49 protein-coding genes, 1 tRNA gene and 2 rRNA genes (2 of these 52 cut by a window edge) are annotated in these 55656 nt (G+C 55.7%); 31 read left to right on the top strand and 21 right to left on the bottom strand.

The window, feature by feature from the left end:
• The 10 genes from K1718_RS01320 to hypF all read left to right on the top strand — a co-directional run.
• Positions 1 to 1454: ribosomal RNA gene (locus K1718_RS01320) — 23S ribosomal RNA — on the top strand; it begins 1270 nt to the left of the window's first position.
• Between the two features lie 144 nt (positions 1455 to 1598).
• A 5S ribosomal RNA gene (rrf, locus tag K1718_RS01315) occupies positions 1599 to 1713 on the top strand.
• Positions 1714 to 1963: 250 nt separating this feature from the next.
• A tRNA-Met gene (locus K1718_RS01310) sits at positions 1964 to 2040 on the top strand.
• Between the two features lie 429 nt (positions 2041 to 2469).
• Positions 2470 to 2877 (top strand): hydrogenase maturation nickel metallochaperone HypA, encoded by a 408-nt coding sequence (gene hypA, locus K1718_RS01305; protein ID WP_335343013.1) that lies wholly within the window; start codon positions 2470 to 2472, stop codon positions 2875 to 2877.
• Positions 2877 to 3743, top strand: coding sequence for a hydrogenase nickel incorporation protein HypB (gene hypB / locus K1718_RS01300; RefSeq protein ID WP_152499036.1), 867 nt, complete (start codon positions 2877 to 2879; stop codon positions 3741 to 3743). Before hypA ends, hypB begins: the two co-directional genes overlap by 1 nt.
• Before the next feature lie 9 nt (positions 3744 to 3752).
• Positions 3753 to 4007: a HypC/HybG/HupF family hydrogenase formation chaperone gene (locus K1718_RS01295; RefSeq protein WP_152499035.1), complete on the top strand. Its 255-nt coding sequence runs from the start codon at positions 3753 to 3755 to the stop codon at positions 4005 to 4007.
• On the top strand, positions 4004 to 5158 hold the full coding sequence (gene hypD / locus K1718_RS01290) for a hydrogenase formation protein HypD (protein WP_265679988.1): 1155 nt from the start codon (positions 4004 to 4006) through the stop codon (positions 5156 to 5158). Before K1718_RS01295 ends, hypD begins: the two co-directional genes overlap by 4 nt.
• Positions 5155 to 6192, top strand: coding sequence for a hydrogenase expression/formation protein HypE (gene hypE, locus K1718_RS01285; protein WP_265679989.1), 1038 nt, complete (start codon positions 5155 to 5157; stop codon positions 6190 to 6192). Before hypD ends, hypE begins: the two co-directional genes overlap by 4 nt.
• A 2-nt stretch (positions 6193 to 6194) precedes the next feature.
• A complete protein-coding gene (locus tag K1718_RS01280) occupies positions 6195 to 7940 on the top strand; it encodes a hydrogenase maturation protein (protein WP_265679990.1) in 1746 nt (581 codons plus the stop codon).
• A 90-nt stretch (positions 7941 to 8030) separates the two neighbouring features.
• A complete protein-coding gene (gene hypF, locus K1718_RS01275; RefSeq protein ID WP_265679991.1) occupies positions 8031 to 10346 on the top strand; it encodes a carbamoyltransferase HypF in 2316 nt (771 codons plus the stop codon).
• Positions 10347 to 10400: 54 nt separating this feature from the next.
• Here the strand turns inward: hypF and K1718_RS01270 are convergent, their stop codons facing one another.
• From K1718_RS01270 to pobA, 7 genes are all read right to left on the bottom strand, one after another.
• The gene (locus K1718_RS01270; RefSeq protein WP_265679992.1) at positions 10401 to 11723 is read right to left on the bottom strand and encodes a lyase family protein; all 1323 of its coding nucleotides are present in this window, start codon (positions 11721 to 11723) and stop codon (positions 10401 to 10403) included.
• Positions 11724 to 11776: 53 nt separating this feature from the next.
• Positions 11777 to 12613 carry a 3-oxoadipate:acetyl-CoA acetyltransferase gene (locus tag K1718_RS01265; RefSeq protein WP_265679993.1) on the bottom strand — a complete coding sequence of 279 codons (837 nt, stop codon included), beginning with the start codon at positions 12611 to 12613 and terminating at the stop codon, positions 11777 to 11779.
• Between the two features lie 108 nt (positions 12614 to 12721).
• Positions 12722 to 13342, bottom strand: a complete 621-nt coding sequence (pcaG, locus tag K1718_RS01260; protein WP_265679994.1) for a protocatechuate 3,4-dioxygenase subunit alpha — start codon at positions 13340 to 13342, stop codon at positions 12722 to 12724.
• 3 nt (positions 13343 to 13345) lie between these two features.
• Complete coding sequence (pcaH, locus tag K1718_RS01255) at positions 13346 to 14074, bottom strand: protocatechuate 3,4-dioxygenase subunit beta (RefSeq protein WP_265679995.1); 729 nt, start codon at positions 14072 to 14074, stop codon at positions 13346 to 13348.
• A gap of 28 nt (positions 14075 to 14102) precedes the next feature.
• The gene (pcaC, locus tag K1718_RS01250; protein WP_152499026.1) at positions 14103 to 14486 is read right to left on the bottom strand and encodes a 4-carboxymuconolactone decarboxylase; all 384 of its coding nucleotides are present in this window, start codon (positions 14484 to 14486) and stop codon (positions 14103 to 14105) included.
• Positions 14470 to 15270: a 3-oxoadipate enol-lactonase gene (gene pcaD, locus K1718_RS01245; RefSeq protein ID WP_265679996.1), complete on the bottom strand. Its 801-nt coding sequence runs from the start codon at positions 15268 to 15270 to the stop codon at positions 14470 to 14472. The genes pcaC and pcaD overlap by 17 nt, the downstream gene beginning before the upstream one ends.
• A complete protein-coding gene (gene pobA / locus K1718_RS01240; protein WP_265679997.1) occupies positions 15270 to 16439 on the bottom strand; it encodes a 4-hydroxybenzoate 3-monooxygenase in 1170 nt (389 codons plus the stop codon). Before pobA ends, pcaD begins: the two co-directional genes overlap by 1 nt.
• Positions 16440 to 16531: 92 nt before the next feature.
• Between pobA and pcaQ the strand changes: the two genes are divergently transcribed.
• Positions 16532 to 17452, top strand: coding sequence for a pca operon transcription factor PcaQ (gene pcaQ / locus K1718_RS01235; RefSeq protein WP_152499023.1), 921 nt, complete (start codon positions 16532 to 16534; stop codon positions 17450 to 17452).
• Between the two features lie 63 nt (positions 17453 to 17515).
• On the opposite strand, the gene K1718_RS01230 is transcribed toward pcaQ, so the two are convergent.
• Entirely contained in the window at positions 17516 to 18469 is a 954-nt protein-coding gene (locus tag K1718_RS01230; protein WP_265679998.1) for a GlxA family transcriptional regulator, read from the bottom strand.
• A 78-nt stretch (positions 18470 to 18547) separates the two neighbouring features.
• Here K1718_RS01230 and K1718_RS01225 point away from each other — a divergent pair, with 78 nt between their 5' ends.
• From K1718_RS01225 to K1718_RS01200, 6 genes are all read left to right on the top strand, one after another.
• Positions 18548 to 19708, top strand: coding sequence for an acyl-CoA dehydrogenase family protein (locus K1718_RS01225; protein WP_265679999.1), 1161 nt, complete (start codon positions 18548 to 18550; stop codon positions 19706 to 19708).
• Entirely contained in the window at positions 19705 to 21747 is a 2043-nt protein-coding gene (locus tag K1718_RS01220; protein ID WP_265680000.1) for an acetate--CoA ligase family protein, read from the top strand. Before K1718_RS01225 ends, K1718_RS01220 begins: the two co-directional genes overlap by 4 nt.
• A complete protein-coding gene (locus K1718_RS01215) occupies positions 21737 to 22522 on the top strand; it encodes a carnitinyl-CoA dehydratase (protein WP_265680001.1) in 786 nt (261 codons plus the stop codon). Before K1718_RS01220 ends, K1718_RS01215 begins: the two co-directional genes overlap by 11 nt.
• 9 nt (positions 22523 to 22531) lie before the next feature.
• Positions 22532 to 23443 carry a 3-dehydrocarnitine:acetyl-CoA trimethylamine transferase BcoG gene (bcoG, locus tag K1718_RS01210; RefSeq protein ID WP_265680002.1) on the top strand — a complete coding sequence of 304 codons (912 nt, stop codon included), beginning with the start codon at positions 22532 to 22534 and terminating at the stop codon, positions 23441 to 23443.
• Entirely contained in the window at positions 23440 to 24867 is a 1428-nt protein-coding gene (locus tag K1718_RS01205; protein ID WP_265680003.1) for a carnitine 3-dehydrogenase, read from the top strand. Before bcoG ends, K1718_RS01205 begins: the two co-directional genes overlap by 4 nt.
• Positions 24868 to 24955: 88 nt before the next feature.
• A complete protein-coding gene (locus K1718_RS01200; RefSeq protein ID WP_265680004.1) occupies positions 24956 to 25699 on the top strand; it encodes an SDR family NAD(P)-dependent oxidoreductase in 744 nt (247 codons plus the stop codon).
• Between the two features lie 67 nt (positions 25700 to 25766).
• On the opposite strand, the gene K1718_RS01195 is transcribed toward K1718_RS01200, so the two are convergent.
• The 3 genes from K1718_RS01195 to K1718_RS01185 all read right to left on the bottom strand — a co-directional run bounded on the left by K1718_RS01195 (position 25767) and on the right by K1718_RS01185 (position 27812).
• Positions 25767 to 26288, bottom strand: a complete 522-nt coding sequence (locus K1718_RS01195) for a CBS domain-containing protein (protein WP_152499016.1) — start codon at positions 26286 to 26288, stop codon at positions 25767 to 25769.
• Positions 26289 to 26565: 277 nt separating this feature from the next.
• Positions 26566 to 26796, bottom strand: a complete 231-nt coding sequence (gene nqrM, locus K1718_RS01190; RefSeq protein ID WP_152499014.1) for a (Na+)-NQR maturation NqrM — start codon at positions 26794 to 26796, stop codon at positions 26566 to 26568.
• A 20-nt stretch (positions 26797 to 26816) separates the two neighbouring features.
• Positions 26817 to 27812 carry an FAD:protein FMN transferase gene (locus K1718_RS01185; protein WP_265680005.1) on the bottom strand — a complete coding sequence of 332 codons (996 nt, stop codon included), beginning with the start codon at positions 27810 to 27812 and terminating at the stop codon, positions 26817 to 26819.
• Positions 27813 to 28026: 214 nt separating this feature from the next.
• Between K1718_RS01185 and K1718_RS01180 the strand changes: the two genes are divergently transcribed.
• The 6 genes from K1718_RS01180 to nqrF are packed head-to-tail and all read left to right on the top strand — an operon-like array spanning position 28027 to position 33883.
• Positions 28027 to 29370: a Na(+)-translocating NADH-quinone reductase subunit A gene (locus tag K1718_RS01180; protein WP_265680006.1), complete on the top strand. Its 1344-nt coding sequence runs from the start codon at positions 28027 to 28029 to the stop codon at positions 29368 to 29370.
• Positions 29371 to 29372: 2 nt separating this feature from the next.
• Positions 29373 to 30572 (top strand): NADH:ubiquinone reductase (Na(+)-transporting) subunit B, encoded by a 1200-nt coding sequence (locus K1718_RS01175; RefSeq protein WP_265680007.1) that lies wholly within the window; start codon positions 29373 to 29375, stop codon positions 30570 to 30572.
• Positions 30565 to 31389, top strand: a complete 825-nt coding sequence (locus K1718_RS01170) for a Na(+)-translocating NADH-quinone reductase subunit C (protein WP_265680008.1) — start codon at positions 30565 to 30567, stop codon at positions 31387 to 31389. Before K1718_RS01175 ends, K1718_RS01170 begins: the two co-directional genes overlap by 8 nt.
• On the top strand, positions 31389 to 32042 hold the full coding sequence (locus K1718_RS01165) for an NADH:ubiquinone reductase (Na(+)-transporting) subunit D (protein WP_152499009.1): 654 nt from the start codon (positions 31389 to 31391) through the stop codon (positions 32040 to 32042). The genes K1718_RS01170 and K1718_RS01165 overlap by 1 nt, the downstream gene beginning before the upstream one ends.
• Positions 32042 to 32650 (top strand): NADH:ubiquinone reductase (Na(+)-transporting) subunit E, encoded by a 609-nt coding sequence (nqrE, locus tag K1718_RS01160; protein ID WP_152499008.1) that lies wholly within the window; start codon positions 32042 to 32044, stop codon positions 32648 to 32650. The genes K1718_RS01165 and nqrE overlap by 1 nt, the downstream gene beginning before the upstream one ends.
• 12 nt (positions 32651 to 32662) lie before the next feature.
• The gene (gene nqrF, locus K1718_RS01155) at positions 32663 to 33883 is read left to right on the top strand and encodes an NADH:ubiquinone reductase (Na(+)-transporting) subunit F (protein WP_152499007.1); all 1221 of its coding nucleotides are present in this window, start codon (positions 32663 to 32665) and stop codon (positions 33881 to 33883) included.
• Positions 33884 to 33978: 95 nt separating this feature from the next.
• Here nqrF and K1718_RS01150 read toward each other — a convergent pair whose 3' ends face one another.
• The 8 genes from K1718_RS01150 to K1718_RS01115 form a co-directional block, all read right to left on the bottom strand.
• Entirely contained in the window at positions 33979 to 35040 is a 1062-nt protein-coding gene (locus tag K1718_RS01150; protein ID WP_265680009.1) for a sugar phosphate isomerase/epimerase family protein, read from the bottom strand.
• A 42-nt stretch (positions 35041 to 35082) separates the two neighbouring features.
• Positions 35083 to 36126, bottom strand: coding sequence for an L-glyceraldehyde 3-phosphate reductase (gene mgrA, locus K1718_RS01145; protein ID WP_265680010.1), 1044 nt, complete (start codon positions 36124 to 36126; stop codon positions 35083 to 35085).
• Between the two features lie 11 nt (positions 36127 to 36137).
• Positions 36138 to 37259, bottom strand: a complete 1122-nt coding sequence (locus K1718_RS01140) for a Gfo/Idh/MocA family protein (protein WP_265680011.1) — start codon at positions 37257 to 37259, stop codon at positions 36138 to 36140.
• Positions 37260 to 37268: 9 nt separating this feature from the next.
• Positions 37269 to 38015 (bottom strand): sugar phosphate isomerase/epimerase family protein, encoded by a 747-nt coding sequence (locus K1718_RS01135; RefSeq protein WP_265680012.1) that lies wholly within the window; start codon positions 38013 to 38015, stop codon positions 37269 to 37271.
• A 34-nt stretch (positions 38016 to 38049) separates the two neighbouring features.
• Positions 38050 to 39141, bottom strand: a complete 1092-nt coding sequence (locus tag K1718_RS01130; RefSeq protein WP_265680013.1) for an ABC transporter ATP-binding protein — start codon at positions 39139 to 39141, stop codon at positions 38050 to 38052.
• A 10-nt stretch (positions 39142 to 39151) separates the two neighbouring features.
• Positions 39152 to 39979, bottom strand: a complete 828-nt coding sequence (locus tag K1718_RS01125; protein WP_209006944.1) for a carbohydrate ABC transporter permease — start codon at positions 39977 to 39979, stop codon at positions 39152 to 39154.
• Positions 39980 to 40043: 64 nt separating this feature from the next.
• Complete coding sequence (locus tag K1718_RS01120) at positions 40044 to 40937, bottom strand: carbohydrate ABC transporter permease (protein ID WP_152499000.1); 894 nt, start codon at positions 40935 to 40937, stop codon at positions 40044 to 40046.
• A gap of 135 nt (positions 40938 to 41072) precedes the next feature.
• Positions 41073 to 42305 (bottom strand): ABC transporter substrate-binding protein, encoded by a 1233-nt coding sequence (locus K1718_RS01115; RefSeq protein WP_152498999.1) that lies wholly within the window; start codon positions 42303 to 42305, stop codon positions 41073 to 41075.
• A 179-nt stretch (positions 42306 to 42484) separates the two neighbouring features.
• Here K1718_RS01115 and K1718_RS01110 point away from each other — a divergent pair, with 179 nt between their 5' ends.
• The 3 genes from K1718_RS01110 (at position 42485) to K1718_RS01100 (ending at position 47723) form a co-directional block, all read left to right on the top strand.
• Positions 42485 to 43513 carry a LacI family DNA-binding transcriptional regulator gene (locus K1718_RS01110; RefSeq protein WP_265680014.1) on the top strand — a complete coding sequence of 343 codons (1029 nt, stop codon included), beginning with the start codon at positions 42485 to 42487 and terminating at the stop codon, positions 43511 to 43513.
• A gap of 499 nt (positions 43514 to 44012) precedes the next feature.
• Positions 44013 to 44816 carry a PstS family phosphate ABC transporter substrate-binding protein gene (locus tag K1718_RS01105; protein WP_152498997.1) on the top strand — a complete coding sequence of 268 codons (804 nt, stop codon included), beginning with the start codon at positions 44013 to 44015 and terminating at the stop codon, positions 44814 to 44816.
• Positions 44817 to 44831: 15 nt separating this feature from the next.
• Complete coding sequence (locus tag K1718_RS01100; RefSeq protein ID WP_265680015.1) at positions 44832 to 47723, top strand: putative bifunctional diguanylate cyclase/phosphodiesterase; 2892 nt, start codon at positions 44832 to 44834, stop codon at positions 47721 to 47723.
• A gap of 15 nt (positions 47724 to 47738) precedes the next feature.
• Here the strand turns inward: K1718_RS01100 and K1718_RS01095 are convergent, their stop codons facing one another.
• A complete protein-coding gene (locus K1718_RS01095; protein WP_265680016.1) occupies positions 47739 to 48755 on the bottom strand; it encodes a 2Fe-2S iron-sulfur cluster-binding protein in 1017 nt (338 codons plus the stop codon).
• Positions 48756 to 48778: 23 nt separating this feature from the next.
• Positions 48779 to 50554 (bottom strand): ethylbenzene dehydrogenase-related protein, encoded by a 1776-nt coding sequence (locus tag K1718_RS01090; protein WP_265680017.1) that lies wholly within the window; start codon positions 50552 to 50554, stop codon positions 48779 to 48781.
• A gap of 737 nt (positions 50555 to 51291) precedes the next feature.
• Here K1718_RS01090 and K1718_RS01085 point away from each other — a divergent pair.
• The 5 genes in view from K1718_RS01085 to K1718_RS01065 are tightly spaced (at most 9 nt apart) and all read left to right on the top strand, a layout consistent with a single transcriptional unit that may run on beyond the window.
• A complete protein-coding gene (locus K1718_RS01085; protein WP_152498995.1) occupies positions 51292 to 52659 on the top strand; it encodes a V-type ATP synthase subunit B in 1368 nt (455 codons plus the stop codon).
• Positions 52659 to 53282, top strand: a complete 624-nt coding sequence (locus tag K1718_RS01080; RefSeq protein ID WP_265680018.1) for a V-type ATP synthase subunit D — start codon at positions 52659 to 52661, stop codon at positions 53280 to 53282. The genes K1718_RS01085 and K1718_RS01080 overlap by 1 nt, the downstream gene beginning before the upstream one ends.
• Complete coding sequence (locus K1718_RS01075; protein WP_265680019.1) at positions 53279 to 55072, top strand: V-type ATP synthase subunit I; 1794 nt, start codon at positions 53279 to 53281, stop codon at positions 55070 to 55072. The genes K1718_RS01080 and K1718_RS01075 overlap by 4 nt, the downstream gene beginning before the upstream one ends.
• Positions 55069 to 55518 carry an ATP synthase subunit C gene (locus tag K1718_RS01070; RefSeq protein ID WP_152498992.1) on the top strand — a complete coding sequence of 150 codons (450 nt, stop codon included), beginning with the start codon at positions 55069 to 55071 and terminating at the stop codon, positions 55516 to 55518. The genes K1718_RS01075 and K1718_RS01070 overlap by 4 nt, the downstream gene beginning before the upstream one ends.
• Before the next feature lie 9 nt (positions 55519 to 55527).
• Positions 55528 to 55656, top strand: partial view of a hypothetical protein gene (locus tag K1718_RS01065; RefSeq protein ID WP_152498991.1) — the start only. Its footprint extends 573 nt past the window's final position; only the first 129 of its 702 coding nucleotides appear in the window; the start codon lies at positions 55528 to 55530; its stop codon lies off the right edge, out of view.

The following is a 55656-nucleotide window of genomic DNA, read 5'->3' as shown; positions in this document are numbered from 1 at the left end:
AGTCCAAGGGTTCCTGCGCAACGCTAATCGGCGCAGGGTTAGCCGGCCCCTAAGGCGAGGCCGAAAGGCGTAGTCGATGGGAATGCAGTTAATATTCTGCAGCTTGGTGGTAGTGACGGATGCCGTGTGTTGTATCTCCTTATTGGATTGGGGGTGCAGCGAAGGTGTTCCAGGAAATAGCTCCACCGTATAAACCGTACCCGAAACCGACACAGGTGGACTGGTAGAGAATACCAAGGCGCTTGAGAGAACTATGCTGAAGGAACTCGGCAAAATGCTCCCGTAAGTTCGCGAGAAGGGAGACCTCAGTTCGGGCAACCGGATTGGGGTGGCACAGACCAGGGGGTGGCGACTGTTTATCAAAAACACAGGGCTCTGCGAAGCCGCAAGGCGACGTATAGGGTCTGACGCCTGCCCGGTGCTGGAAGGTTAAGAGGAGGTGTGCAAGCACCGAATTGAAGCCCCAGTAAACGGCGGCCGTAACTATAACGGTCCTAAGGTAGCGAAATTCCTTGTCGGGTAAGTTCCGACCTGCACGAATGGCGTAACGACTTCCCCGCTGTCTCCAGCATAGACTCAGTGAAATTGAATTCCCCGTGAAGATGCGGGGTTCCTGCGGTCAGACGGAAAGACCCCGTGCACCTTTACTACAGCTTCACACTGGTATTCGTCACGACATGTGTAGGATAGGTGGTAGACGTTGAAACAAGGGCGCCAGCTCTTGTGGAGTCACCCTTGAAATACCACCCTTGTCGTCATGGATATCTAACCGCGGTACAACAATATCCGGGACCGTGTGTGGCGGGTAGTTTGACTGGGGCGGTCGCCTCCCAAATGGTAACGGAGGCGCGCGAAGGTGGGCTCAGAGCGGTCGGAAATCGCTCGTTGAGTGCAATGGCATAAGCCTGCCTGACTGCGAGACTGACAAGTCGAGCAGAGACGAAAGTCGGCCATAGTGATCCGGTGGTCCCTCGTGGAAGGGCCATCGCTCAACGGATAAAAGGTACGCCGGGGATAACAGGCTGATGATGCCCAAGAGTCCATATCGACGGCATTGTTTGGCACCTCGATGTCGACTCATCACATCCTGGGGCTGGAGCAGGTCCCAAGGGTTTGGCTGTTCGCCAATTAAAGTGGTACGTGAGTTGGGTTCAGAACGTCGCGAGACAGTTCGGTCCCTATCTGCCGTGGGTGTAGGAGAATTGAGAGGATCTGTCCCTAGTACGAGAGGACCGGGATGGACGTACCTCTGGTGGACCTGTTGTGGCGCCAGCCGCATTGCAGGGTAGCTATGTACGGAAGGGATAACCGCTGAAAGCATCTAAGCGGGAAACCCACCTCAAAACCAGCTCTCCCTGAAGAGCCGTGGAAGACCACCACGTCGATAGGAAGCGTGTGGAAGTGCGGCAACGCATGAAGCTTAGCTTTACTAATAGCTCGTTCGGCTTGATCCTCTCATTAGTCAATGTTCATCTTTTAAATGCGCCAAAAGGCGCATTAAAAAGATCATCTTAAGTGCGCTACCGCCCTTCGGGCTACTTGAGCGCGTTCAAGATGATCAAACCAAGACCAGTTCACAACAAACTGCGCTTCGCCGGCCTGGTGGCCCCAGCGGGGAGCCCCCACCCGATCCCATCCCGAACTCGGCCGTGAAACTCCCCAGCGCCAATGGTACTGCATCTTAAGGTGTGGGAGAGTAGGTCGCCGCCAGGCCTGCTAAACGCAGTTTGAAACTCTTCAATTTGCTGTCGCTCACGCGCGTACCGCCCTTCGGGCTGCGCTCCGCGAGGGCGGCCTGACCGGCCGGCGGCCTCTTGGCCTTGCCTCCGCTGCGCTCCGGATACCTTGTCCCCCTATCAGCGCAGTCCTCCGGTCAACCCGAAATCACGGGCATGCCCCACATGGAGCAGCCCACGCGACAACCGAAGATCCAAAAGATCGAGGACGCGCAAAACAAAAATAACGCGGGATGGAGCAGCCCGGTAGCTCGTCAGGCTCATAACCTGAAGGTCGCAGGTTCAAATCCTGCTCCCGCAACCAAATAAAACAGCCTCATCCCGTAAGGGGTGGGGCTGTTGTCGTATTCGGTCAGTGGAATACACGATGCGGACCTCCCCGGGCCCCATCAAGGAGGACAACGTCCGACGCAGAAGGGCAAAAAACTCCCAAATCCTGCTCCCGCAACCAAAAAACAGCCGCCCATCTCGGGCGGCTTTTTTGTTGAACGAAACGCACAAAATCTAAACCGGAAAACCTGACAAAGAGACCTTTGGCCGTCCAGAAACAAAACTCCATGCAACGCGGACAAAGCACCGACGCATGGTCCGCCAGATAGGCGTGCGGAAACTCTTGGATGCGGTGTGCGTAAACAGCTCTAAAAACATCAAACCTGATTGGATGCAACAATCAGAGATAGCGGAAATCGCGAAGCTCGCGCCAAAAGACCTCCTGAATGATTAATCTCAAAGCGTGCAGCCCAACAACCGTCCTATCCTATTTGAAACGGTTAAATGGCAGAACCCCTGGGATCGCTTCATGCATGAAATGTCTTTGTGTGAGAATATCCTTGAGATCATTACCGCCCAAGCGGATCAACAAGCGTTTTCGAAGGTAAAACTTGTGCGCCTGGAAGTTGGTCCACTGTCGGGCGTTGAGATCGAGGCGTTGCGTTTCGGTTTCGATGTCGTCATGCGCGGCAGTGTTGCTGAAGACGCCAGATTAGACATCCTCTGTCCTGATGCAACGGCCTGGTGTGAGGCTTGCGAAACAACTGTTCCCATTCTCGAACGTTATGATTCCTGTCCGAACTGCGGGGCTGTCAGTTTAAAGATCACCAGCGGTGGCGAGTTGCGGATCAAAGAAATGGAGGTGTCCTGATGTGTACCGTGTGCGGGTGCGGTCCTGGTGAGACCAGGGTGGAAGGTGCTGACAAGGCGAAGCCCAAGCGCGACGGTGACCATCGGCACACAGGCGATCAATCTCTGAGAAATGGCAGCGATCACCACCACCACTACGGGACAGGTGAAGCCGGTGCGTCCGTGCCCGGAATGAGCCAGTCCCGGATGATCCAGCTTGAACAGGACATCCTGTCAAAAAACAATTCCTATGCCAACGCCAATCGCCGTCACTTCGCCGAGCGGGCGATCTTTGCGCTCAATCTTGTTTCCAGTCCCGGCTCAGGAAAGACAACGCTGCTGGTGGAAACGCTCAAAAGACTGAGTAAATCCCGGCACTGCTACGTCGTTGAGGGAGATCAGCAGACCAGTAACGATGCAGACCGTATTCGAGAGACCGGCGTCACCGCAGTTCAGATAAACACCGGCAAGGGCTGCCATCTTGATGGCCACATGGTCGGTCATGCTATTGAGCATATGTCGCCGTGCGATGGCAGTTTGATCTTCATCGAAAATGTTGGAAATCTTGTTTGTCCGGCTGCCTTTGACCTGGGCGAAGCCCACAAAGTCGTGATCTTGTCTGTCACCGAGGGCGAGGACAAACCGATCAAATACCCGGACATGTTCGCCGCTGCTGACCTGATGCTTCTGAATAAATCTGACTTGCTGCCGCATCTCGATTTTGACGTGGAAGCAGCCAAGGAGAATGCCCTCAGGGTCAATCCGAACATCACTATCCTGACGGTTTCGGCTCGTACGGGCGAGGGTTTCGACCATTGGCTTACCTGGATCAAGGCGGCTCGCACCATGAAGCTGGCCGGACATCCGGTTCTCGGCGCAGCGGAATAGGAGCAGGTCATGTGTCTTGCTATCCCAGCGAAAGTCACAGAACTACTCGACGACGCAATGGCGATCGTCGCCCTGGAAGGGATCAAGAAGAAGATATCTACGGCACTGGTCGAGGACTTGTCCGTCGGCGACTACGTGCTGGTTCATGTGGGCTATGCGCTCCACAAGGTCAGTCCGGAGGAAGCAAGCCGGACGCTCTCGCTCATGGCGGAGGCCGGTGTGCTTCAGGAGGAGCTTGAAGAAATCGCGGAGACATCCAAATGAAGTATGCCGATGAGTTTCGCGACCGGGATCTTGCGAAGTCCATAGCCCTGGGCATTCGTCAGGAAGCTCACCCGGGACGGACCTACAATCTCATGGAGTTCTGCGGTGGACACACACACGCGATCTTCCGGTACGGCGTCAAAGACTTGATGCCGGAGAATGTTCGTTTTGTTCATGGACCCGGCTGCCCGGTCTGCGTTCTACCTGTTCGGCGCTTGGATGACGCCGTGGAAATCGCGGAGCGCCATGGCGTCATTCTGTGCACCTATGGTGACATGATGCGCGTTCCCGGAACAAAGCAACGCAGCCTCATCAGGGCGAAAGCGGATGGCGCCGACATTCGCATGGTCTATTCGACGATGGACGCGCTCAAAATTGCCCGCGACAATCCTGGTCGGCAGGTTGTCTTTTTCGCGATTGGTTTTGAAACCACAACGCCTCCGACGGCAGTCGCCATAAAACAGGCGCGGAAAGAGGGACTGTCCAATTTTTCAGTCTTTTGCAATCACGTTCTGACCCCGTCCGCGATTGGGCATATTCTGGCATCGCCGGAAGTGCGGGATCTTGGAACCGTCCGGATTGACGGTTTTCTAGGCCCCTCTCACGTCAGCTCAGTAATCGGATCTGAACCTTATGAGTTTTTCGCCGAGGAGTTCGGCAAACCGGTGGTGATCGCCGGTTTCGAACCTTTGGACGTGATGCAGTCCACTTTGATGCTCATTCGCCAGATCAACGAAGGTCGTCATCACGTCGAGAATGAGTATACGCGTGTCGTTACCCGTGAAGGAAATCTGAAAGCTCAAGATCTCGTTTCAAAGGTATTCGAGTTGCGCCAGAGTTTCGAGTGGCGTGGCCTCGGCAAAGTGCCCTATAGCGCATTGAAAATACGAAAAGACTTCGCGGAATTCGATGCAGAAAAGCGTTTCGAAGTTTCGGAAAAAGTCTCGCGTGAAGTAAAATCCTGTGAATGTCCAGCTATCTTGCGCGGTGTCAAAAAGCCGACGGACTGTAAGCTTTTCGGAACCGTATGCACACCGGACAATCCGATGGGGTCCTGTATGGTTTCCTCAGAAGGGGCCTGCGCTGCTTATTGGACATATGGTCGGTATCGCGACAAGGCACGTTCGCCCCGGCGGGAGGTGGCAGCATGAATGTCGCGCCATCCGATCTCGGGCGGCGAACGGGCACTGTCGATATGGTGCATGGCGGTGGTGGCCGGGCCATGACTGAGCTCATAAGGGACCTGTTTCAAAGGCATCTAAGCAACCCGATCCTGGATCAGGGCCATGATGCTGCCTTGTTGGAAGCTTCAAGCGGAAGGCTGGTGGTTTCAACGGATGGCCATGTCATCTCACCACTCTTTTTCCCAGGAGGAGACATCGGATCCCTGTCGGTCCACGGAACCTTGAATGACGTGGCGATGGCCGGTGCCAGGCCTCTTTGTCTTACAGCTGGCTTCATCCTTGAAGAAGGGTTTCCCCTTGCCGATCTGGAGCGCATTGTCATGTCCATGGCTGCGGCCGCCAGCGAGGCCGGTGTCCCGGTTGCTACGGGTGACACCAAGGTCGTTGAAAAAGGCAAGGGCGACGGAGTTTTCATCACAACAACGGGATTGGGTGTCGTTCCGGACGGGGTCGAGATATCGGTGACGCGCGCGAAACCTGGCCAGGCGATCCTTCTGTCAGGCTCGATCGGTGACCACGGTGTTGCCATCCTGTCGAAGCGGGAAAACCTGGAATTTGAAACCGAGATTGTGTCTGACAGCAATGCATTGCACACCCTTGTTGCCGATATGATCGAAGCGGTACCGGATATCGCGGTGCTGCGAGACCCGACCCGTGGTGGTCTTGCCGCCACTTTGAACGAACTGGCCAGGGCGGCGGGTGTCGGCATGCATCTCGACGAAAGCGCGATACCGGTCAAGGGCGACGTCGCTGCGGCGTGCGAGTTGCTCGGACTGGACCCGCTTCACGTGGCAAACGAAGGCAAGCTTGTCTGTCTGTGTGAGCAAGCAGATGCCGACAGACTGTTGTCTGTCATGCGGGCGCATCCGCTTGGACGTGACGCCGCGATCATCGGAAGGGTTACGGACGATGAAGCACGGCTTGTCGAAATGGAAACGGAAATTGGAGGTTTGCGGGTCGTAGACTGGCTTTCGGGTGAACAGCTTCCGAGGATTTGCTGATCATGAGGATCCTCCTTCTCTGCCACGGCTTCAATTCGCTGACGCAGAGACTGTTCTGCGATCTCAGTGCGGCCGGGCATGAGGTTTCGGTCGAATTCGATATCAATGATGCGGTGACGGAAGAAGCCGTGGGCTTGTACAAGCCGGAGGTTTTGATTGCACCGTTTTTGAAACGGGCAATTCCTGCAACGGTCTACGAAAACCTGCAGTGTTTCGTTGTTCATCCAGGGCCGCCGGGAGACCGCGGACCGAATGCGCTTGATTGGGCTGTTCTTGACAATGCCGAGACATGGGGCGTGACTGTGCTTCAGGCCGTGGCTGAACTGGATGCCGGCCCTGTCTGGGCCAGTCGCTCTTTCGCGCTGAGGCCGGCCTCAAAATCGAGTCTCTACCGCAACGAGGTCGCGGAGGCCGCGGTGTCAGCGGTCTTTGAAGCCCTTGGAAAGATCGGATGCGGGCAATTTCCCGAACAGATCGTTGAAGATGCCTTCTACTGGCGGCCTTCGGTGCGCCAGGCGGACAGGAAGATCGATTGGCAGAACGACGAAACTGAAACAGTTCTGCGGAAGATCCGCTCGGCTGATGGGATGCCAGGATTACGGGACAAAGTTTTTGGTGAAAATGTCTTTCTCTATGATGCGAGGCTGTGCCGTGAGGTCCTGGAGGATGCGATTGAACCAGGGACTGTGATATTGCGATCAGGTCCGGCGATTGCGATCAAGACTGTCGATGGAGCCGTCTGGATCGGCCATGTCCGCAAAGCTTCCGGAGACGCGGTCAAATTGCCGATGACCAGGAGCTTTGCAAAGCAATCAAGTGCGTTGCCCGATGTGCCTGGCGGCTATCGCGACATCGCTTATGAGATCATCGGTGATGTCGGCTACCTGTGCTTTGATTTTTATAATGGTGCGATGGGGACTGATGATTGCCGGCGGCTTCTGAGGGCCTTTCAGGCAGCTGTTGCCAGCGACGTGAAAGTGCTGGTTCTGATGGGCGGACCGGATCACTGGTCGAATGGTCTCAATCTCAATCTGATTGAAGCGGCGGAAAGTCCTGCTGAAGAAAGCTGGGCCAATATCCAGGCGATGGACGACCTCGCCGAAGCAATCATCAGGACAACAGACAAGTGGATCATTTCAGCGATGGGTGGCAATGCGGGGGCGGGAGGCGTGTTTCTGGCCCGGGCGGCGGATGAAGTCTGGATCAGCACAGGCGTAGTGCTCAACCCGCATTACAAGGATATGGGCAACCTCTATGGCTCGGAATACTGGACCTACCTGCTCCCGAAATATGCCGGTGCGGAGAATGCCAGAAAGATAGCACAAGCGCGCCTGCCAATGGGAGCACGTGAAGCGGTCTCATTGGGTCTGGCTGACAGGCTGTTTGACGATGCTCCCGGCACTTTCAAGGATGCGGTAACCGCTGCGGCAAATGAGCTGGCCGGCGAGAACCTGACTGAACGCTTAAGTGAAAAAAGAAAAGGGCGCGAGCAAGATGAACTGTCGAAGCCACTTGCATCCTATCGCGCGAGCGAATTGGAGCACATGCACAAAAACTTCTTTGGTTTCGATCCCAGCTATCATGTGGCCAGATACAATTTTGTCCGGAAGGTACCGAAATCGCGGACCCCACTGACACTTGCCATTCATCGCAAGGGTAAATCCAAGCGTCGACTGCAAACGTCCGTGGTCGGACCGGCTCCCGAAGTGTTGAGACCGGAAGTGAAATCACACCGCTGGCAGGACTGATGTCAGATCGGAGCAAACAAAAAACGAAAGCCGATTGCGCACCTCTCCAATGGTGTATTGCCAATGGATGATCAGGCATCGAATCCACAAATGCACGCTACGCGAGTTCGCGTTACAGGACTTGTGCAGGGTGTCGGTTTCCGTCCATTTGTTTGGCATCTGGCTGAAGAAGAAGGTCTCAGCGGTAAGGTCTGGAATGATGCGGCGGGAGTCTTGGCAACAGTATGCGGGCCGGAAGACGCCATTATTAGGTTTCTCTGCAGGCTGCGCGCAGAAGCTCCACCCTTGGCCCGGATTGACGACATTAGATCGGAACCCGACACATCCGTTCTCGACGACGCTTTCGCCGGATTTCAAATTGTCACAAGCATCGCAGGAGAGGTGAAAACCGGCATCGTACCGGATGCGGCCACCTGCCCGGACTGTCTGAGCGAAACGTTCGACCCTAAGAGCAGACGTTTCCGTTACCCGTTCACGAACTGCACCCATTGTGGACCACGGCTATCGATTGTCAGCGCCATTCCCTATGACCGTGAAAATACGTCAATGGCGTCCTTTGTCATGTGCAGCCAATGTCAGGCAGAATATGAGGCACCTGCCGACCGGAGGTTCCATGCTCAGCCGAATGCGTGTCCACAGTGCGGGCCCAGGGTTTGGATTGAACAGTCAGGCAGCGAAGTTGGCACGTCTGATCCGATAAAGACGATCGCACGGCGAATTGAAAAGGGCGAGATTGCTGCCGTAAAAGGCATTGGTGGGTTTCATCTGGCTGTTGACGCGAGCAACAGCCAGGCTGTCGAGACGCTGCGAACACGAAAGAATAGACCCCGAAAACCGCTGGCAATCATGGCAAGGGACCTTGATCAGGTTCGGACCTATTGTGATGTTGGTGAAGAAGAAGCGGATTTGCTGACCGCAGCCGCAGCACCTATCGTCCTCCTTAAATCAAAGCAAAATACGGCCCTTGCTTCAGGACTTGCACCGGGAACTGATCGTCTTGGTGTGATGCTGCCTTCTTCGCCTTTGCACCATCTCTTGATGTCGGAACTGCGCAGGCCAATTGTTCTGACCTCAGGCAATTTGTCCGAGGAGCCTCAGGCAACCAAAAATGCAGAGGCCCGCGAGACGCTCGGCCATATTGCCGACGCGTATCTCATGCACGACCGGCCGATCGTGAACCGGCTTGATGACAGTCTCGTCCGGGTGTCCCGGTCCGGCAAAGCCGTCTTGCGCCGCGCCAGGGGATTTGCACCCGCTCCGATCCGCCTGGGAGAGGAGCTCAGGCAATCGTCAGTACCAGTTCTGGCAATGGGTGGAGAGCTTAAGTCGACATTCTGTTTTCTCCGCAATGGGCAGGCAATTGTCTCCCAACACATGGGCGACCTGGAAAACCGCCGGACGCTTGAAGACTTTCAAAAAACGCTCGCGCTTTATCGGCGAATTTACGATTTTGACCCTCAACTGATCGCGATTGACAGTCATATCGACTATTTGTCCACCCAACTCGGCCACAGGTTGGCGGCGGAGACGGGAGCCGAGTTGACCGAAGTTCAGCACCATCATGCGCATTTTGCCGCCTGCCTCGCTGAAGCCGGTGTTTCCCCCGAAGATGAAGCATCACTTGCAATTGTTCTGGACGGATCTGGCCTGGGCACTGACAAGACAATTTGGGGCGGTGAGTTGTTGGTCGGCGGCTACAAACATTTTGAACGCGTCGCACATTTTCGGCCTGTTGCTTTACCCGGGGGCACCGCGGCCATACGTGAACCCTGGCGTAATCTTTATGCACATTTGCAAGCCGCCTTCGGTTCAGACCAGGCATTTGAAATCTGCGACAGCGTTTTCGGTGACCGGTTCGCGGGCAGGAACCTGTCCATCTTGGACCGGATGATCGCCAAGGGCTTGAACGCGCCACTGTCGTCCTCAGCGGGCCGGATGTTTGATGCAGTCGCTGCTGCATTGGATGTTTGCGCGCAGAGGCAAAGCTTTGAGGGCGAAACGGGTCTGACGCTGGAAGCGATGGCCCGGCCATTCGCCTCCATTGAAGAGGGTTATCCGATCGATATCGATGGCGGTGAAACGAAGATTTTCACCTGGAAGCCCCTTTGGGCAACTCTTCTCAAGGATCTTCAAGCAGGTGTCGACAGGGGCAGGATATCAGCAAGGTTTCACGTTGGCCTGATCAACGCGCTCAGCAAGTGCTGCCTGCAAATAGCCCAAGAGCGGAAAGTGAAACGCATTGTCCTTTCTGGGGGTGTCATGCAGAACGAGTTGTTGCTGGATGGATTGGCAGAAAGATTGCGGAACACAGGTATGGAAGTGATCTTGCCTAGAGAACTCCCGTCAAATGACGGTGGCATCTCTCTGGGCCAGGCTGTCATTGCCGCGATCAGGGCCGAGATCTGAGAAGTTCTTTGCGATCCAGGAGCACCTTTTGCATCAAGCGATTTACCGTCCGGCTTAGTCCGTCGATTGGTGCTGGCGGCGCGAAAAAATCTGTTTCGCCATTTCTTGTGCTGGCCGGATTGCTGTAATCGGGTCCAGTGTTTCCGGCCAGTTGATTTCGACAGAACTGCGATTGGACAGGGCTTCCGTGAACGGGATGTTGTCAGTGCTTGCCGCAGCAACAGTTTCCTTGGCAACAGCTCGTGAAATACCTGCTTTGGCCAATGCGAAACTGGCAGCTTCCGCCATGATGGCTGGATTGGCGTCGATTGTTCCGGAAAGTCCGTCGGGCCGGGGCGTCAGACTCTCGGCGAGAGCTTGTGCATGCTGAAGTGACCGGCCGGTGCACAGGAACAGCTGTGGAAGACAGTGCCATTCCAGCGGCCATTTCGCACCGTCGCGTTCCTCGGCGGGATTGGCAGCGATGATGAGGCCGTGTTCTGCTGTGATGCTCAACTGATGGAGCACTTGAATGGTTTCGGCCTGCACAGGGTTGGATTTTTGCGGCATGGTCGAAGAGCCGCCACCGGCGCCGCTCGTGACCTCTCCAATGTCGCTGCGTCCAAGAAGCACCAGGTCCTGGGCCATTTTTGACAGGGCGGCCGTCAATTGTACGAGCCAGCTGGAGATCTTGAGCAACGGCGTTCGGTTGACATGCCAAGAGGGAGAATCTGCAAGCCCAAGTTCCTGCGATAGAGCCTTTGAAACCGCTGGTCCATCAGGATAAATGGCGTTGTTGGTGCCTGACGCTCCGCCGAACTGAACTTTTAGCGCACCGTGACGAAGCTCCGGCAACGCAGCTTCAGCGTCAATCAGTGGATGCGCCCATTGCGCAATTCGGTAACCGAGCGTGATTGGGGTAGAAACCTGGCTCCGGGTTCTGCCCGCCATGAGCACGCCGGCATGTCTGTTACTTTGTCTTTGCAGCGTATCAAGCAGTTTCGCCAGCCGGGCTGAAAGGATCCCGAAGACGGCTTTGGCCTGCATCATCATCGCAGTGTCCATGACGTCCTGGCTCGTCGCGCCCCAATGGAGCCATGCGCCTGCATCCTGACCAACCAACTCACGTAACTCGGTCACAAGAGCCGGTACCGGAACGCCCGCAGCTTGCGTCCCAGGCGCAAGCCTGGCCGGATCGACCCGTGCATGAGCCAGTTTCGTCTCGATTTCGGCGGCCGCGATTGCAGGAATGATCCCGAGTCTTCCCTGAACTACTGCCAGGGCCTGCTCAAACACAATGAAATGCGCGACGTCGCTGTCGTCACTCAAAAGCCGAGCGAGTTCCTCGTCGGCAAAGAGATCAGCATAAACGGGGCTTGAAAAGAGGGAAACAGACATGGCTCTCAAGTTCTAGGTCGTGCCCTGCATTGAGAGCCAAGAGATGTGGGTGGTCAAGCGGCGCGTTGCGGGAGATCCAGCATAGTTCGTGCCTGTTGCCAGCTCGCGACGGGGCGCTCGTACTTGTCGCAAAGATCAACCACCCGCTTGACGAGGGCCGCGTTGGAAGGCGCAAGGGAATCCTTGTCCAGTCTGACATTGTCTTCAAGTCCAGTGCGCGTATGACCGCCGGTGGCCACGCACCATTCGTTGACGTCCAACTGAAACCGGCCAATCCCGGCCGCGCACCAATCTGCGTCTGGCACGAGCCTTTCGACCGTTTTGATGTAGTAGTCGAAGACGTCACGGTCGACTGGCATGGCGTTTTTCACACCCATGACGAATTGCACATAGAGCCTGCCGGGAATGCGGCCGTCCCTGTTCATGGCCGCTGCCTGATGGATGTGGCTGAGGTCGAATGCCTCGATCTCCGGTTTCACGCGATGAGTCCTCATTTCGCTGGACAACCAGTCAACGAGGTCGGGCGGGTTTTCATAGACCCGGGTCGGAAAATTGTTGGAGCCGACGGAAAGCGAAGCCATATCTGGTTGCAGGGGCAACATTCCGCCGCGCTCGTGTCCGGCCCCCGATCTGCCTCCCGTTGAAAACTGGATAATCATGCCGGGGCAATGCTTCGCCAGGCCTTCTTTCAGGCGGGCGAATTTTTCCGGGTCCGATGATGGTGTTTGGTCCTCATTGCGAACATGGGCATGAACGATTGCCGCACCAGCTTCAAAAGCCTCGTGGGTGCTTTCCACCTGTTCTTCAACCGATATGGGGACGGCGGGGTTGTTCTTCTTGGTTGGCACCGACCCGGTGATGGCGACACAGATGATGCAGGGTTTGCTCATGGCGGTTCTCATTATTCCTGTGTGCGCTGGACACTGGTGAAGTCAGGCCTTCGCTCTGAGGCTGCACGTTGGTCCATTCATTGAGAGGTCGGTTTAGGGACCCGTTTGCTAGACGTCGAAAAAGACTGTTTCGTCTTCACCCTGAAGTTTAATGTCAAAACGGTAGACAGTCTTGCCGTCACGTTCTGTTTTTTTGGCCAGAAGTGTCGCGCGCCGCCGCTCCCACTCGATCAGATTTAGAACAGGATCCTTGGCATTTGCCTCGGGCTCATCTTCAAAATAAAGCCTCGTGTTGAGACCGATATTGATGCCGCGGGCGACGATCCAGAGATTGAGATGCGGGGCCTGATGTGATGCGTCCCTGCCGACGGTAGATCCCGGTTTGACGGTGTCAAAGCCCCATTCACCTGTTTCGAAATCGGTGATGACGCGGCCCCATCCTCTGAACCCGTCTTCAACGTTTCCACCACCTTCCGGGTGAGCATAGTGCCCGTCGGCGTTCGCCTGCCAGACTTCCAGCATGACATCCTTCACCGGGCTGCCTGTGCCGTCCATGACAATACCTTCGACACGTATTCTTTCACCTTTCGCGTGTGGGCCGGTAATGTCCCATCCAAGTTCCTGGCGATAGATGTCAAAGCCAGCTGCACCCGGTGCCAGCCCGATATGGACGTAGGGACCGGCGGTCTGTGAGGGCGTTTCTGCCAGATAGTCTAATTTTTGTGGCATCGGTCAGTTCCCTTCCAGACGGTTCTCGAAAAGGGTCGAGCGACGCCCGCGCAAGATAACGTCGAATTTGTAGGCAATGGTATCCAGCGGGATCGTCGCATTCATGTCCAGCTTCGCAATCAGCTGCTCAATCGCGCCAGGATCCGGTATCGTTTTGACTATAGGACACTCGGGAATCAGTGGGTCGCCTTCAAAGTAGCACTGTGTAATCAGGCGTTGGCAGAACGCGGTTCCGAAGATCGACATGTGTATATGGGCGGGACGCCAATTGTTGACCCAGTTGCGCCAAGGGTAGGCGCCGGGTTTGACAGTTCGGAAATAGTAGTAGCCATTCTCATCGGTCAATGTCCGGCCGCAACCACCAAAATTTGGATCGATCGGAGCAAGGTACGTATCCTTCTTGTGGCGATATCGACCGCCCGCATTTGCCTGCCAGATTTCAACCAATGTATTGGGTATCGGCCGGGCGTTCTCGTCCAGGATCCGGCCATGCAGGATGATCCGTTCGCCGATCGCGCTTTCGCCCGGTTGCGCATAATTGTAGATCAGGTCCCGATCCATCGGGTCGAGATCGTTGTGACCAAAGACAGGCCCGGTTGTCTCGGAGACCGAATTCTGAAGACTTATAAGGGAGTATTGCGGAGACCGTGAGACAGAGGTCTTGTAGTCCCGCGTGAGAGCCGGCGGATGGCGCTCGCGATTGCGTTGATAGAACTCGCCCGGTTTGAGCATATTTTCTCCCTTTCTGGAGTCGAGAAAGCTACCCTTCCTCGGCTTCCATCTCCGCGTAAGTCTGTTTGGCCAGTTTCAGCGCCTGGTTTGCACGGGGAACTCCGGCGTAAATGGCAACGTGCTGAAAAGCTTCCAGAACGTCCTCCTTGCTAGCGCCCGTATTGGCCGTTGCCCGAATATGCATTGGGATTTCTTCAAAGTTACCGAGTGCGGCCAGCAACGCCAGAGTGAGCATGGATCTTTCGCGCGCATTGATCCGCCCTGAACCCCAGACATTCCCCCAGGCTGCTTCGGTGATTAGCCGTTGGAATGGTGCATCGAACTCCGTTTTGTTGTCTTCAGCACGGTCGACATGATCGTCACCCAGAACTGCCCGCCGAACCCTCATGCCACTTTCATATCGATCCGACATGGAGGTCCTCCTTCAGGAAAGTCTTCAGATGGCCGGCAAAGACGTCAGGCTGTTCCACACACGGCAAGTGCCCCGCATCGGAAATTTCCACATAACGGCTCCCCGGTATCAGAGCTGTTGTCGTGCGAACCACCTCTGGCGGGCTGGCAAAATCGTTAGAACCGCCAATCCCAATTGTGGGCAGTCGCAGCTCGGACGTCGAACCCGTCAGGTCGGCATCCACGATTGCGTTGCAGCAGCCAATATAGCCGTCCGCGGGTGTCCGGGTCAGCATGTTACGCCAGCCTCTGCATTCGGTTGTTCCGCGAAATGGTTCGCAAAACCAACGGTCCATGACAGCGTCGGCGATGCTTTCAAGGCCGCCACTGCGGATCCGCGAAATTCGGTCCCGCCACATCGCTGCGTCACCCATTTTCGCACCTGTGTTTGATAAGACCAGTCCCCGGACAAGGTCCGGCTGGCGGTGCGCAAGCATTTGCCCGATCATCCCGCCGATGGAGAGGCCGACAAACGCACATTCGTTGACACCGATCAGCCCCAGAAAGTGCTCCGTGTCTTTCGCCAGAACTTCCATGGTATAGGGTCCTGGGGGGCAGGAAGACAGGCCATGTCCTCGTTTGTCGAACCTGATCAGGCGAAGACCGGCATGCGGCAGTCGGTCGATAATCTTGTCCCAGAGCCTCAGATCGGTACCCAGGGAATTGGCGAAAACGACTGCAAACCCATTGGGGTCTCCATCTTCGTGCCAATGAATGTCGACCTCAGGAAGGTGTACTATCTGCATCAGTAGGGCAGTCCTACGTAGTTTTGTGCGAACCACCTCTGAGCCGTCTCGTTGTAATGAAGCGACTCAATCTCCGCTCTTTGCATCTTGAGATCGAATTCGGATTGGTCCGGAAACCGATGCAGCATGTTGGTGGTTGCCCAACTGAACCGTTCCGCCTTCCAGATCCGGGCGAGAGCTTTTTCCGAATAAGTGTCGATGCCGTGCGTGTCACCGTCCCGATAGTATTGAACGAGACCTTCATTCAGATAGTGCACGTCGGACGCAGCTGTGTTGAGGCCCTTGGCACCTGTTGGCGGCACAATATGGGCGGCATCCCCGCATAAGAACAGGCGGCCCCAGCGCATAGGTTCGCAGACAAATGAGCGCAGTGGCGCTATTGATTTTTCGATGGATGGTCCCGTTACCAGACTGTCGGCGATCGCTTCGGGAACACGCCGCTTGAGTTCATCCCAAAACCTGTCATCGCTCCATTCCTGAAGATCGTCATTTAGTCCGCACTGAACATAGTAGCGCGACAAGCTATCGTTGCGCATCGAACAAAGCGCAAAACCCCGTTCAGAATTGGCGTAGATAAGTTCTTCATGGACAGGTGGCGTCTCGGAAAGGACACCGAGCCATCCGAAGGGATAGACTTTTTCGTACTCTTTGAGCACGGTGTCCGGAATGGTTTTGCGGCTGACCCCGTGAAACCCGTCGCAACCGGCGACGAAGTCACAATCGATCCGGCGCGCACTGCCGTCCACATTGAAGGTGACAAACGGATTGTCCGTATCGGCGTCACGGATCTCAACATCTTCGACTTCAAAAACTGTTCGGCAACCGGCGGTGTCCCGAGCATCATAAAGATCACGCGTGACTTCCGTCTGCCCATATACAATGACGTTTTCGCCGATCAATTTCTGGAAATTGATATCGAACATCTCACCGTCATATGAAATACAGGTGCCATGATGGATGAAGCATTCCGTGTCCATGCGCTTGCTGACACCGGCCTCGCGCATCATGTCCACCAGGCCGGTCTCCAGAATGCCTGCCCGGATGCGACCCAAAACGTAGTCACGTGTCTTGCGTTCAAGGATCACTGTCTCGATCCCCTTCAAATGAAGAAGCTGACCAAGCAGAAGACCTGAAGGGCCTCCACCGACAATGACAACTTGTGTACGCATGTATTTCTCCTCACCTGAATTCATATTGAATGAACGAATTTGAGAAGTAAAATGAGATATAGAGCCTCTTACTTTCCAAAACAGATAACTAAATGATCGATCGGCGCATCAAATTCCGACACATTCAGTGTCTCGTCGAAATTGCCCAGGAACGCAGCTTGAAGCTGGCCGCGGACAAGCTGGGCCTGACACAGCCTGCCGTGTCCAAGACATTGAAAGAGCTTGAGGAAATCGTCGGCGCGACACTGATGACCCGCAATCGGGCGGGGATAGTCCTGACAAAACAGGGCGAGGTGTTTCTACACTTCGCACAGATTTCCCTTGCCAGTCTGCAGCAAGGCCTGGATGGGGTAGAGAGGGAAGGGGCTCAGGCACGTGCAACATTGAATGTCGGCGTCCTGCCGAGCGTGGCAGCCAGCCTTATGCCGCCGGTCATTCGTGAATTTTCCGAGATGGCGCCACATGTGATGGTTCGGATCATGGATGGTCCGCATTCTCACCTGATCGAACATTTGAAGCTTGGCAAGTTGGACCTGGTCATCGGACGTCTCGGTCGACCGGCATCAATGGAAGGTGTTTCCTTCACTCAGCTCTATTCAGAACGTGTCGATCTTGTGGTCCGTGCAGGCCATCCCCTCCTGCAAAACCCGGACATCAAGCGCATCATTGATTGGCCGGTTATCTATCCGCCGGAAGGCGCAGCGATCACGCCTCTGGTTGAACGTTTTATGATTGCGAATGGCGTCGGCGACATTCCCAACAAGATCGAAACGGTCTCGGGCGCATTCGGCAGGATCTACACACGCCGAACCGATGCCGTCTGGATTATCTCATCGGGTGTCGTTCAAAACGAGACCGCTGACGGCCATCTTGTTCGCCTGCCATTCGATACGGACATTACCAAGGGCCCGGTCGGTTTGATGACGCGGCCGGAGACCCCTCAACGACCGGAAGAGCAGGTGTTCCGCCTCGCGGTGCAACGCGTGATCGAGGACCTCATGCTGAGCTCCTGACCCTTGCATAAAACCAAATGAGGTGTGTCGAATGAATTCTCGATGGCACCTGGCCAACTTGAACTATGGTCTGTGTGCGCTCCGATGTGCCCTGGGAGGTGCACTGAATTCCTGTCTGTAGGCGCGGGTCAGTGCACTGGCATTTCGATATCCACATCGCGTGGCGATCTCCGCAACACTCAATCGTGTCAGCTCGACAAGACGGCGTGCTTCCCGCAACCGGATCGCCTTATAGACAGCCAGCGGGGGCATCTTCATCTCCTTTTGAAAATGACGCTCAAGCTCACGCTGATCGATTTTAAGGCGGTCGGCCAATTCCGGTATCGTCAAGGGTGTCTCTATGGTCCGCCGCATCAGCGCAGTGGCACTACCAACCAGTTTGTCCGAGCTCATTCTTAGATAGGGGTCTTGCAGGTCAAGCTTGTCGCCATGCATGAAAAGAGCACCGACCTCGAGTGAGAACATCGCGCTGTGTTGCCGCTTGATCATTTCGAGCGTCAGTTCGATGGCTGTTGAAGCACCACCGCACGTCGCCAGATCCGTAGTCAATACAAAACGGTCCTCCAGCACATCGATGTCGGGAAAGGTTTCAGCGAAATGCGTAAACTCATCCCAGTGGATCGTTGCCCGTCGCCCGTCGAGCAACCCGGCCATCGCCATCAGCCAGGCGCCCGTATCCAGTCCCACGATCAGTTGAAAGCGATCTCTTGCGGCACGAAGGGCCTGGTTCAGTTTCGGTGTTGCCAGATCCCGAAAGCCATAACTTGGCATAAGAAAAAGGATGTCGCCTCGAGGCCGGACTTGCGGCCAGGAAGAGGTCTCGACAGGGAGCCCGCTTGACGACGTGACCGTGCCCCCATCCATGCTGAAATACTGCCAGGTGTACAGCGGTTCCCGGGCAATCGTGTTGGCAGCTCGAAACGGCTCAATCGTGTTTGCAAGGCAATGATTTGAAAATGCCTCAAACAGGAGAACGGAAATTTTCCGGCGATCTGGACGAATTTCCGAAAATGGCATGAAAAAACTCCAAAACAGCACGATTTTTCAGATTGTGTTGTCTCATGCTGTCTGCCTTGGCGCAACAGGAGCTGCCGCATGCAATTTGGTTTGAGCGAAGAACAGGACATGATCGTTTCTACGGTCAGGTCATTCGTCGAAAACGAAATCTATCCTCACGAGCAACTGGTGGAGCAGACCGGTGACGTGCCGCTGGAACTGGGTGAAGAGATCAAGCGCAAGTGTCTGGATCTTGGATTTTACGCCTGCAATTTCCCGGAAGAGGTTGGGGGCGCCGGTCTGAGCCACATGGATTTCACGCTTGTGGAGCGTGAACTTGGTCGCGGGTCGATGGCGCTGACACACTTCTTCGGCCGTCCGCAGAACATTTTGATGGCCTGTGAAGGCGACCAGCGGGAGCGCTATCTGTTGCCCGCCGTGCGGGGTGAGAAAATGGACGCCCTCGCCATGACCGAACCGGACGCCGGATCAGACGTCCGCGGGATGAAATGTCAGGCGGTACGTAAGGGTGGTGACTGGGTCGTCACCGGTTCCAAGCACTTCATATCCGGCGCGGAACATGCCGATTTCTTTATCGTGTTCGTTGCAACGGGGATCGACGAGACCGACAAGGGTCCAAAAAAGCGCATCACGTGCTTTCTGGTCGATAGGGACACGCCAGGTTTTGAAGTCCGGGACGGTTACAAGTCCGTCAGCCATCGCGGCTATAAGAATTACAGTCTCTATTTCGATGGCTGCCGGTTGCCGGATGCCCAGGTGCTCGGCAGGGTCGATGGTGGTTTTGAGGTCATGAATGAATGGCTCTACGCCACGCGGTTAACAGTTGCGGCCATGAGTGTCGGCAGGGCGCGGCGCTGTTTCGACCATGCCGTTTCCTATGCTGTCGACCGAAGGCAGTTCGGTCAGCAGATCGCAAAATTTCAAGGTGTCAGCTTTCAGATCGCGGACATGATCACGGAAATCGATGCGGCCGACTGGTTGACACTGGCAGGTGCCTGGCGGCTGGACGAAGGCCTTCCGGCAAACAGGGAGATCGCAAGCGCGAAGCTCTATGCAACGGAAATGCTGGCAAGGGTTACGGACGCAACGCTTCAGATCCATGGTGGCATGGGCCTCATGGATGACTTTCCGATCGAACGTTTCTGGCGAGATGCACGCGTCGAGCGAATTTGGGACGGCACCAGCGAAATCCAGCGTCACATTATCAGTCGTGATCTCTTCCGCCCCCTTGGAGCTTGAAGATGCGCACGCTTGAACGCCTGTTGCGCCCGAAATCCATTGCCGTGATCGGCGGAGGCAGCTGGTGTGAAAACGTGGTTCGTGAATGCCGGAAATTCGGCTTCGATGGCGAACTCTGGGCCGTTCATCCAACGCGCGCGGAGATCGCGGGATGCGCCACGATGCCCTCGCTGAACAGATTGCCGACGGTCCCTGACGCCGTCTACATTGGCGTCAATCGGAATGCGACAGTTGACATCGTCAGAGAACTTGCGGCCATGAGCGCCGGTGGAGCGGTCTGTTTTGCATCAGGCTTTCAGGAAGCGGCAGCCGAGTTGTCCGACGGAGCCGATCTTCAGTCCGCACTTGTTGAGGCGGCAGGCGACATGCCGATTCTGGGCCCCAACTGTTATGGCTTTATCAACGCGCTCGATGGTGCTGCTCTCTGGCCGGACCAACATGGTCTTGAAACAGTCGACCGCGGGGTCGCAATTGTCTCTCAGTCTTCCAATATCGCCCTGAATCTGACGATGCAGGCCAGGGGTCTGCCGATTTCCTACCTGGTCACGGTAGGCAATCAGGCCCAAACGGACATGTCACAGATCTGCGAAGCACTCCTGGAGGATGACCGGGTGACTGCGCTCGGTCTGCACATTGAAGGAATTGGTGGCCTTGGCCATTTTGAACGTTTGGCACGCAGAGCCAATTCAATGGGGAAGCCGATAGTTGCCCTTAAAGTTGGAAAGTCGGAACAGGCGCGCCGCGCCGCGATTTCTCATACGGCTGCAATCGCGGGGAGTGCGGCCGGCTCCTCGGCCCTTTTCAAACGGCTTGGCATCGCCGAGGTCAGCAGCTTGCCGGTGTTGCTGGAGGCTTTGAAACTGGTGCATGTGACCGGCGCGCTTCCGAGTGCGGAATTGGCGTCCATGTCCTGTTCAGGTGGAGAGGCCAGTCTGATGGCAGATACGGCCAATGACCGATCTATCCGGTTTCCGGACCTGACCGAAACCCAGACAGATCTTCTTCGCAGTGTGCTCGGTCCCAAGGTTGCTCTCGCGAATCCTCTCGACTACCACACTTACATTTGGGGCGACGTCGATGCCATGAGCCGCACATTTGGCGCTATGATGTCTGGTTCGGCGTCTTTGGGCATCGTCGTGCTTGATTTCCCGCGACAGGACCGTTGTTCGGCCGAAGAGTGGCTCAAGGTGATCGACGCGATCGAAATCGCCGCCAAACAAAGCGGCAAACCAATAGCTGTCTTAAGCTCACTGTCAGAAACTTTGCCTGAAACAATTGCACGCGATCTTGTCAATCGGAACATTGTGCCCTTGTGCGGCATGTCGGAAGCGCTCGAAGCGATTGGCGCTGTTGCTTCCTGCAATCGAACGCTTCCGGAAAATGACATTCTGGTGCCTGAATCCCTCGGTGAAACAATCACGTTGACGGAACACAGTGCAAAGGACGTTCTTTCTGCGTATGGCCTCCAGGCACCGAAGAGACGCCTCGCACACTCTTGCCAGCAGGCTGTCGAAGCAGCCCAATCAATCGGCTTGCCAGTTGTTTTGAAGGCCACAGGTTTCGCTCACAAAACCGAAGCGGGTGCCGTTGCTCTCAACCTTGGTTCGTTGGATGACGTGAAAGAGGCAGCCATCGGAATGCCGGCATCATCTCTGCTGGTTGAGGAAATGGTTTCGGACGCGCTTGCCGAACTGCTAGTGGGTGTCGTTCAGGACCCGGCCCACGGATATGTTTTGACGCTCGGTGCCGGTGGCATCCTGACCGAACTGCTTGATGACAGTGTCTCCTTGATATTGCCGACCAACCCCGCGGAGATTGAAGCGGCACTTGGCTCCTTGAAGATCGGCAAGGTTTTGAAGGGGTACCGGGGCAGGCAGGCGTGCGATTTTCCAGCGATCATTTCTGCCGTCATGGCAGTGCAGGCCTTTGTGTCATCTGTGCCGAGCGAGGAAGTTGAAATCAATCCGTTGTTGTGCGGAGAGGACTTTGCCATCGCGGCCGATGCGTTGATCAAGTGTGGAGCGGAATATGAACGATGAACCGATCAAGGTCCGCAAGGGCGGACATGTTCTTGAAGTGACACTCGACCGGCCCAAGGCAAACGCCATCGACCTGGCCACCAGCCGGATCATGGGCGACGTCTTCACGGAGTTTCGTGATGATCCGGAGTTGAGGGTGGCCATTGTCACAGGCGCTGGCGAAAAGTTCTTCTGTCCCGGCTGGGATCTCAAGGCTGCGGCGGACGGCGATGCGGTCGACGGTGACTATGGCAAGGGTGGGTTCGGTGGCCTTCAGGAATTGCGCGGCCTGAACAAGCCCGTGATCGCCGCGGTCAATGGCATCTGCTGTGGCGGTGGTCTGGAACTGGCGCTTTCCGCTGACATCATCGTTGCTGCGGGTCACGCAACCTTTGCCCTTCCGGAAATTCGCTCCGGTACGGTCGCGGATGCGGCCAGTATCAAATTGCCGAAACGCATCCCCTACCACATTGCCATGGAAATGCTGTTCACCGGTCGATGGTTGGATGCGGAAGAAGCCGCACGTTGGGGTCTGATCAATCACATCTATCCCGCAGACGATCTGATGAACGAGGCGCGAAAGCTTGCTGAACTCCTGGCATCCGGTCCGCCCCTTGTCTACGCAGCAATCAAGGAAGTCGTGCGCGAAGCAGAAGACATGAAATTTCAGGACGCGCTGAACCGCATCACCAGAAGTCAATTTGAAACGGTTGAGACACTCTACCGGTCCGACGACCAGAAGGAAGGCGCACGTGCCTTTGCCGAAAAACGAGATCCGGTCTGGAAGGGCCGTTAGGAGACCAAGATGCCATTGCAAATGAATCGCGAGGTTTTCATCACCTGCGCGGTAACCGGATCCGGCGGCACGCAAGACAAATCACCTCATGTCCCTCGCAGCCCAGCTCAGATTGCTGAAAGCGCAATTGACGCTGCCAGGGCAGGGGCGGCAATTGTCCATTGTCATGTCCGGGACCCGGAAACAGGAGCGCCCTCCCGGCGGCTGGATCTTTACCGGGAAGTGACGGACCGCATTCGCTCTGCTGAGGTGGATGTCGTACTCAACCTGACCGCCGGAATGGGTGGCGACATTGTATTCGGTTCAACTGAAGCGCCTTTTCCGGTCAATGCAGAAGCATCCGACATGATCGGTGCTACGGAACGGATGGCCCATATCAGGGAATGTTTGCCGGAAATCTGCACACTTGACTGCGGCACGATGAACTTTGCCGAAGCCGACTATGTCATGACAAACACGCCCGGCATGCTGCGTGCCATGGGTTCCATGATGACGGAATTGGGCGTGAAGCCGGAAATCGAGGCTTTTGACACGGGTCACTTGTGGTTTGCCAAGCAACTGGTTGAAGAAGGAACGCTGACGTCACCGGCTCTTGTGCAACTTTGCATGGGTGTGCCGTGGGGCGCTCCCAATGATCTGAATACATTTATGGCCATGGTCAACGCGATCCCCAAAGACTGGTCCTGGTCCGCATTCAGCCTCGGCCGCGACCAGATGCCGTTTGCTGCAGCTTCTGTGCTGGCTGGCGGCAATGTGCGCGTTGGGCTTGAAGACAATCTCTTTCTGGAAAAGGGTGTTCTGGCAACCAATGCTCAACTGGTTGAAAGGGCCGCGGCCGTCATTGAAGGCATGGGGGCCAGATTGATCGGACCTGCCGAGGTGCGGGACAGATTGGACCTGACACTGAGGGTACCGGCATGAAGGCCGCAATCGTCGGAGGTGGCGTCATCGGTGGCGGTTGGGCTGCGCGTTTTCTGCTCAACGGCTGGGACGTTGCCGTGTTTGACCCGGATCCGGAAGCTCAACGCAAAATCGGCGAAGTGATCGAGAATGCCCGCCGCAGTCTTCCCTCTCTCTATGACAGATCTCTGCCCGAAGAAGGGCAACTGATATTTCACGCGAGTCTCAGCGACGCCGTTCAGGGCGCTGCCTGGATACAGGAAAGCGTCCCGGAGCGGCTGGAGTTGAAACACAAGGTGCTTGGAAATCTGACGGACCTTGCTCAGTCGGATGCGGTCATCGGCTCCTCAACATCAGGCTTCAAACCGTCAGAGCTGAACCGCGATGGCGGCCGCGCAATTGTCGCTCATCCGTTCAATCCGGTTTACCTGTTGCCGCTGGTGGAACTCGTTGGTGAGAAGTCCGAAACAGAACGGGCGGCAAACATCCTGCGCGACATTGGCATGTACCCGCTGATCGTTCGCAAGGAAATTGAAGCCCACATTGCCGATCGATTGTTGGAGGCTGTCTGGCGGGAAAGCCTTTGGCTCGTCAAGGACGGGATTGCGACAACTGCGGAAATCGACGAAGCCATCCGCATGGGTTTTGGCTTGCGCTGGGCGCAGATGGGGCTCTTTGAAACCTATCGGGTTGCGGGAGGAGAAGCCGGCATGAAGCATTTCATGGCTCAATTCGGACCCGCGCTGGAGTGGCCCTGGACAAAATTGATGGATGTTCCGGAATTCACGGAGGACCTTGTCGATCTGATCGCAGGTCAATCCGACACTCAGTCCGGGCATATGTCGATCCGCGAGCTGGAGCGGCTGCGGGACGACAATCTCGTTGGTTTGCTGCGGAGCTTGAAGAAAAGCGGAAGCGGTGCGGGAGGAGTCATTTCTTCTCACGAAAGCGCACTGCCGCATTCGGCATCCGCCTCACTTCCGATCACGGGTGACCGGCAAATCCCGCAGAGCTGGACCGACTACAATGGTCACATGAACGAGGCGTACTATCTGGAAGCGGGCGCGGCAGCCACGGACCGTTTTATGGAGCTGATTGGAGCAGACGCCGACTACGTCGCCGCCGGGCAGAGCTACTTTACCGTCGAGAATCACCTTCGATATCTGGACGAGCTGAAAGAGGGTGAGCGCCTCATCATCACGACACAGGTTCTTGAGGGCGAAGGCAAGAGAATGAAGTTGTTTCATTTTCTGAAAAACGCGGACAGCAAGCTCGCGGCGACCATGGAAACGTTGCTGCTTCACGTTGACCTGAACTCACGGTCGAGTTGCCCTCCTGGAGCGAATGTCGCCTCCAGGCTCGGGACATTTGCAGCAAAGCACAAGAACCTGCCGCTACCGGAAGGTGCAGGTCGCTATGTGGGACAACGAAGCCAGGTTGGATAGCGCTGCTCACTGGCTCTGAATGATTTATCCTTGCATTCCGATGCATCTGCTGCCCGACTGAGCGGCGCGCAACAGTCAGGAACACCAGATGACATCCGAGTTTGCTGGAAAGAGGGTACTCATCACCGGCGCAGCCAGCGGGTTTGGCAAGCTGCTTTCAGAAAACCTATCGGCACAAGGTGCCGAGTTGGTCCTGGGCGACATTGATGACGTGCGTCTTCGCGATGTTGCCACAAGTCTGACCGGCGCTGATAGGTTCGTGCGCTGCGATGTCTCGCAGGAAGAGGACGTAAAGGCTCTGTGTGCGCTGGCACGCGACACATTCGGTGGCTTGGATCTTGCCGTTAACAATGCCGGATTTGCTCCACCCATGAAAAGTCTTCTGGAAACGAGCGAAGAGGAATTCGACCGATGCTATTCGGTCAATGCCAAGGGCGTTTTCTTTGGAATGAAGCACCAGATCCCATTGATGCTCGACCAGGGAGGGGCGATCTTGAATGTGGCCTCGGTCGCAGGATTGAGCGCTGCTCCGAAGCTTTCGGCATATGCAGCGTCCAAACATGCGGTCGTCGGACTGACGCGAACCGCCGCTGTTGAGTTCGCGCGCCGCAACGTCCGTATCAACGCTGTATGCCCCTTTTTCAGCCCGACGCCGCTAATGACCGAAAGCGGTTTTGCAGACCGTGAGGACTTTTTGGCGGCAGGTGTCCCGATGAAGCGACTCGGCGAGCCGGTCGAAATAGTGGAAACGATGCTGTCGCTGCTACGGCCTGCCAATTCGTATCTGACCGGTCAGGCGATCGCTGTCGATGGTGGCGTACTCGCGCTTTAACAAAGTTTCAGGCTGCGGCGCGTCTCTTCCTTACGCCGCAGCTTGACTTTGTTTTTGAAAGCGGTTCCTAGCCGACAATGAGTTGTTTTAGTTGAAGCGCCTCGTATTCGAGCTCGTTCAGCCTGTAGTTGACGACGTCGCCAATGGTCACAATGCCGACGAGATTGCCGTCGTCGATCACCGGCATATGCCTGAAGCGCCCCTCCGTCATCTTGCGCAGGACAGTTATCAAGGCGTCGTCAGGGTGGCAGACTTCCACATTGGTGGTCATGACATCCTCAACCTTTTGAGCGAGCGTTTGACCGGGGGTTTCCGCCAGCTTTCGGACGATGTCGCGCTCAGACAAAATGCCTTGCAGGCCGCCTTCGGAGTTCTTTACCACCAACGCGCCGATTCGCTTGTCGCGCAACATCTCGACGGCTTCATGCAGTGTGTTTTGCGGACGAAGCGCGAAGAGGTCGTTGCCTTTTGACGCAAGAATTTTGCCGACGGTCGCCGTTTCCTTGGTGGTGTTTGTACTGGAGGACTGGCTATGTGTCGTAGCCTGCTGCTTGTCTTTTCGGCTCGGGGCCTGATAAGAGCTTGGCATGAGATTGGCTCCTTCCTGTGGGTCCGGCAATAACGCATGACACAGCCTAACCGAAACAAATCGGCCTAAGGAACTCTTCAATTGCAAGATTTGTTTCTAACACCCATGACCGCGACGATTTTTTTCGTACTGGCATGCCTCGCGGGGTACCAGTACCGCCGTGTCTGGGTGAAAGAAGGACCGCGATGGAAATTGTGGTTGTTTGGAATAGTCGCGGCGACTTGCCTAGCGATCGTGGCCTTTATTCCGGTCTCAGCCTGACACTTGAGGTCTTGTGTCAGGCTTCCTTGTTTGCCAACATCTTGCGAGCCCTCGGGCAAGCCAGACGTTCTCTGAGTGGACTGTTCGGATCGATTTCCTTGTTGCAGACCAGACAGTGATCTGCGTCGGCGATCGCATTCAGTCCGCCGCAGCTGCCCTTGATTGTCTTGCCAGAGAAAATTACGCCAATCGCCATGCCGACGATGACGGTAATCAGCAACACAAACGCTAAAACAAAGGTCAGCAAGGTCTTGGCCCGATCAGATGTTATGCCTGCAATGCGGTAAAGCGATTGCTTGTGGTTGCGATGAAGTTCCTGTCATCCGCGTCACTGCCACGATCAATGAACATGACGGCGAGGTCACGCTGATTCGCAAGTTCAAGACCACGCTCGGTCCCTAGTGCCAACATAGCGGTGGACCAGGCATCGGCAAGCATGGTGTTTTCAGCAAGAACCGTCACCGAGGCAGTCCTATGCGTGATCGGACGGCCGCTGTGCGCATCCAGGATGTGTGAAAAGCGCACGCCATCCTGTTCGAAGTAATTTCTGTAGTCGCCGGAAGTTGCCATGCCAAGATTGGAAACGCTGGCGATTTTGTAGGCTTGGCGGTTGTGCGCATCGGGTGATTCGATGCCGATTTGCCAGTCCAGGCCGTCCGCGTTGCGGCCGGAAACATAGAGGTCGCCGCCGATTTCAACCATGAAATCGGTCAGTCCGAAGCTCCTGACAACCTTTGCCATCTGGTCGACCCCGTAGCCCTTGCCGATGGAGGGCAGGTAGATACGCGCTGCTGGATCGCTTTTGCTGAGCTGGTTTCCGTCAACGTGCAACGCCTGGCTCTTGCCTGCAGCTTCAACTGCTTTGGCAAGCTTGTCCGGGTCGGGTTGCGTATTCTTGTGACCACCTTCAGCGCCAAAACCCCATGCCTCGATGACAGGTCCCAACGTGATATCAAATTGGCCGCTGCTTGCCTGATTGACGTCCTTGGCAGCCTGAACGACCATTGCCAGATCCTTTGACACGGTCAAAGGCTGCGTTGAAGTCAGGGAATTGAAACGGGAAACCTCGGATTTGGGATCCCAGTTCGACATTTGGGCGTTCACATTCAGCAGGCTGTTTTCGATTGCGCGTTGCAACTCGTCCTTGTCGACAGCGCGATCATGGTCTAGAGCCGTCACCGAGTAGTTCGTACCCATCGTTGATCCCGTCAGCTCAACGACCTCCAAACCGCCCTTACAGGCAGCAAGAGTAGTAAGCGACATCAGGATGAAACCCCGTCGGGAGAATTTGATGTGAGTTGGCACGATAACAGCCTCCGATCGGTCACTTGCGGCGATTGCCGACTTTCTATGGGCGCTTTTCATCGGTTCTGGAGTACGATTCAACAAAAAAATGTAGCTAATTGGCAAATTAGTCCTTTTTACGGGCGCAAAAACGTAGGATACCGCGTTTTGTCGAATTCTGGAGGCCAGATGCGTGCAAAGCTATAAGCTCAAAAAAGGTCTGGATCTACCTGTGCAGGGGGCACCGGATCAACAGATCAGCGAAACTCGCGAAACGAGCACGGTCGCGGTCATTGCTGCGGACTACATTGGTCTGAAGCCGAGACTGCTTGTTCAGGAAGGTGATGTGGTCGCCCTTGGCGCACCGCTGCTTTTCCACAAGGACACACCTGACGTGATGGTCGTGTCGCCCGCATCCGGCCGGGTAAAGGCTGTCAACCGCGGTGCGCGCCGCGTCCTTGTCAGTGTCGAAATCGAGGTCGACAAGGCAGCGGCCGAGCCCGTTGATTTTTCCGGTATCGGTGATGCGACGACTCGCGAAGGTCTCGTTGAGCGTCTGTGCACCTCTGGACTGTGGACGTCCTTCCGCACGCGACCATATTCGAAAGTTCCGGCATCGGATGCACGCCCGTCGGCGATTTTTGTCAATGCAATGGATACCGAGCCGCTTTCGCCGGATCCGGCAGTGGTTCTTTCTGAAAAGGCTGCAGCCTTCGCAAAAGGTCTCGAGGCGGTTGCGTCACTAAGCGATGGACGCACCTATCTGTGCTGCGAGACCGGCGCCAATGTTCCCGGCAACGATGTGGCAGGGGTTGAAACCGTCGGTTTTTCGGGTCCTCACCCGGCCGGATTGGCTGGAACACATATCCACTTCCTGGATGTGCCGACAGCGGAAAAGGCGGTCTGGACGATTGGCTATCAGGACGTGATTTCCATTGGCCGTCTCCTCGAAACAGGTCAATACGACCCGGAAAGGGTCGTTGCCCTCTCCGGTCCTCGGTGCAGCAATCCTCGTTTGATTCGCACGGCCACCGGCGCTTCTATGGTAGAGTTGTCGGAAAACGAACTCACTGGGGATGATCCTGTCCGACTTATATCGGGTTCCATCCTCAGCGGCCGCCTTGGCGAAGGGCCAAGTGCGTATCTGGGGCGTTACGCGCGGCAAATCACTCTGATTGAGGAAGACCACAAACAGATCCCGATGGGCTGGATCCGTCCGATGCCATCGAAATACGCCTTGCAGCCGGTTCTGGGATCCGCCTTTTCCAAGAAACTTTATGCGTTGACCTCAAACTTGAACGGTGGCCGCAGAGCCATGGTGCCCCTGGGCACATTCGAAGAGCTGATGCCACAGGACTTCCTGCCGACACAGTTGCTGCGTGCGCTGCTGGTGATGGACACCGATCAGGCTCAGGCGCTTGGCGCATTGGAACTGGACGAGGAAGATCTGGGACTTGTGGGATTTGCCTGTCCGGCAAAATATGAATATGGCATTGCCTTGCGCGACTGCCTCACGAAAATTGAGAAGGAGGGCTAGAGTTGGGCCTTCGCAGCTTCTTCGACCGCATCGAGCCCTATTTCGTTAAGGGCGGCAAATACGAAAAGCTCTTCCCCGTCTATGAGATGGTGGAAAGTTTCATCTATACGCCGAAGACGGTCACCACCGCCGCGCCGCATGCCCGCTCTTATGTCGACATGAAGCGGATCATGACCTACGTGGTCATCGCTACAATCCCATGCATTCTGGTTGGGCTCTACAACGTTGGCTTTCAGGTCAATTCGGCCATTGCCATATATGATGCGACCGGCTGGCGGGCCTGGATCATGGAGGCCCTCGGGATTGGCTTCAATCCGGCCAACCCCTTTGCCAACTTCGTGCACGGTCTGCTCTATTTCCTGCCGATTTACATCACGACGCTCGTGGTTGGCGGGATTTGGGAAGTGATCTTCGCGACGGTGCGCGGGCATGAAGTCAACGAGGGTTTTCTCGTAACTTCCATGCTCTATGCACTGATCTTGCCGCCTTCCGCACCGCTTTGGCAGGTCGCGCTGGGGATCTCTTTCGGCGTGGTCATTGGCAAGGAAGTGTTTGGCGGAACCGGCAAGAACTTCCTCAATCCGGCGCTAACGGGTCGTGCCTTCCTTTATTTCGCCTATCCGGCGCAAATGTCCGGTGACACGATCTGGACACCGGTCGACGGGTTCTCAGGTGCAACGGCTTTGTCAGTGGGGGCTTCGGACGGTTACCTGCAGCTCGCGGCGCATGGCATGACCTGGTTTGATTCCTTCATCGGCATCATACAAGGCAGCATTGGCGAAACATCCACGCTTGCCTGCATGATAGGTCTTGCCTTCCTGCTGATTACCAAGATTGCCAATTGGCGTCTCGTTGTCGGCTGTCTGGGCGGGATGATAGCCTTTTCGACGCTGCTCAACCTGATCGGCTCGGACACTAATCCGATGTTCGCAATGCCCTGGTATTGGCATCTTGTCGTCGGTGGGTATGCGTTCGGCCTGGTCTTCATGGTCACAGAGCCGGTGTCCGCGTCTCACACCAATCTCGGCCGCTATATCTACGGGGCCTTGATCGGATTTATGGTGGTGATGATCAGGGTCATCAATCCGGCCTTCCCGGAGGGTATGATGCTGGCCATCTTGTTCGGCAATGTTTTTGCGCCGCTTATCGACTATTTTGTGGTGCAGGCGAACATCAAACGCAGGGCGAAACGAAATGCCTGAAGACAACGGACAACAGGGCGACCGTCCAAGCAAAGGGTTCGTCCGGCGTTTTCTGGACATGCCGGCGGATTCCGTTCCCAAGACTGTTTTCGTTGCTGTCACACTGTGTCTTGTTGCATCGATGGTCGTCTCCGCAACGGCCGTCTCTTTGCGTCCGATTCAGGACGTCAACAAGCTCAGGGACAAGCAGATTAACATTCTGCAGGTCGCCGGTGTTTACACCCCAGGTGAGAACATAACCGAAGCATTCAGTGCCTTCGAGCCGCATGTTCTTGACTTGGCAACGGGCGAATTCACGACCAAATTCGATCCCGCAACATTCGACGATCTTGCCGCCGCCGATGATCCCGAACTCAGCCGTGCGCTGACAGACGACCCGGCAGGCATTGGCCGCCAATCGAATTTCCGGACCATCTATCTGCTGCGCAAGGATGACCAGTCGATCGACAAGATCATCCTTCCTGTGCATGGCTACGGGCTCTGGTCGACGCTTTATGGTTTCGTTGCACTGGAAGCCAACGGCAACGATATTTTCGGCCTTCAGTTCTATCAGCATGCAGAGACCCCCGGGCTCGGCGCCGAGGTGGACAATCCGCGCTGGAAAGCCTTGTGGAGTGGCAAGAAACTGACGGATGACAATGGCGATCTCCTGATTACGGTGGCCAAGACAGCGCCGCCAGCGGGAGAGGAATACCATGTCGATGCGCTGGCAGGCGCGACGCTGACTTCGGTCGGTGTGGACAATCTTGTGCGGTTCTGGATGGGCGAAGATGGCTATGGCCCCTTCCTTGCCAATGTAAAAGCAGGAGCGATCTGATGGCGCAGACCAAGAGAAGCATGCTGATCGATCCGTTGGTCGACAACAATCCGATCACGCTGCAGGTTCTGGGCATCTGCTCAGCTCTTGCCGTGACCTCGTCGCTTCAGGTGGCGCTGGTCATGTCCATTGCCGTGACCCTGGTGACAGGGTTTTCTTCAATGTTTATTTCGATGCTGCGGAACCACATTCCGGGTGCAATCCGGATCATCGTCCAGATGGTGATCATCGCGTCGCTCGTGATCGTCGTGGACCAGGTCCTCAAGGCCTATGCTTATGAAATCTCCAAGACGCTGTCCGTCTTTGTCGGTCTGATCATCACAAACTGCATCGTCATGGGCCGCGCGGAAGCATTCGCCATGAAAAACCCACCGGTTGCCTCCTTCATCGATGGTGTGGGCAACGGGCTGGGTTACGGCCTGATCCTGATGCTGGTCGGCTTCATTCGTGAACTGTTTGGCGCCGGCAGCCTGTTCGGCATCACGGTGCTCCCAACAGTCAACAATGATGGGTGGTACGTTCCCAACGGTATGCTGCTCTTGCCGCCGTCCGCATTTTTCATCATCGGCCTGCTTATCTGGGCGTTCCGAACCTGGAAGCCCGAACAGGTTGAAGAGCGTGAATACAAGATCCAGGTGGTGGACGCACACTGATGGAACAGCTGGTCTCTCTTGCCGTAAAGGCGATCTTTGTCGAAAACCTTGCCTTGTCGTTCTTTCTCGGCATGTGCACGTTCATCGCGGTTTCCAAGAAAATCTCCACGGCCATCGGCCTTGGAATTTCGGTCATGATCGTTCAGGCGATCACGGTTCCGGCGAACAATCTGATCCTGACATATCTGCTGGCCCCAGGAGCACTTTCCTGGGCCGGTTTCAGCGATGTCGACCTCACCTTTCTCGGCCTGATTTCCTATATCGGGGTGATCGCCGCGCTGGTTCAGATCCTGGAAATGGTGCTCGATAAGTATTTCCCGCCGCTCTACAACGCTCTTGGCGTCTTCCTGCCGCTCATTACAGTGAACTGTGCCATTCTTGGCGGCTCGCTCTTCATGGTCGAGCGGGACTACGATTTTACCGAATCGGTCACCTACGGGCTCTCCTCCGGGTTTGGTTGGGCACTGGCAATCACCGCGATGGCCGGCGTTCGGGAAAAGCTGAAATACGCCGACATTCCCGACGGCCTGCAGGGCCTGGGCATCACCTTCATCACTGCCGGACTGATGGCGCTTGCCTTCATGTCTTTCAGCGGCGTCAAACTGTAACGGGAGCGCCTTGTGGCAACATTCGGATTAGGCATCCTGCTCTTTACCCTGATCGTGCTCGCGCTTGTCACGATCATTCTGGCCGCCCGCTCGAAGCTCGTCTCTGTGGGCAATGTCAACATCAGCATCAACGGCGAAAAGACCATTTCGGTTCCGGCCGGTGGCAAACTGCTGCAGACGCTGGCTGAGCAAAAACTTTTTGTTCCGTCTGCGTGCGGCGGCGGCGGTACCTGTGCCCAGTGCCGGGTGAAGATCTTCTCCGGAGGCGGTTCAATCCTGCCTACGGAGGAAAGCCATATCACCAAGCGCGAAGCGGCCTGCGGTGACCGTCTGTCATGTCAGGTGGCGGTGAAGCAGGACATGGTGATCGAAGTTCCCGAAGAAGTCTTCGGGGTCAAGAAATGGGAATGTACCGTTCGTTCGAACGAGAATGTTGCCACCTTCATCAAGGCGCTTGTGCTGGAGCTTCCCGAAGGCGAGGACGTCAATTTCCGCGCTGGTGGATATATTCAGATCGAAGCGCCCTCGCACCATCTTAAATACACGGATTTTGACGTTGAAGACGAATACCGGGAGGACTGGGACCGCTTCAACCTCTGGCAATATGAATCCGTTGTCGACGAGCCGCTCGAGCGCGCCTACTCCATGGCAAATTACCCGGAAGAAAAGGGCATGATCATGCTCAACGTCCGTGTGGCTTCACCGCCGCCGGGATCGGAGGGTATCCCTCCCGGGAAAATGTCGAGTTACATCTTCAACCTGAAACCGGGCGACAAAGTCACAATTTCCGGTCCTTTCGGCGAGTTCTTCGCCCGCGAGACCGAAAAAGAAATGATCTTTGTTGGGGGCGGTGCCGGCATGGCACCAATGCGCAGCCACATTTTCGATCAGCTCAAGCGGCTGAAGTCAAAGCGCAAGATTAGCTTCTGGTACGGCGCCCGTTCGAAGCGCGAGATGTTCTTTGTTGAGGACTTCGACACGCTTGCTGCCGAAAACCCGAATTTCGAATGGCACGTGGCCCTCTCGGATGCGCTGCCGGAAGACGACTGGAAGGGCTATACCGGCTTCATCCACAACGTCCTCTTCGACGAGTATCTCAAGAACCATCCGGCACCGGAAGACTGTGAATTCTATATGTGCGGGCCACCGATCATGAACCAGTCCGTCATCAATATGTTGCTGGATCTGGGTGTGGATCGGGAAGACATCATGCTCGACGACTTCGGCGGCTGATCCAAGGCGGATCTGAATTGTCCGAGAAAATTTGAGAGCCGGCCAATTGTGTTTTGGCCGGCTCTATACGTTCAGGTGTGCGAAAAGGTGCGGTATCAGGAAGTCAATCCAAGCATCCTGCGGATCTGTTCCTGGTCGGTTCCTGCGCCGGCAAAATCATCGAAGGCTTTGTCCGTCACCTCGATGATGTGACTTTCAATGAACGGTGCGCCTTCAGCAGCGCCTTGTTCGGGCGATTTCAGGCAGCACTCCCATTCCAGCACCGCCCAGCTGTCATAGCCATGTTGTGCGAGCTTGGAGAAAATACCCGAGAAATCGACCTGACCGTCACCAAGGGAACGGAACCGGCCGGCCCGGTTGACCCAACTTTGATAACCGGAGTAAACGCCCTGCCGGCCATCCGGATTAAATTCCGCATCCTTCACATGATAGGCGCAGATGCGCTCATGGTAGATGTCGATAAACGCCAGATAGTCCATTTGCTGAAGCAGGAAATGAGACGGATCGTAGTTGATCTGGCAACGTTTGTGACCGCCTAGCGCGTCCAGGAACATCTCGAACGTCGCCCCGTCGAAGACATCTTCACCGGGGTGGATCTCGTAACCGACATCGACACCGTTCTCTTCATAGACATCAAGTATCGGCTTCCAGCGGCGGGCGAGTTCGCTGAAAGCTTCTTCGATCAGACCGGCGGGGCGCTGTGGCCAGGGATAAAGATAGGGGAATGCCAACGACCCGGTGAAGCTGACGGAAGCATCAAGCCCAAAACGACGACTTGCGACAGCCGCCTTTTTCATCTGATCAACCGCCCATTCCTGTCGCGCCTTGGGATTGCCATGAACGTTTTCCGGCGCAAAACCGTCAAAGGCAAGATCGTAGGCTGGATGGACCGCCACAAGTTGCCCCTGCAGGTGGGTGGAAAGTTCGGTGATCTCGACACCGGCATCCGCGCAGATGCCTTTTACCTCGTCACAATAGGTCTGACTTTCGGCTGCCTTGTTGAGGTCGAACAGCCGGCCATCGAATGTTGGGATTTGAACACCCTTGTAACCGAGGTCGGCAGCCCATTTGGTTATGGCAGGAAGTGAATTGAAAGGTGCTTCGTCGCCTGCAAATTGTGCCAGGAAAATCGCTGGTCCCTTGATCAGTCCGGCCATGGCTGCCTCCCTAAGTTATAGATCTGTCGTTGTGACGTCCGATTAGCGTGACGGTCCTTTCCGTTCCGCAGATGCGGCCCAGAGGTTGATGTCAGCTTCACGCGTCGTAGCTGCTATTTCGTTTAGTTCTGCGTCCGTGAAATCGAGATTTTCCACAGTGCGGACACAGTCTCTGACCTGTTCGGCACGGCTCGCGCCGATAAGAGCCGTTGTGACTTTTCCGTTCCGCAGGACCCACGCAATCGCCATCTGCGCAAGGGTTTGGTCCCTTCGTTCCGCAATCGCATTGAGCGCCCTGATTGTCTCAATATTCTCGTCGCTCAAAAACTGGCTTTTGAGAGATTTGCCCTGCGTTGCCCTGCTGTCTTCAGGGATCCCGTTCAGATACTTGTTGGTCAGCATGCCCTGGGCTAGTGGCGAAAAGGCGATGGAGCCGATGCCGAGCTCGTCGAGCGTGTCCAGCAAACCATCCTCTTCCACCCAGCGGTTGATCATCGAATAGCTCGGCTGGTGGATCAGGCAGGGGGTACCCAGCTCTTTCAGGATCGCGGCAGCCTCTCGCGTGCGCTTGGAGTTGTAGGACGAAATGCCAACGTAAAGGGCCCGCCCGGACCGCACGATGTGATCGAGTGCCATCATCGTTTCTTCCAGTGGTGTGTCCGGATCGAACCGGTGGGAATAGAAGATGTCGACATAGTCCAGCCCCATCCGCTTCAGAGACTGGTCGCAGGAGGCAATCATGTATTTGCGGCTGCCCCATTCCCCGTAGGGTCCGGGCCACATGCCATATCCGGCCTTGGACGAGATGATCATCTCATCTCGATAAGGTGCAAAGTCGGTTCGCAGTATTTCTCCAAATGCGCTTTCGGCAGACCCGGGCCTTGGGCCGTAATTGTTGGCGAGGTCGAAATGCGTGATGCCAAGATCGAAAGCCGTACAGGCAATATCCCGCTTGAGCGCATGTGGTGTGTCTTCACCGAAATTATGCCAGAGCCCGAGTGAGATCGCCGGCAGCTTCAGGCCTGATTGGCCGCATCGGCGATACACCATGTTGTCATAGCGCGAGGGCGCCGCAGTCCAGGTCATTTGATTTCCTATCAGATGAGAAGGTCCTGTGCCGCTTGTGGATCGAGGGCAGCAGGACGGTCGCAGGTGGTTGCGACATCAATAAACTGCCCACTCTCGCCCGATGCAAGGATTGACGTCATCACATCGACGGCATGCAGGGAAAATTCCAGAGAGCAACGGTGTGGGCGGCCGACCAGGATCGCCTGCGCCATGTCGGCAAGTCCCGCAGTACGATAGTTTGCATTGCTGCCGTCATTTGCCTTTGAAAACGGATGGTTCCAGGCATCCGCCATATTCACGTAAGCACCCTTCTCGGTCATCCGCACTTCACCGCCGAAAAAGTTCGGGTCCGGCACATGCAGTGTCCCGCCCAGGCCGTAAAGTTCCATGTTGGAATGACCATGCTGCCAGACGTCCCAGCTGGCGCAATACGTGATCTGAGCCCCTGAATGAAATTGCATCACAGCATGGATCGTGGTGGGCGTTTCCACCTTGATCTTGTCGCCGTGACGGGGTTGCGAGGTGATCGTCCGATATTCGGATCCGGACGAACTCATGGCGCAGACCCGTTTGACCGGACCGAGCAACTGAACAAGATTGGAAACGTAATAGGGCCCTAGATCTAGGATGGGCCCGCCGCCAGGCTGAAAGAAGAAGTCGGGGTTCGGATGCCACATTTCCATGCCGGGGCTCTGAACGAAGCAGGTGCCCGACGTGATTTTGCCGACAGCATCGCTGTCGACAAGGTGTCTGGCCAACTGGTGCGCGCCGCCCATGAACGTGTCCGGTGCAGAGCCGACGCGCAAGCCCTTGTCCTTGGCAATCGACGCGAGCTCCTGTCCTTCCGACACATTCAGCACGAATGGTTTTTCGGAATAAACGTGTTTACCGGCATCCAGGATCTTTTTTGAAACATCAAAGTGCGCGGCAGGAACCGTCAGGTTGACGATGATATCGATGTCGTTCGCCGCAAGCAGCCCGTCGACCGTCTCTGCTCGCAGATTGAATTCATCTGCACGCGCCTTTGCAGCCGCCTCGTTGATGTCGGCGCAGGCGCGCACTTCGATGCCCCTGAAAAGCGGGGCAAGGCGCATGTAGGCAGCCGAGATATTTCCGCATCCCAATACGCCGATGCCGAGTGTCTTACTCATGATAATTCCTTAAAATGTGCGGAATGCTTCGATGGAGCGGGCGGCAAACCGATCGACGTCCGATGGCTTGTCGTGCTCAATGATGAACAGATCGGCGCCGGCTGTGCGCAACGCGGCCATGATGGCCTTCCAATCCATGGTTCCCTGACCGACATCGGCCCAGCCGTCTTCGTCAGCGCATTCGCCTTCAGGAGCGATGTCCTTGACATGCGCCGTGGTGATGCGATCGGTGTATTTCGAAATCCAGGCCAGAGGGTCCTGACCGCCCCGGACGATCCAGGCAATGTCGGCTTCCCATTCAATGGAAGGTGCGGCTTCAAGCAATATGTCCATCGGTAATCTGCCGTCGTCACAGGTGACGAATTCGAAATCATGATTGTGCCATCCGAACCGCAGACCAGCGTCCCGGATTTTCGCGCCAATGGCTTCAAGACGCTCGCCGACCGATTGCCAGTGTCCTGCATCGGCAGTCCGTTGTTCGGGCGGCAGAGCAGGACAGAACAGGCGTTCCATGCCGAGTGTCTTGGCAGTTGCGATGACCTTGCCAATGTCATCGTCGAACTGCTCCATTGGAAAGAAATGCCCGGACGGCATGCTCAAGCCTGTTTTGTCTAGCAGGTCACGGCAGGCAGCTGGATCCTCGTAAACACCCCCGAAGCCCTCGACCTGGGTATATCCAAGCTTGGCCAGGCGTTCAAAGACACTGTCCCAAGGGGTGAATTCGCGTGCAGAATAGAGCTGGAATGAAACATCCATGAGTGTTTTCCCGATTTGAGATTAAGAATCTGGCTCAGATTCTGATTTCGTTATTTTTGCTGAATATGTTTGCGCGTTTGGGGTCGAACCCGATGTTGATTGTGTCGCCATTTTTGATGTTTGCCTGTCCGTCCATTCGCACCCACAGGGTATGGTCCAGTGCATTGACGCGTGCGAGGGTGTCGGATCCGAGGGGTTCGACGAGTTCGACGGATGCGTTCATGCGCACGGGGGCGTTTTGTGCGGCATCGCCTGAGCTCATGTGTTCGGGTCGAATGCCGAACCATGCAGGTTCCGGGGCGGGGCTGGTTTCCTTGAACTGATAGTCGTTCAAGGGGACGGTGAGTGTGCCGTTTGTGAAGCTGTAAGCTCCGCCCTCGGCTTTGAGTTCACCCTTGAAGAAGTTCATGGTGGGCGATCCGATGAACTCGGCCACGTATTTGCTGGCCGGGCGATTGTAGATCTCGTTGGGCGATGCCAGCTGCAGAATGCGTCCGCCGCGCATGATGGCGATCCGGTCGGCCAGGGTCATGGCTTCGATCTGGTCATGGGTAACGTAGATCATGGTGTTCTTCAGCTTCTGGTGCAGCTGCTTGATCTCGACCCTGAGGTCGGCCCTGAGCTTTGCGTCCAGGTTTGAGAGCGGTTCGTCGAAGAGGAAGACATCGGCATCGCGCACCAGGGCCCGGCCGATGGCCGCCCGCTGTCGCTGGCCGCCGGACAGGGCCGCGGGCTTGCGGTTGAGCAGGGGCTCGATCTGCAGCACCTTGGCGGCGCGGTTGACCCGTTCCTCGATTTCCGCCTTCGGCAGGCCTGCATTCTTCAGGCCGAAGCTGAGATTGCCGGCAACGGTCATCTGGGGGTAGAGGGCATAGGACTGGAACACCATGCCGATGCCGCGCTTTGAGGGCTCTTCCCAGGTGACGTTCTTGTCGCCGATGAAGATCTGGCCGCCGGTGACATCGAGCAGGCCTGCGATGCAGTTGAGCAAGGTGGACTTGCCGCAGCCCGAGGACCCGAGCAGGACCAGGAATTCGCCCTTGCCGATCTCCAGGTTGAGATCCTTCAGCACGTCCAGGTGTCCGAAGCTTAAGGCGAGGTTCTTGACGGAGATACTTGTTTCCATTGTTTTCTCGTTAGCCTTTGACCGCTCCGGCGGCGATGCCGCGGACGAAGAGTTTGCCGGAGATGAAGTAGATGGTGAGGGGAACAAGGCCTGTGAGAATGGTGGCGGCCATGTTGACGTTGTATTCCTTCACCCCCTGGGTCGAGTTGACGATGTTGTTGAGCTGCACCGTCATCGGATAAAGGTCCGGCTTTGTGTAGATGACGCCGAACAGGAAGTCGTTCCAGATGCCGGTGACCTGCAGGATCATGGCGACGACGAAGATGGGCAGGCTCATGGGGACCATGATGCGGAAATAGATGCCCCAGAAGCCAGCGCCGTCGACGCGGGCGGCCTTGAAGAGTTCCTGCGGTACGGAGGCAAAATAGTTGCGGAAGAGCAGGGTCAGGATCGGCATGCCGAAGATGGTGTGCACGATGACCAGGCCTGTGAGACTGCCGTAAAGACCGACCTCGCGCAGCATGATGACGATCGGATAGATCATGACCTGATAGGGAATGAAGGCCCCGACGATCAGGATGGTGAAGAAGGTCTCCGAGCCCTTGAAGCGCCAGTTGGCGAGCGCATAGCCGTTGATCGAGGCGATGATGATCGACAGGATCACGGACGGAATGAGAATGCGCACGGAGTTGAAGAAGCCGCGCGACAGGCCGTCACAATTGAGGCCGGTACAGGCTTCGGCCCAGGCCTTGACCCAGGGCTGGAAGGTAACCTCGACCGGGGGCGAGAAGATGTTGCCGAGACGGATCTCGGGCATGCCCTTGAGGGAGGTGACGACCATCACGTAAAGGGGCAGCAGATAGTAGAGCGAGACGACGATCAGCGTGCCGTAGATCATGATGTTGCGGCGGGACAGGACGCGCCGGGGTTTTGGACCTGAGGGGCCGGAAAGATATGCAGTATCAGCCACGGCGCTTGCCTCCGAATTCGAGATAGGCCCAGGGAATGACGATGATGGCAACGGTGAGCAGCATCATGGTGGAGGCGGCAAAGCCCTGTCCGAGGTTCTGGGACAGGAACATGGCGTCATAGACGTATTTGGCCGGCACTTCTGAGGAGATGCCGGGTCCGCCGCCGGTCTGGGCGACGACCAGGTCATAGACCTTGATGATGCCGGAGGCGACCAGCACGATGGCGGTGATGAAGATGCCGCGCATCATCGGGATGACGATGAAGATATAGGTCTTCCACATGGGGATGCCGTCAATCTTGGCGGCCTTCCAGATGTCCTCGTCAATGCCGCGCAACCCGGCCAGCATGAGGCACATGATGAGGCCGGTACCCTGCCACAGTCCGGCAATCAGAATGCCGTAGATGACGATGTCGGGATTGTAGAGCGGGTCGAAGGCAAAGCTCTCCCAGCCCAGGCTGCGCACGACATGCTGGATGCCGAAATCCGGATTGAGGATCCACTGCCAGGCAAGACCCGTGACGATGAAGCTGAGCGCGAAGGGATAGAGCAGGATGGTGCGGAAGGTGTCCTCAAAGCGGATCTTCTGATCGAGCAGGGCGGCCAGAATGAAGCCGATGAGGAGGGAGAAGACGAGGGAGAAGCCGCCATAGATGGCCAGGTTCTCGATCGAGATCAGCCACTTGTTGCTGCTCCACAGGCGTTCATACTGGCCAAAGCCGATAAACTTCTCCCGTGGCAGCAGCTTGGAATTGGTGAAGGAGTAGAGAACCGTCCAGGCGGTTCCGCCGATAAAGACCACCAGGGCGGTGACAATCATCGGAATTGCCGCCACCTTGGCACTCAAGTTGCGGTGCCATCTGGCTGGGCCTGAGGGTGCGGCCATGCCTGTCTTCCTTGTCCCGTAAAAGCCTGCTTGCAGTGTTCCAGAATTCCCTGCGCGCAGAAACTGCGCGCAGGGCTGGAGGACGCCGGTTCCGTCAAGCCCTGTTGAGGGAACCGGCGGAGCCCGTTGTGCGGATCAGTCGGCGTTGGCGACGATCGAGGCGAACAGCTTCTGAGCGTCTTCAGCCGACATGGACGGGTTGTTGAAGAACTCGACGAACAGGTCGTTGACCTGCTGGTTGCTGTCAGCAGACATCAACTGGTCGGTGCCCGGAATGATGTTGCCCTTGGCCAGGATCTCCAGGCCCTTGCGCATGCAGTCATTGGCAGCCGACAGATCGACATCGCCGCGCACCGGCAGGGAACCCTTCTTCAGGTTGAAGGCAACCTGTGTCTCCGGGGAGATCATGACCTTGGCGAGTTCAGCCTGGGCCGCGGAGATCTCCGGATCGTCCACCTGCGGGAAGTAGAAGGCATCGCCGCCGGTCTGGATCACTTCATTGACGCCAAGGCCCGGCAGGCAGGTGTAGTCCTTGCCGGCGACCTGGTTGGCCACCTGGAACTCACCCTGGGCCCAGTCGCCCATGATCTGGCCGCCGGCCTTGCCGGTGATGACCATGTTCGTGGCATCGTTCCAGTTTTGAACGTTGGAATCCTTGGCCATGTCGCGGGCTGTTGCCGCGGCCTCAAAGACCTTGGCCAGTTCCGGACCGCCAGCAAGGTCGGCATCCTTGTCGCCGAACACCTTGGTGTAGGTCTCCGGACCTGCGAGCGCAGTCAGAAGGGTCTGGAAGGCGAGGGTGGTCTGCCAGGGCTGCTGGCCCATGGCGAGCGGCACGACGCCGGCTTCCTGCAGCTTGGGCGCAGCGGCGACAAACTCGTCCCAGTTGGTCGGCACGGCCAGGCCGTTGTCTTCAAAAACGGCATTGTTGATCCACAGCCATTGCGGCGAGTGAATGTTGACCGGCACGCAGTAGATCTTGCCGTCAAGCGTGCAGCTGTCGAGCAGGCTGGAAGGACGCACGATCTCCGCCCAGTTGCCTTCCGCCGCCACATCGCTGAGGTCGCGCATCAGGCCGGCTTCCACAAGCTCTTCTGCCTGACGGCCGTGGTTGAACTGCGTCGCGCCCATCGGATCGCCGCCCGTGATGCGGCTGATCATGATCGGACGCGCCGTGCCGCCGGAACCGGCAATCGCACCATCAACCCACTTGTTGCCCGTCGCGTCAAACGCCTTCGCAAACTCTGCAACAGCTGCAGCCTCACCACCTGATGTCCACCAGTGCGTAACTTCCAAATCCGTCGCGTGGACGGCAGTCGCCGCGCACAGTGCGGTGGTTGCCGCAAATACAGCGTGTAGTGCTTTCATAGTCTCCTCCCATCGAACCTTCGGCCCGATTTTTCAATTGATGCGGCCTCCACCGCAATTGTAATCGATTACAGAATTGTGTATCTCTCATGTAATCGATTACATTTATCATTCTCGGGAATGCCGCTCGTGTCAACCCGGAATGTCGGTAAGTCGCAAACAAAAATCGGGAGGCAGCATTGGCGCAGAAGCCCATCAGAATTCGAGATGTTGCCAAAAGGGCCGGAGTTTCAACGGCAACGGTCAGTCGAGCACTCAGCAATCCCGAGCTTTTGACGGAGGCGACGCGGGAAACAGTTTTCAGGGCCATTCGCTCCACCGGTTACCGCGTCAATCGGGCCGCAAGGAACCTGCGAACGCGTCAGGCCGGGGCGGTTCTTGTTCTGGTTCCCAACCTCGGAAACCCGTTTTTTTCGCAAATACTAGCCGGTATCAGCGAAATTTTCGGCGAAAGCGATCTTTCTGTTTTGATTGCCGACACGAAAGATCATGCAACGGCGGGAAAGCGCGTCGTCGACTATTTTCTAGATTCTCAGATTGATGGCATGATTTGCCTGGATGGCGCGCTGTCAGACGAGGAAATTCGGCAGTTCGAAGAAAACGGAGTGAACGGCAGGATTGTGTTTGCGTGTGAATGGAAGCACGGAAGCTCTCTGCCGTCGGTACGAAGCGACAACAACCAGGGTGCCAGGTTGGCGGTCAGGCACCTTTATGAGCTAGGGCATCGGAAAATCGCGCATGTTACCGGCCCCCAGGACAATGTTCTGACGCATGTCCGGCGAGAGGGCATGCTGGCAGAAAGAGCTGAACTCGGCTTGCCGGTGCGGGATGAATGGATCATTCGGGGCGACTTTTCTCTTGAGTCAGGCCGGTCGGCGGCGGAAAGGGTCCTGTCTATGGAAGACAGGCCTACGGCCATATTCTGTGCCTCGGATCAGGTCGCCTTCGGATTGATTTCAACACTTAGGATGCACGGCATGAAAGTGCCGGAAGACGTATCCGTCGTCGGGTTTGATGATATCGAACTTTCAGAGTTCTATGTTCCTGCACTGACCACGGTCAGGCAGGATCGGCATGCTTTGGGAACCAGTGCCGCCAGATTGCTCCTGGAGTGTATTCACGCAGACGGTGCAATCTCCAATAAACACTCTGGACCCGTCATGATCGACGTGAACCTTGTCGTTCGTCAAAGTGCAGCCAGTATTTAGCGTGAGACAAGTATTCAAGCTTGATCGCATGACGCGTCCAATAGTCTGTAACTTAATGAATTTTACCAAGCCCGATAAGTAGGCAATCATGCAAGGACCCAAACAAATCGATACACGCAATAGTATAGTGTGGGTTGTATGACTTGTTTGACTAATTTGTGACAATCGCGAAATCTGTTGTCTGTACAGTAATTTTCAAGCCAATCGATCGAAATTCTATCAATAGAGTTTCAAATCGTATGTAAAATTGCGTCTTAACTTTATAGATTAACAGATTAGGGATTCACAAAGTGATTGTAGCAATTTGAGCTGCTAGGAAAAAATGACCTATCGGCAAATAATGCCCAAAGAAAATGCAAGAATTATGAAATATTGACTGCCTGAATATTAATACAAGCTAATTTAAATACAGGTTAATTGTAACTTGTAGCAGGGTTTTAGTGTTTGATTAACTTGAACGTGGCATTCTAGATAATACAAACTCAATTTGGTGGAAAAAATGCGGATCTCTTTCTTCTGCTTCGTTCTTTCGCTTTCTGTTCTCCTTGTTCAATCGCCTCCCACTGTCGCTCAAACCGCACTCAGTGTCGTCGGCACCGGGGATGGCTTGGAAATGTTGCGCGAAATGGGAGACGGCTTTTCAGAAGCCCATCCTGAAATCGAACTCAGTATCCCGCCAAGCATTGGTTCCGGTGGTGGCATAGCGGCCGTCAGTTCCGGTACTGAAAGGCTGGGGCGGGTGGCAAGGCCCCTGAAGGACAGTGAGATTGAATACGGTTTGGTCTATCTGCCGATTGCCAAGATACCAAGCGCCATATTCACCCACCCCTCGACTGGAGTTGAGGCTCTTTCAAGTGAAGATCTGGCAAATCTCTATGCTGGCAAGGTCACCAACTGGTCGGAACTCGGCGGCGCGGATCTTCGTGTACGGCTTGTCAGGCGCGAAGATGCTGACAGCACGCTCCAGGTGCTGCGCAATACAATGCCGGGCTGGAAAGACCTGACATTTTCGCCGCGATCCAAAACAGCCCTGACAACACAGGATGCCATTTCGACAGCGCGCGACGTCCAGGGCGCGATTGCCTTTGGGCCCTATTCCCGCCCGCTTGAAGAGGGGCTGAATGTCCTGAAAATCGACGGCAACCATCCAACGGATGAGACCTATCCAAGTGCGGTGACGCTTGCACTCATTTATAAGGATGGCGCTCTGGATAGTGAGATGAAGACCTTCATTGACTTCAGCCAATCCGATCAGGCGCACAGTCTGATTCGAAACTACGGTGGAGTGCCGGTGTCTAACTAAAGGCCCGAACGCAATATGATACGTCACTCGTCACTGCTCTGGCACTACACATACGGCGCTGTTTTCACAGCGCTGTGTGCGTTTGCAGGCCTGATTGGTCTGGTGGCATATCAGTTGGAAGACAGTATGGCTCGTCAGGAGGTTGAGCTTCTCAAACTGTCTCAGTCGCGGTTGTTGGAGACGTTGATCGCCGACGTGGAGCTTGCCGGAACTCGGATGGAATTCCTGTTTCAGGATCGGCTTCGCCGGGTTAATTCGATTGCCAAGCACCATGATACGTCGAATGCGGTCATGTCTCGAAACGTTGTCGCCATGTCAGAGCTCCTCGGTCCGGCAGCGAAACAGGCCGACATGGACGGGATCGTTGTTCTTGACGAGCAGGCACGAGTTATCGGCGCTTCTTCCTATGAAGCGGACCTGGTCAAACTGGGATCGAGCATTCCAAAGCTTAGTTTCTTTGAGGAGATCGTCACATCCTTGAACGAGAGTTTCCCCGGGGACGTGCAGACCATGTCACGTCTCATGCCACGTTCTGAAACAGGCATCTTTGTCCCCGGTGAACACATCAACACCGTTTCCCAGATTGTTTTCACACCGGTTTTCGATGAATTTGGATATGCGGTGGGCGGATTGCTGGCCCAAAGATGGATCCGATCCGACGAACCGCTGCTGTCCGATCTGGCAGAGATCAACTCCTTCGGACTTGCGGTAATCTTTAAGGACGAAGTGATTTCGAGAGGCAACTTCAAAGGCGATTTCGCCGATCTCCAGATGTCAGCAACCACGCCGAACATCACAGCTAGCGGCAGCAATGTTATCGAGTGCGCTGTACCTGTTGCGCCGGTAACGGTTTGTGCGTTGGTTCCGATCGAAAAACTGACCGAAACTCAGAATGAACTGACCCGTATAGGTACTGAGGAAGAAGCCAAGTTGCTTAGGTGGCTGTTTCTGTTCGGTGTTCTGACGTTGATCGCATTTGCCACCGTCGCCTATCTCCTGTCCCGTCAGATCACACGGCCGCTGACTGACATTACCAAGGTTTTGACGGGAATTGCCGCAGGCGACTTCGAAAAGAAAGTTGCCGGAACAGAACGGCTGGATGAAGTCGGAGACATCGCACGCTCGGTCGTTTCGTTGCAACGATCTGTCAAGGAACGTGACGCCCTGCGGGTCAGGGTTCATGAAAAGAACACCATCCTGAGGTCGAAGGAAGCGCAGCTGCGTGAGCAGAACGTACTTTTCGATGCGGCGCTTAACAACATGTCGCACGGGCTTTGCATGTTCGATGCAAGTGGTAGCCTGATCGTGTCGAACCAGCGTTTTGCGGACCTGTTCGAACTCGATCCGGACAAACTTGTACCTGGCATGACCGCCAAGGATCTGACCGCTCTGCAGAACGCAGAAGCTGTCAGCACCGATGAAAGCGAATGGTCCGACGCTTTCACGAAAGCGCATCAATCGGCACCGTTCTCGCAAAGCACGGAAATGGTCAAGATACGCTCGGGTCGCATTGTTTTGACCACTCGGCAACCTCTGTCAGATGGCGGTTGGGTGGCCATCTCCGAAGACATCACGGAGCGCCAGGAAGCGCGCGATCGCCTCGCCTTCCTTGCGCGGCATGACATGCTGACCCAGTTGCCCAACCGCATCGAATTCCGTGATCAGATGGAGTTGCTCCTAAAGCGTCAACAGGTTCAGGGCGGTGAGTTTGCAATTCTCTGTCTGGATCTCGATGAGTTCAAGACTGTCAACGACTCGCTGGGGCATCCGATCGGAGATGAACTTTTACGGCAGGTTGCCGGCCGGCTGCGGCACTTGCTGGAAGACCGCGAGTTGGTCGCGCGCCTGGGTGGTGACGAATTTGCGATTCTGACCGACCTGCCCGTCAAGCAGAAACAGGTCGATGAACTGGCACAGTCCATCATTTGGGAACTCTCGCGGCCCTTCCAGATAGCGGATCATGATCTGGTAATTGGCGTCAGTATCGGCATTTCGGTGGCCAAGCCTGATGGAGCAGTCGGTGACGAGTTGTTCAAACAGGCTGATCTTGCCCTTTATCGCGCAAAGGAAGACGGCAGGAACACTTATCGCTTCTTTGAAGAGGATATGGGCACCGAGGTGAATGACCGGCGCGAGTTGATCCTGGATCTGCGCAATGCCGCCGCAAATGGCGAGATGGAACTTTACTTCCAGCCGCAATACACCTTGAGCGACTACCAGATTTCCGGCTTCGAGGCCTTGCTGCGTTGGAACCACCCAACACGTGGCCTTGTGTCGCCGGGTGATTTCATACCTTTGGCCGAAGACACGGGACTGATTGTTCAGCTTGGTGAATGGGTGCTGGAAGAGGCCTGCAGGATTGCCACCGGCTGGCCGGACCATTTGCGGGTCGCCGTCAACCTGTCGCCTCGTCAGTTGCGAGGCAATGCTTTCGGACCCGTGTTGATCGGTGCGCTGATGAAATCGGGCCTCAAAGCGGATCGGCTGGAACTGGAAGTCACTGAAAGCGTCTTGCTGACGGACACAGAGGACGTTGTGGAAGCTCTGCACCAGGCCAAGTCGCTTGGCGTCAAGGTTTCGATGGACGATTTTGGGACCGGATATTCGTCGCTGAGTTATCTGAGGCGGTTCCCCTTCGACAAGATCAAGATTGACCAGTCCTTCGTCAGGTCGATGGCATATTCTGATGACTCGATCTCAATCGTGAAAGCCGTCATTGAGCTGGCGAAGAACCTGAACATGACAACGACAGCTGAGGGGGTTGAAACCCGGCAGCTGCTCGACATGCTGAACGATATCGGATGCACCGACGCTCAAGGCTACTACCTTGGGCGCCCGATGCCGGTCAGTCAGGCGAACGAGCTCATTTTCACGTGCCCGCAGGCCGTGACGACGGCCGCGCAATAACCGCAGCGTTTCGCTTTACTCTGCAGCCTCCGCCTGGGGCGGAGGTGTGGATTTGCGGAAAAGCCTGCTCGCAAAGGCGAGGACGCCCTTGCTTTCTTCTGCGACATAGAATGGATCGGCATAAAATGTAGCGCCGGCCTGCAGTGCCAGTTCGCGCATGGCATCCACGTGAGCGGGCGCGCCGGCAGAATAGACGATGTGATCGGAGGTCAGTTCGCCAACAAGCTCTTGTGGCCGGGCAGTCATGACTGTCTCGTTGTCGCCATCGCTGGCTGTCAGAGATATCGGCACATTATTGCCTTGCAGCCAGCGAACAGCGTCGCGCATATAAAGACCATCGCGTGTACGAGCGCCTGAAACGACCCTGATGTCGCGTTCCGGCTGTCCAAGTCTAGCGGCAACGGCAATCGCCCAAATCGGCGCAAAGCCGGTTCCAGTCGAAGTCAACACGATTGGTTCGGGCTGCTGGCGCAAGAATGCATTGCCAAACGGGCCGCGCAACTTGACGCCGTGTCCCTTGGCAATCTGACTGCCAAGTTTCGACGATACGATGCTGTCAGGATAGACCTTGATATGAAAGACGATGACGTCCTCTTCCGCATCCAGATTAAGCGGGGTCGTCGGGCTGTAGTCTCTCGGCGGATAACCGGCAAATGTAGCGCGCAAATACTGGCCGGGTAGCCAGGTTACTTTCTTGGCGGTGCGGACACGCACTTCAAGATAGTCTTCCTTGATAGTGCGCACACTGTCCACGGTACCTTTTATCGTCTTTACGATCGGAACAGGATCGTAGGAGATTTCTGCATCGCCCTCGAGCACGGCAAGACACCCGAGAACAGTGTTTTTTTCACGTGTCCCCAGATCGTCTACTGCACCGCTGAGCACGCGAACCCGACAGGTTTCGCATTGCCCCGAACAGCAGTCGTGGGGAATGACCAGGCGGCCGCCAAGTCCGGCATCAATCAGCGTGTCACCGACACTTGCCTTGATCTCTTTACCGTTGATCGTAACGGTACAGGTGCTTTTCGACATGAAATTGGTCCGTTGGAATGGCGTCAGTTGAATGTCAGGCGAACCGGACGTGAATGACGTGTGTGACGCGTCTGGTTGTGGTCAAACACGGCGACCCAGAGATAAAGACCATCTTCCATAGGGAGGTCCTGATGGTTCCCGGTGTCCATGTCGCGAATGATCTCGAGCGTCCAATAGCCATCTTTCCACTTGGAACCGCCGGAAAGGTCAGCACGGCTGCCTTCATATTCTCCGATTATCAGGACGCCGGGGATCATCGTTCCAACAGGTATTGCCGCGTCGATTTCCGGCGAATAAGGAACGCTTTCAGCTTCAAACATCCACCATTGAGATCCCGGGTCGTCCGTCGCTTCTACGTCAAGATCGATTTTGCCCATCTGAGCGATGGTTTTTTCGACATCCACAGGCAAGCGCAACACGTCAACGGTGTTTTCGTAGTTGGAGCCTGATTTTTTCTTGTAGTTGTAGATGTAGAAGGATTTGCCCTCGTCCGCCGAATAGCCTGCGCTATAACGTTTTTTGCCGGCGACTTGAGCCTCATTCGGCTCGATTGGCGTGCCAAACCACATGTCATCAACCTTCCCAAGCATGCCACCGCGCGCAGCCTTCCACTGCCAGACGTCAAGCAGGCTGCCGTCTGTCGTGTAGTGAAGGCCGCGATAATTGAAGGCACCTGGTTTGTCGCTCAGCGGCTTGGGTCCCATATGCGTGGAGGCACCTCCGCCAAAGGCATCCGACTTGGAAAAGGCGACCGAAAACTTGTCTTCGTAATAGTCGGTTTCGTCTGAAATGTCGGCGCGGTTGTTGAGCATCCGCCAGCCGTCTTCGGCCTTGATCAGCGGGTGGCGTTTTAAGGATCGGTTGCTGTCTTCCCAGCGAAATCCGAATGCGATCTTGTCACCGACCTGAACGGCGCGGATCTCGACGGTGGATTCTCCGGTTTTGTCGAGACCGGAGCCCTGCTGGGTCCTGACAAAAACAGGTTTTGCGCTGTTCCAGATTGCCTCGCTCATTTCACCATCCAACGTGGGAAGTTCGGTCGCGTTGGCAACGATGAGGTCATCTCTCGTGGAAAAATCGAGCGCGACGGCTCCGGCCAGAACCACAGCTCCAATAGCAAGCGACGCCGCCAGGGGATGCCGGCTCATGCCCGGGAAACGACGGAGTTTCTGAGGACGGAACAGGCGCAGAAGCTGCGCGATACCGCCATAGAAATAATGCAGCACCACATGGGCAACGATGTAGCCAAGCACCGTGAGTGCAGCGATGTAGTGAACGGTGACCCAAATGCCGCCATGACCCAGATAGAGAAGCACGCCGGTCGCCGAAAGGGTGAGGACAGCGCCAAAAAGGATCCAGTAGGCAATGACATTGACAGCAGAGAGCCGCAGCTTGGTGCTGGCCGGTAGCGTCAGAACGACGGCTTTCTTGGTCGAAATGCGCCGCTTCAGACGGGCAAAGGACATATAGGCGGCGTAGGCGAAGATAACCGCCAGAACGAAAATGGCAGATAGGTAGTGCCAGGTCCAGATTTCACCCTGTGGCAATATCGGTTCGAACAGCTTTGAAAACCAGGCATCTTCAGCGTCGGAAGAGAGCCGGAGGCCTGTCAGAAGACTGGCGAAGATCGCAATGGTCAGCGTCCAGTGAAGCAGAATGGTTCCCAGATCGCTGCGCACAGGCGGTTGCTTATCCTCAGGTCGTCGGGCGGCACTGCCTTGAGCCGCAGGTAACTTAGTCTGGTCTTTGTGTTTGGTGTCATTTGGCGGAGCAGTGAGCTCTAGTGTTTGGTCCGTCAATTTCCCCTCCAGAAACCAAAACCGATTCCGTACACGCCTAGCGCGAATCGGCGCGCGAATATTAGATAACAGGCGCGGAGTTTAAGACTAAGAAACAATACTTGGGAAAAAAAAATTAGAAAAAACGTCAATTACAACTAATAATAAACCTATGCGTGTATAATAATGAATTCATTATTCAGTTTAATTTGCACATAGTACTTAGACGAAATAATACACTTAGAGAAATTCTAAAGTATAAATGGATATTGTTGATTAGTACAAAGCAAATTCAAACGAAAGAATTCAACGTCAGGTTAAAGTAATTACCGTCAAAAATACCTACAGTTTAAATAAATTGAATGAATTTAATGCGATGCAATCCGGCCTTTGTGGAGTGGAGTGATGTGTGTGGCGCATAAGCTGAATGCCTTCACACTGCGTTGCTGCCAATTCCACAGTCATTCTGGCTGGGAAAGTAAAACCACACGCCAGATCGGTTGAAGAGAAAGGCCCGATCACCGGCTGGCGATGTGTGTCACTCCACTGTTGATCCAGGTCATAGGGACGCAACAGTTTCCAACCTATCTTCAATCGAATGACGCGGACAGAAGGCGACGGTGTCAACTCGGTTGTAACTGCCTCAAAAACCCGCCTAAGATGTTTCTTGTTGCAGGAAATGCAGTAGCGGTCGGTCGGCAAAATGCTTCGACGTTACTGGTCTTGAAAGACAGTCGTTTGAAGACAAGGGGGCGTGTATGCTGGTCTCCCATACGCGAATAATTGATATTGTTGGCGACATCATTCGCATTCAGGTGTCGTCCACCAAAGCCGACTCTGAGGGACGGCCGTGCCTGGGCGACCTGGCTCTTGTCGATGGCGGAGATGGCAATGCTTCGCTCGCGCAAGTCATCAATATCGATCAGGACATGGTTTCGCTCCAGGTCAATTCCGGTACCAAAGGGCTGGCAAACAATGCCTCGGTCCGGTTTCTCGGAGAAGCTGCCAAAGTCACCTATTCGGATAACATTCTTGGCCGGGTCTTCAATGGCGCCGGTCATCCGATAGATCAGGGTCCTGACTTGTCGAGCGATCCAGCTGTTCCAATTGGCGGACCGTCTGCCAATCCGATGAAACGTGTTTTGGCTTCGCGGATGATCCGCACGGATGTACCGATGATCGACATCTTCAATTGTCTCGTTGAAAGCCAGAAGATTCCGATCTTCTCGGTTTCAGGTGAGCCCTACAATCCGTTTCTGGCCAGGATCGGGATCCAGGCGGATGCGGACATTGTTGTGTTCGGCGGACTTGGCCTGATTTTTGATGACTACTCGTTTTTCAGAAAGCAATTCGAAGATGCAGGTGTCTTTCCGCGCACTGTGATGTTCATCAATCAGGCTTCGGATCCGGTCGTGGAACGTCTGCAGGTGCCCGATATGGCGCTGGCGGTTGCTGAAAAGTTCGCCGTCGAGGAAGGCAAGCGCGTTCTGGTTCTGTTGACGGATATGACTGCGTTTGCTGATGCGATGAAAGAAGTGTCCATTGCAATGGAGCGCGTCCCGGCCAACCGGGGCTATCCTGGGGATCTTTATTCGCAGCTGGCGCGCCGATATGAAAAAGCTTGCGACTTCAAAGGGTCCGGTTCCGTCACAATCCTGACCGTCACGACCATGCCCGGGAATGACGTCACGCACCCAGTTCCCGACAACACCGGATACATTACAGAAGGTCAGTTTTATCTGCACAGTGGCGTCCTGGATCCCTTTGGGTCTCTGTCCAGACTGAAACAGCATGTCATTGGCAAGGTGACCCGCGAAGATCACAACCAGATCATGAACACGATGATCCGGTTCTATTCCGGTGCACGTGACGCTGAGCAGAAACAGTCGATGGCATTTGAGTTGTCGGACTACGATCGGCAACTGCTCAAGTTCGGCGGTTTGTTCCGGGAACGGTTCATGGACATCGAAGTGTCAAAACCCCTGGAAGAGGCGCTGGATCTTTGCTGGAAAACGCTGGCTGAATGCTTCGAACCTGAACAGCTTCTGATGAAACAAGGCCTGATCGACAAATACTTTCCGGCAAAGGCGTCAGTTTCAAAGTCTTCGGATGAGGAGGCTGCCTGATGGCCAAGCTGGCGCTCAACAAATCTTCGTTGGCGAGAGAGAGCGCACAGCTTGCCGAATACAAGCGATTTCTACCTTCTCTGGAACTGAAACGGCTTCAGATCATGGCTGAGCGCGCCAAAGCCAGGGAAACAGCGGTGCAGCTTGAAAAGGCCTATCAGGCTCGGTTTTCTGATCTGGCGAGATCGCTGCCAATGCTAGCAAATAAGCATGTGCCGCTTGAAGGTTTGGTTGCATTGAAAGGGGTTGCCAAGGGAGAGCAGAACCTCTCGGGCACCAAATTGCCGATCCTTGAAGACGTTGATGTGGAAACCCGACCCTATTCCTTGTTGGCTCGTCCGCATTGGGTCGATCCTTATGTGACAGGAATGCAGGAGCTGTTGCGCCTGAACATGGAGCGTGCTGTTGCCAACGAGCGCATCAAGCGGTTGGTGGAGGCGGAAGCCGTGATTTCACGGCGTGTGAACCTGTTTGAAAAAGTTCTCATTCCGCAGGCGGAGCGCAATATCAAGAAAATCAGGACGGCCCTTGCCGATGCTGAAAGAGATGCTGTTGTTCGTGCAAAGATTTCCAAGCGCAAAACGGCGGCTCGCGGGGCAGAGAAACGGATGGCCGAGCTATGAGCATCGTGCCGCTGATCAAAGTGAATATGGTTGGCGTCCTGGACGACAAGGACACGGTGTTGGAGGCAGCGCAGGCTTTCGGATCGCTTCATTTGATTCCCCTCGTCTCGGCGCAAAAGGAGCTGGAGGCTGTTCCTGCCGGTCTTGGCAGAGATGCGGTGGATGCCCTGCGTTGGCTGGTCGATTGTTCAGACCAGCGCCGTCCTGAGACCAGAGCCGACAAATTCGATCTCGATGACGTGGTCGAAAAGACGCTCAAAAACCGCAAGGCGCTTAAGACCTGTCAGGATTTGCTGGCAAAACTGGAAAGGCGCATTCAGGACGTTGAGCCTTGGGGCGAATTCAGTTTTTCCGATTTGGCGGAGATCGGAGACAACAGGCTCTGGTTCTATGTAGTGCCCAACGGCAAGCTGAGAGAGATAGACCCATCCGACAAGATCCTGGAAACAGTGCACCGGGACAGGTTCCGCAGTTACATTGTTTTGCTGGCACCTGAAGAGCCGGAGACTGGTGCTATGCCGGTTCCGCGCACCCACGTCGGTGCGATACCGCTCTCGGCGCTTAGGCAACGTCACGAGGACGCGGCAATAGATCTTGAAGAATTAGAGCTGGAACGTCAGGCACTGACGAAGTGGCGGTTTGTTCTGGCGCAAAATCTTGCTGCGGCCCGCGACACCTCTGCCCGTCGACGCGCAGCGCTCGAAACCGCCGATACGGGCCGAGTGTTTGTCTTGCAGGCGTGGGCGCGTCGGGATCAGGTCAGCGAGATCGAAACACTCGCTTCAAAGCTTGGTATTGCGGCCCTGTTTGAAGATGTCACGGAAGAAGACGCGCCGCCGACGCTCCTTGAAAACGCGCACGCGATGGAGGCCGGTGAGGATTTGGTCGAATTCTATCAGACACCCGGATACCGGGACTGGGACCCGTCCGCGATTGTCTACGTATCCTTTATCGTTTTTTTCGGCATGATCATGACCGATGCCGGATATGGTTTGTTGCTGCTTCTGTTTCTGTTTCTTTTCCGCAAGAAGTTCGCCGGGTCAGCGCTTGGCCGCCGAATGTATCGCATGTCCTGCTGGCTGATGGTGTCCACGGCGGCGTTCGGTGTTGCCACGGGCAGTTACTTCGGCGTCGCTCCACCTGAAGGCAGTATCCTCAACCATTTCAAGATCCTGCACCTTAAAGACGTTGATACGATGATGAAGATCACGCTGACCATCGGCGTTGTGCACATCGTGATCGCCAATTTTTTGCGTGCGTGGCACGAACGAACACCGAGCGGTCGCTATCAACCTGTCGGTTGGTGCCTGGTGGCGCTCGGTGGGCTCGCAACCTTTCTGGGCCAGGGGACGGTTGTTGCGACGATCGGTCCGACGAGCGTCATTTTCGGATTGCTGTTGGTCGGTTTCTTCGGAAGTGACCGGAAGGTTGATTCAGTTGCTTCGGGCGGGTTGCGCATTTTCGATGGTCTCGCCGCGCTAGCCAGGATCGTCAACATTTTCTCCGATGTGCTGAGCTACATGCGGCTGTTTGCGCTCGGGCTTGCGGCAGCCTCGCTTGCAGAGACGATCAATTCGTTGTCCGGCCAGCTCAATCAGTCAGTTCCGGGCATCGGCATTCTTATCGCCATACTGGTTCTGGCAATCGGACACGCCATCAACATCGGCCTTGGTCTGATAGCAGGCTGTGTGCATGGCCTGCGCCTGAATGTCATTGAGTTTTTCAATTGGGGTTTGAAGGACGAAGGCACGCCTTTCCGTCCGTTCAAGAAAGAGGAGACACGCCTGTGAACGAATTCGTTGTGGCTCTCGGTTGGTTCGGGCTCTATGCGCCTGTCGCTCTTGGCGCCATAGGCAGTGCCTGGGGGTGTGCGCTCGGTGGCAGTGCCGCAATCGGTGCAATGCTTGACAGCGACGGCGGTTATGGCCGTTTCATCGGTGTCTCTCTAATGCCGTCCTCCCAGGTAATCTACGGCATTGTCATCATGTTCTCGTTGCAGCAATCGCAAGTCGATGCCGCGAACGGTGCCGCTCTCTTCGGCATCGGTGTCCTGTCCGGGTTCACGATGCTTTTCACCGGTATTCGCCAAGGCGAAGTCTTGGCTTCAGCCATCCATGCTTCGAAGGCCAAACCGGAGATATTCGGCATATCGCTCGCGCCTGCAGCGGTCTTGGAAGGGTTTTCGGTGTTTGCCCTTGTTTTCGCGCTTGTGCTTGCAGGTTCGATACCGAGTTAGGAGGGCAACATGTCCAAGCATGATACCACGCAAGAGCTTGAAAATGCGGCTGGTGCTGGGGTGCAGGCCCTGATCAATCGACTGAAATCCGAAGGCGTTGCAGCCGGTCAGTCGGAAGCCGATGACATTCTGGCCAAG

Origin of the sequence: Roseibium porphyridii, assembly GCF_026191725.2 — a bacterium.
Taxonomy (GTDB): Bacteria; Pseudomonadota; Alphaproteobacteria; order Rhizobiales; family Stappiaceae; genus Roseibium; species Roseibium porphyridii.
Note: the sequence above shows the minus strand (reverse complement) of the source record. Positions and strands in the feature narration are given on the sequence as shown.

Coding starts and splice junctions, on each gene's coding strand:
- K1718_RS01125 (WP_209006944.1), bottom strand. CDS start 39,979: ATGATCTACGGCACGCTGATCGTCGTCTCGCTCTACTATCTGCTGCCC.
- K1718_RS01225 (WP_265679999.1), top strand. CDS start 18,548: ATGCAATTTGGTTTGAGCGAAGAACAGGACATGATCGTTTCTACGGTC.
- K1718_RS01085 (WP_152498995.1), top strand. CDS start 51,292: ATGCTGGTCTCCCATACGCGAATAATTGATATTGTTGGCGACATCATT.
- K1718_RS01200 (WP_265680004.1), top strand. CDS start 24,956: ATGACATCCGAGTTTGCTGGAAAGAGGGTACTCATCACCGGCGCAGCC.
- K1718_RS01135 (WP_265680012.1), bottom strand. CDS start 38,015: ATGGATGTTTCATTCCAGCTCTATTCTGCACGCGAATTCACCCCTTGG.
- pcaH (WP_265679995.1), bottom strand. CDS start 14,074: ATGCTCAAACCGGGCGAGTTCTATCAACGCAATCGCGAGCGCCATCCG.
- K1718_RS01170 (WP_265680008.1), top strand. CDS start 30,565: ATGCCTGAAGACAACGGACAACAGGGCGACCGTCCAAGCAAAGGGTTC.
- pobA (WP_265679997.1), bottom strand. CDS start 16,439: ATGCGTACACAAGTTGTCATTGTCGGTGGAGGCCCTTCAGGTCTTCTG.
- K1718_RS01080 (WP_265680018.1), top strand. CDS start 52,659: ATGGCCAAGCTGGCGCTCAACAAATCTTCGTTGGCGAGAGAGAGCGCA.
- K1718_RS01130 (WP_265680013.1), bottom strand. CDS start 39,141: ATGGAAACAAGTATCTCCGTCAAGAACCTCGCCTTAAGCTTCGGACAC.
- K1718_RS01150 (WP_265680009.1), bottom strand. CDS start 35,040: ATGGCCGGACTGATCAAGGGACCAGCGATTTTCCTGGCACAATTTGCA.
- K1718_RS01075 (WP_265680019.1), top strand. CDS start 53,279: ATGAGCATCGTGCCGCTGATCAAAGTGAATATGGTTGGCGTCCTGGAC.
- mgrA (WP_265680010.1), bottom strand. CDS start 36,126: ATGACCTGGACTGCGGCGCCCTCGCGCTATGACAACATGGTGTATCGC.
- K1718_RS01140 (WP_265680011.1), bottom strand. CDS start 37,259: ATGAGTAAGACACTCGGCATCGGCGTATTGGGATGCGGAAATATCTCG.
- pcaG (WP_265679994.1), bottom strand. CDS start 13,342: ATGCCACAAAAATTAGACTATCTGGCAGAAACGCCCTCACAGACCGCC.
- hypF (WP_265679991.1), top strand. CDS start 8,031: ATGCACGCTACGCGAGTTCGCGTTACAGGACTTGTGCAGGGTGTCGGT.
- hypB (WP_152499036.1), top strand. CDS start 2,877: ATGTGTACCGTGTGCGGGTGCGGTCCTGGTGAGACCAGGGTGGAAGGT.
- K1718_RS01295 (WP_152499035.1), top strand. CDS start 3,753: ATGTGTCTTGCTATCCCAGCGAAAGTCACAGAACTACTCGACGACGCA.
- K1718_RS01120 (WP_152499000.1), bottom strand. CDS start 40,937: ATGGCCGCACCCTCAGGCCCAGCCAGATGGCACCGCAACTTGAGTGCC.
- K1718_RS01105 (WP_152498997.1), top strand. CDS start 44,013: ATGCGGATCTCTTTCTTCTGCTTCGTTCTTTCGCTTTCTGTTCTCCTT.
- hypD (WP_265679988.1), top strand. CDS start 4,004: ATGAAGTATGCCGATGAGTTTCGCGACCGGGATCTTGCGAAGTCCATA.
- K1718_RS01205 (WP_265680003.1), top strand. CDS start 23,440: ATGAAGGCCGCAATCGTCGGAGGTGGCGTCATCGGTGGCGGTTGGGCT.
- hypE (WP_265679989.1), top strand. CDS start 5,155: ATGAATGTCGCGCCATCCGATCTCGGGCGGCGAACGGGCACTGTCGAT.
- K1718_RS01115 (WP_152498999.1), bottom strand. CDS start 42,305: ATGAAAGCACTACACGCTGTATTTGCGGCAACCACCGCACTGTGCGCG.
- K1718_RS01185 (WP_265680005.1), bottom strand. CDS start 27,812: ATGTCGCTTACTACTCTTGCTGCCTGTAAGGGCGGTTTGGAGGTCGTT.
- K1718_RS01195 (WP_152499016.1), bottom strand. CDS start 26,288: ATGCCAAGCTCTTATCAGGCCCCGAGCCGAAAAGACAAGCAGCAGGCT.
- pcaC (WP_152499026.1), bottom strand. CDS start 14,486: ATGTCGGATCGATATGAAAGTGGCATGAGGGTTCGGCGGGCAGTTCTG.
- pcaD (WP_265679996.1), bottom strand. CDS start 15,270: ATGCAGATAGTACACCTTCCTGAGGTCGACATTCATTGGCACGAAGAT.
- nqrE (WP_152499008.1), top strand. CDS start 32,042: ATGGAACAGCTGGTCTCTCTTGCCGTAAAGGCGATCTTTGTCGAAAAC.
- K1718_RS01215 (WP_265680001.1), top strand. CDS start 21,737: ATGAACGATGAACCGATCAAGGTCCGCAAGGGCGGACATGTTCTTGAA.
- pcaQ (WP_152499023.1), top strand. CDS start 16,532: ATGATCGATCGGCGCATCAAATTCCGACACATTCAGTGTCTCGTCGAA.
- K1718_RS01280 (WP_265679990.1), top strand. CDS start 6,195: ATGAGGATCCTCCTTCTCTGCCACGGCTTCAATTCGCTGACGCAGAGA.
- K1718_RS01095 (WP_265680016.1), bottom strand. CDS start 48,755: ATGTCGAAAAGCACCTGTACCGTTACGATCAACGGTAAAGAGATCAAG.
- K1718_RS01230 (WP_265679998.1), bottom strand. CDS start 18,469: ATGCCATTTTCGGAAATTCGTCCAGATCGCCGGAAAATTTCCGTTCTC.
- K1718_RS01100 (WP_265680015.1), top strand. CDS start 44,832: ATGATACGTCACTCGTCACTGCTCTGGCACTACACATACGGCGCTGTT.
- K1718_RS01165 (WP_152499009.1), top strand. CDS start 31,389: ATGGCGCAGACCAAGAGAAGCATGCTGATCGATCCGTTGGTCGACAAC.
- K1718_RS01270 (WP_265679992.1), bottom strand. CDS start 11,723: ATGTCTGTTTCCCTCTTTTCAAGCCCCGTTTATGCTGATCTCTTTGCC.
- K1718_RS01265 (WP_265679993.1), bottom strand. CDS start 12,613: ATGAGCAAACCCTGCATCATCTGTGTCGCCATCACCGGGTCGGTGCCA.
- bcoG (WP_265680002.1), top strand. CDS start 22,532: ATGCCATTGCAAATGAATCGCGAGGTTTTCATCACCTGCGCGGTAACC.